Source organism: Streptomyces sp. NPDC033845 (genome assembly GCF_055576225.1).
In genome coordinates, this window is record NZ_JBVIRI010000030.1 from 1 (window position 1) to 46,801 (window position 46,801).

General features: G+C 70.2%; 45 protein-coding genes. 26 read left to right on the forward strand and 19 right to left on the reverse strand.

Annotated elements, in window-relative coordinates; genetic code table 11:
* Nucleotides 1-525 precede the first annotated feature (525 nt).
* The 5 genes from ACZ50K_RS34450 to ACZ50K_RS34470 all read left to right on the forward strand — a co-directional run bounded on the left by ACZ50K_RS34450 (nt 526) and on the right by ACZ50K_RS34470 (nt 7,463).
* A complete protein-coding gene (locus tag ACZ50K_RS34450) occupies nt 526-648 on the forward strand; it encodes a hypothetical protein (RefSeq protein ID WP_468910722.1) in 123 nt (40 codons plus the stop codon).
* 542 nt (nt 649-1,190) lie between these two features.
* Nucleotides 1,191-2,246, forward strand: coding sequence for an asparagine synthase-related protein (locus ACZ50K_RS34455; RefSeq protein WP_468910827.1), 1,056 nt, complete (start codon nt 1,191-1,193; stop codon nt 2,244-2,246).
* Nucleotides 2,247-2,623: 377 nt separating this feature from the next.
* A complete protein-coding gene (locus ACZ50K_RS34460; protein WP_468910724.1) occupies nt 2,624-4,444 on the forward strand; it encodes an ABC transporter ATP-binding protein in 1,821 nt (606 codons plus the stop codon).
* A 162-nt stretch (nt 4,445-4,606) separates the two neighbouring features.
* Entirely contained in the window at nt 4,607-4,996 is a 390-nt protein-coding gene (locus tag ACZ50K_RS34465; RefSeq protein WP_468910726.1) for a hypothetical protein, read from the forward strand.
* Between the two features lie 304 nt (nt 4,997-5,300).
* Nucleotides 5,301-7,463 carry a type IV secretory system conjugative DNA transfer family protein gene (locus tag ACZ50K_RS34470; RefSeq protein WP_468910729.1) on the forward strand — a complete coding sequence of 721 codons (2,163 nt, stop codon included), beginning with the start codon at nt 5,301-5,303 and terminating at the stop codon, nt 7,461-7,463.
* A gap of 143 nt (nt 7,464-7,606) precedes the next feature.
* Here the strand turns inward: ACZ50K_RS34470 and ACZ50K_RS34475 are convergent, their stop codons facing one another.
* A complete protein-coding gene (locus ACZ50K_RS34475) occupies nt 7,607-8,077 on the reverse strand; it encodes a helix-turn-helix domain-containing protein (RefSeq protein ID WP_468910731.1) in 471 nt (156 codons plus the stop codon).
* 140 nt (nt 8,078-8,217) lie between these two features.
* Here ACZ50K_RS34475 and ACZ50K_RS34480 point away from each other — a divergent pair, with 140 nt between their 5' ends.
* Genes ACZ50K_RS34480 through ACZ50K_RS34520 form a run of 9 tightly spaced genes read left to right on the forward strand, consistent with a single transcriptional unit; the run spans nt 8,218 to nt 18,319 of the window.
* Nucleotides 8,218-9,333 carry a hypothetical protein gene (locus ACZ50K_RS34480; protein WP_468910733.1) on the forward strand — a complete coding sequence of 372 codons (1,116 nt, stop codon included), beginning with the start codon at nt 8,218-8,220 and terminating at the stop codon, nt 9,331-9,333.
* 53 nt (nt 9,334-9,386) lie between these two features.
* Nucleotides 9,387-9,641: a hypothetical protein gene (locus ACZ50K_RS34485; protein ID WP_468910736.1), complete on the forward strand. Its 255-nt coding sequence runs from the start codon at nt 9,387-9,389 to the stop codon at nt 9,639-9,641.
* Between the two features lie 34 nt (nt 9,642-9,675).
* A complete protein-coding gene (locus ACZ50K_RS34490) occupies nt 9,676-10,218 on the forward strand; it encodes a hypothetical protein (protein ID WP_468910738.1) in 543 nt (180 codons plus the stop codon).
* Nucleotides 10,215-12,788, forward strand: coding sequence for an ATP-binding protein (locus ACZ50K_RS34495; RefSeq protein ID WP_468910741.1), 2,574 nt, complete (start codon nt 10,215-10,217; stop codon nt 12,786-12,788). The genes ACZ50K_RS34490 and ACZ50K_RS34495 overlap by 4 nt, the downstream gene beginning before the upstream one ends.
* Entirely contained in the window at nt 12,785-13,408 is a 624-nt protein-coding gene (locus ACZ50K_RS34500; protein WP_468910743.1) for a hypothetical protein, read from the forward strand. The genes ACZ50K_RS34495 and ACZ50K_RS34500 overlap by 4 nt, the downstream gene beginning before the upstream one ends.
* 4 nt (nt 13,409-13,412) lie before the next feature.
* A complete protein-coding gene (locus ACZ50K_RS34505) occupies nt 13,413-15,467 on the forward strand; it encodes a hypothetical protein (RefSeq protein WP_468910746.1) in 2,055 nt (684 codons plus the stop codon).
* On the forward strand, nt 15,454-16,239 hold the full coding sequence (locus tag ACZ50K_RS34510) for a hypothetical protein (RefSeq protein WP_468910748.1): 786 nt from the start codon (nt 15,454-15,456) through the stop codon (nt 16,237-16,239). The genes ACZ50K_RS34505 and ACZ50K_RS34510 overlap by 14 nt, the downstream gene beginning before the upstream one ends.
* 6 nt (nt 16,240-16,245) lie before the next feature.
* Nucleotides 16,246-17,406: a peptidase M23 gene (locus ACZ50K_RS34515; RefSeq protein ID WP_468910751.1), complete on the forward strand. Its 1,161-nt coding sequence runs from the start codon at nt 16,246-16,248 to the stop codon at nt 17,404-17,406.
* 4 nt (nt 17,407-17,410) lie between these two features.
* Complete coding sequence (locus ACZ50K_RS34520; RefSeq protein WP_468910753.1) at nt 17,411-18,319, forward strand: hypothetical protein; 909 nt, start codon at nt 17,411-17,413, stop codon at nt 18,317-18,319.
* 1,995 nt (nt 18,320-20,314) lie between these two features.
* On the opposite strand, the gene ACZ50K_RS34525 is transcribed toward ACZ50K_RS34520, so the two are convergent.
* From ACZ50K_RS34525 to ku, 3 genes are all read right to left on the reverse strand, one after another.
* A complete protein-coding gene (locus ACZ50K_RS34525) occupies nt 20,315-20,545 on the reverse strand; it encodes a hypothetical protein (protein ID WP_468910754.1) in 231 nt (76 codons plus the stop codon).
* 102 nt (nt 20,546-20,647) lie between these two features.
* Nucleotides 20,648-21,400 (reverse strand): hypothetical protein, encoded by a 753-nt coding sequence (locus tag ACZ50K_RS34530; RefSeq protein ID WP_468910757.1) that lies wholly within the window; start codon nt 21,398-21,400, stop codon nt 20,648-20,650.
* Between the two features lie 381 nt (nt 21,401-21,781).
* Complete coding sequence (ku, locus tag ACZ50K_RS34535; protein ID WP_468910759.1) at nt 21,782-22,675, reverse strand: non-homologous end joining protein Ku; 894 nt, start codon at nt 22,673-22,675, stop codon at nt 21,782-21,784.
* Nucleotides 22,676-22,849: 174 nt separating this feature from the next.
* Between ku and ACZ50K_RS34540 the strand changes: the two genes are divergently transcribed.
* From ACZ50K_RS34540 to ACZ50K_RS34550, 3 genes are read left to right on the forward strand one after another with little or no spacing between them, the layout of a single operon-like run.
* Nucleotides 22,850-23,032, forward strand: coding sequence for a hypothetical protein (locus tag ACZ50K_RS34540; protein ID WP_468910762.1), 183 nt, complete (start codon nt 22,850-22,852; stop codon nt 23,030-23,032).
* Between the two features lie 5 nt (nt 23,033-23,037).
* Nucleotides 23,038-23,370: a DUF6233 domain-containing protein gene (locus ACZ50K_RS34545; RefSeq protein ID WP_468910764.1), complete on the forward strand. Its 333-nt coding sequence runs from the start codon at nt 23,038-23,040 to the stop codon at nt 23,368-23,370.
* Between the two features lie 23 nt (nt 23,371-23,393).
* A complete protein-coding gene (locus ACZ50K_RS34550; protein ID WP_468910766.1) occupies nt 23,394-23,615 on the forward strand; it encodes a hypothetical protein in 222 nt (73 codons plus the stop codon).
* 140 nt (nt 23,616-23,755) lie between these two features.
* Here the strand turns inward: ACZ50K_RS34550 and ACZ50K_RS34555 are convergent, their stop codons facing one another.
* Nucleotides 23,756-24,841: an XRE family transcriptional regulator gene (locus ACZ50K_RS34555; protein WP_468910769.1), complete on the reverse strand. Its 1,086-nt coding sequence runs from the start codon at nt 24,839-24,841 to the stop codon at nt 23,756-23,758.
* Nucleotides 24,842-24,865: 24 nt separating this feature from the next.
* Nucleotides 24,866-25,558: a hypothetical protein gene (locus tag ACZ50K_RS34560; RefSeq protein ID WP_468910771.1), complete on the reverse strand. Its 693-nt coding sequence runs from the start codon at nt 25,556-25,558 to the stop codon at nt 24,866-24,868.
* Nucleotides 25,559-25,822: 264 nt separating this feature from the next.
* Between ACZ50K_RS34560 and ACZ50K_RS34565 the strand changes: the two genes are divergently transcribed.
* Nucleotides 25,823-28,090 (forward strand): hypothetical protein, encoded by a 2,268-nt coding sequence (locus ACZ50K_RS34565; protein WP_468910774.1) that lies wholly within the window; start codon nt 25,823-25,825, stop codon nt 28,088-28,090.
* 227 nt (nt 28,091-28,317) lie between these two features.
* On the opposite strand, the gene ACZ50K_RS34570 is transcribed toward ACZ50K_RS34565, so the two are convergent.
* Nucleotides 28,318-28,509, reverse strand: coding sequence for a hypothetical protein (locus ACZ50K_RS34570; RefSeq protein ID WP_468910777.1), 192 nt, complete (start codon nt 28,507-28,509; stop codon nt 28,318-28,320).
* A gap of 371 nt (nt 28,510-28,880) precedes the next feature.
* Between ACZ50K_RS34570 and ACZ50K_RS34575 the strand changes: the two genes are divergently transcribed.
* Nucleotides 28,881-29,651 (forward strand): hypothetical protein, encoded by a 771-nt coding sequence (locus ACZ50K_RS34575; protein WP_468910780.1) that lies wholly within the window; start codon nt 28,881-28,883, stop codon nt 29,649-29,651.
* Between the two features lie 74 nt (nt 29,652-29,725).
* On the forward strand, nt 29,726-30,160 hold the full coding sequence (locus tag ACZ50K_RS34580) for a Pycsar system effector family protein (RefSeq protein ID WP_468910782.1): 435 nt from the start codon (nt 29,726-29,728) through the stop codon (nt 30,158-30,160).
* A gap of 153 nt (nt 30,161-30,313) precedes the next feature.
* Here ACZ50K_RS34580 and ACZ50K_RS34585 read toward each other — a convergent pair whose 3' ends face one another.
* The 10 genes from ACZ50K_RS34585 to ACZ50K_RS34630 form a co-directional block, all read right to left on the reverse strand.
* A complete protein-coding gene (locus ACZ50K_RS34585; RefSeq protein ID WP_468910784.1) occupies nt 30,314-31,369 on the reverse strand; it encodes a hypothetical protein in 1,056 nt (351 codons plus the stop codon).
* Nucleotides 31,366-32,166 (reverse strand): ParA family protein, encoded by an 801-nt coding sequence (locus tag ACZ50K_RS34590; RefSeq protein ID WP_468910787.1) that lies wholly within the window; start codon nt 32,164-32,166, stop codon nt 31,366-31,368. Before ACZ50K_RS34590 ends, ACZ50K_RS34585 begins: the two co-directional genes overlap by 4 nt.
* Nucleotides 32,167-32,510: 344 nt before the next feature.
* Nucleotides 32,511-34,028 carry a DUF2637 domain-containing protein gene (locus tag ACZ50K_RS34595; protein WP_468910790.1) on the reverse strand — a complete coding sequence of 506 codons (1,518 nt, stop codon included), beginning with the start codon at nt 34,026-34,028 and terminating at the stop codon, nt 32,511-32,513.
* Nucleotides 34,029-34,355: 327 nt separating this feature from the next.
* Nucleotides 34,356-34,607, reverse strand: coding sequence for a hypothetical protein (locus tag ACZ50K_RS34600; RefSeq protein ID WP_468910793.1), 252 nt, complete (start codon nt 34,605-34,607; stop codon nt 34,356-34,358).
* A gap of 139 nt (nt 34,608-34,746) precedes the next feature.
* Nucleotides 34,747-34,896, reverse strand: a complete 150-nt coding sequence (locus tag ACZ50K_RS34605) for a hypothetical protein (protein ID WP_468910795.1) — start codon at nt 34,894-34,896, stop codon at nt 34,747-34,749.
* A 133-nt stretch (nt 34,897-35,029) separates the two neighbouring features.
* Nucleotides 35,030-35,185 carry a hypothetical protein gene (locus ACZ50K_RS34610; protein WP_468910797.1) on the reverse strand — a complete coding sequence of 52 codons (156 nt, stop codon included), beginning with the start codon at nt 35,183-35,185 and terminating at the stop codon, nt 35,030-35,032.
* Nucleotides 35,186-35,451: 266 nt separating this feature from the next.
* A complete protein-coding gene (locus tag ACZ50K_RS34615) occupies nt 35,452-36,654 on the reverse strand; it encodes a hypothetical protein (protein ID WP_468910799.1) in 1,203 nt (400 codons plus the stop codon).
* A gap of 59 nt (nt 36,655-36,713) precedes the next feature.
* Nucleotides 36,714-37,181, reverse strand: coding sequence for a hypothetical protein (locus ACZ50K_RS34620; protein WP_468910801.1), 468 nt, complete (start codon nt 37,179-37,181; stop codon nt 36,714-36,716).
* The gene (locus ACZ50K_RS34625) at nt 37,178-38,080 is read right to left on the reverse strand and encodes a hypothetical protein (RefSeq protein ID WP_468910804.1); all 903 of its coding nucleotides are present in this window, start codon (nt 38,078-38,080) and stop codon (nt 37,178-37,180) included. The genes ACZ50K_RS34620 and ACZ50K_RS34625 overlap by 4 nt, the downstream gene beginning before the upstream one ends.
* Nucleotides 38,077-38,490: a WhiB family transcriptional regulator gene (locus ACZ50K_RS34630; RefSeq protein ID WP_468910806.1), complete on the reverse strand. Its 414-nt coding sequence runs from the start codon at nt 38,488-38,490 to the stop codon at nt 38,077-38,079. Before ACZ50K_RS34630 ends, ACZ50K_RS34625 begins: the two co-directional genes overlap by 4 nt.
* 477 nt (nt 38,491-38,967) lie before the next feature.
* On the opposite strand from ACZ50K_RS34630, the gene ACZ50K_RS34635 reads away from it, so the two are divergent.
* From ACZ50K_RS34635 to ACZ50K_RS34655, 5 genes are all read left to right on the forward strand, one after another.
* On the forward strand, nt 38,968-39,711 hold the full coding sequence (locus ACZ50K_RS34635) for a GntR family transcriptional regulator (protein WP_468910809.1): 744 nt from the start codon (nt 38,968-38,970) through the stop codon (nt 39,709-39,711).
* A gap of 120 nt (nt 39,712-39,831) precedes the next feature.
* Complete coding sequence (locus tag ACZ50K_RS34640; protein ID WP_468910828.1) at nt 39,832-40,077, forward strand: helix-turn-helix domain-containing protein; 246 nt, start codon at nt 39,832-39,834, stop codon at nt 40,075-40,077.
* Between the two features lie 466 nt (nt 40,078-40,543).
* Complete coding sequence (locus tag ACZ50K_RS34645; protein ID WP_468910812.1) at nt 40,544-42,196, forward strand: hypothetical protein; 1,653 nt, start codon at nt 40,544-40,546, stop codon at nt 42,194-42,196.
* A gap of 168 nt (nt 42,197-42,364) precedes the next feature.
* Nucleotides 42,365-42,637 (forward strand): hypothetical protein, encoded by a 273-nt coding sequence (locus tag ACZ50K_RS34650; RefSeq protein WP_468910814.1) that lies wholly within the window; start codon nt 42,365-42,367, stop codon nt 42,635-42,637.
* A 264-nt stretch (nt 42,638-42,901) separates the two neighbouring features.
* Nucleotides 42,902-43,078: a hypothetical protein gene (locus tag ACZ50K_RS34655; RefSeq protein ID WP_468910817.1), complete on the forward strand. Its 177-nt coding sequence runs from the start codon at nt 42,902-42,904 to the stop codon at nt 43,076-43,078.
* Nucleotides 43,079-43,312: 234 nt separating this feature from the next.
* On the opposite strand, the gene ACZ50K_RS34660 is transcribed toward ACZ50K_RS34655, so the two are convergent.
* Nucleotides 43,313-43,744 carry a hypothetical protein gene (locus ACZ50K_RS34660; RefSeq protein ID WP_468910820.1) on the reverse strand — a complete coding sequence of 144 codons (432 nt, stop codon included), beginning with the start codon at nt 43,742-43,744 and terminating at the stop codon, nt 43,313-43,315.
* A gap of 413 nt (nt 43,745-44,157) precedes the next feature.
* Nucleotides 44,158-44,355, reverse strand: coding sequence for a hypothetical protein (locus ACZ50K_RS34665; RefSeq protein WP_468910823.1), 198 nt, complete (start codon nt 44,353-44,355; stop codon nt 44,158-44,160).
* A gap of 602 nt (nt 44,356-44,957) precedes the next feature.
* Here ACZ50K_RS34665 and ACZ50K_RS34670 point away from each other — a divergent pair.
* Entirely contained in the window at nt 44,958-45,170 is a 213-nt protein-coding gene (locus ACZ50K_RS34670; protein WP_468910825.1) for a hypothetical protein, read from the forward strand.
* The last annotated feature ends 1,631 nt before the right edge of the window (nt 45,171-46,801 follow it).

Here is a 46,801-nt window from a genome sequence, read left to right on the forward strand (position 1 = left end):
CCCGCGGAGCGGGTACCTCAACGCTGCGCGTTGAGGACAGAAGGACCGCGCTGCGCGCGGTCGGCACCCTTCGGGTGCTGCCCCTGGCGCTGCGCGCCAGGGCACCGGGGCTTCGCCCCGGTGCTTGGCTCCGCCAAGCTGGTGCGCCCCTTCGGGGCGGTCCTGCGCTGCGCTCCGGACAGGGTGTTCGCTTCGCTCCCACCCTGGTCCTTCCGGCTCCGCCTCCAGTCCCCTAGGCCCGCTACGCGGACCAGCTGGCAAGTAAGGAGGGGACCCGGGGGGCGTCCCTGGTGTGGATCGATTTATCGCCGGATCGAGAGCGGTTCCAAAGTCTTACATCTAAATAGAGCTGTGTAGCATCACGGGAATTTACGCAGTTGCTAAGTGGCTGGATGTGAACGGCTTAAAAGGAGTTGTGCACTAGGCATGTCATGCCTAGTATTAGTGATGTCGGAACCACACGGAACCGGCACCGGGTTTAGCAGCCCGGTCCACTGAAAGATCACCATCCGAGAGGACCAAGTCATGCGTGACAGCGTCGAATCCATCTTCAGCACCCCGATCGTGACCGCCGAGGTCGTCGAATCCGACCGCTACCAGGACAAGCCCTCTGGCAACGAGGACCAGGGCTGGCGCGACGAGGCCTAAGAGGTGAAAGCGGGGCCCGGAATCTAATTCCGGGCCCCGCCCCCTATCCCGAAAGGAAAGACTCGGTGCTGAAGTTCTCGATCTCCCTCTCTTCACTCTTAGGCGAGTGGTCGCCTTCGAGTGGACGCATGGTGAGCGGAGACAGCTGGATTGAACCGTTCCCCCATCCTCAACTCGAACTGCTCACCTCAACAGACGGGTACGAGTGGACGCTGACGGTGCGTGAGCGGATGAAGGACACTCACGTCTCCCGGCACAGCGTGCTTTCACCCATGGCCTTGCGGACTACCCGCACGGCCTGGGAGGCGTGGCCGTTGGGCTCCCTCACCGTTCACGTCGCCAACGGCGGACTGACCGTCATCTCTTCGAACCCCGTCGCCCCGGTCTATCTCGCTCTCGGACAAGGGCGTCTGAACGCCTCCTGGGATCCGGCGGACCTTCGATCCCACCTCACCACAGACAAGCTGTGCTTACGCGACTGCGCCCGCGCCTTGAGCGGACACGGGCGGTACAGCACCGAAACCGTCTTCGAGGGCCTCCACATGCTCACGGTCGGAGCACGGGCCCAGTGGAGTGCCCAGAGGCTTGCCGTCACGTACCCGGCGCCCGTGAAACGGGACCTTCCCCGCACTCTCACCCCCGGTGCCGATCCGGTCGGGGGCTTCGAGACCCTTCTGACCCGCTCGATGGCAAACCGTCCGCTCACTGCGGCCACCACCGCCGTACAGCTATCTGGCGGGCAGGACAGTGCGACCCTCGCCCTCTCCCTCGGAGATGCCTGGCCGGACCAAGTGACAGCGGCAGCGCTGATGCTTCCGGGCCCAGTGGGAGCGCAGCAGCAGTCCCGGCGAAAGCACCTGATCCGCGCGGCTCGGCTGCGTGAGGATGTGCGGGTGTCGGCTTCGGAGTACCCGCCCCTGATGCCCTCCGGTTCCCGGCGGCTGGGCTTGTACGGCGTCTACGACGAGCCCTACGTGGAAGCCCAGGACGAGCTGACAGCCCGACTCGCAGCACGGGGCATACAGACCGTGGTGGCCGGATTCGGCGGGGACGAGCTGATGTCCGTCTCGGGGCGCCCGGCACGCAGGGAACACCCGCGCGACTGGCTGGGGCCCTCCGCGCGGACCGCGCTGGCCGAACGCGACCTCGGGACCGCTCCGGCCACTGCCGTGGCGGAGTCCGTACTCCTGGCACTGCGCACCGTCAGCCCGTACATGCTGCGGGGCGGCCTGTGGCCAGTAGTACCCCTCGCGGAACTCCCGATCGTGCGGTTCGCCCGCTGGCTGCCCGACGAATGGCGCGCGGACAAGCGGCTCATGCGGGAACGGCTTGTCCGGCGGGGTCTGCCCCCGCACGTCGTACGGGCGCCGATGCGCGAAGTGTTCACCGATGTCATGGCAAACGCGCTGCACCTCCACGGGCCCTCCCTCCTAAGGCGGATGGCATCCGACTCCCCCCTGATCGACGCGGGCCTGATCACACGGGCGGGCATTCTCACCGCCGCCTCCGACTGTGCGCGCAGCGTGCGGACGGCGGCCCGCCATACCGCCGTGTACGCCCCGATTGCGTTAGACCTGCACATCCGGTCCCTGAGCTGACTCCGGGGCGCGCAGCGACCCGGAAGGCCACTGCGCGCCCGGAGCGCAGCGGAGGGCTTCCCTTTGGGCGGGACGCGAAGCGGCCCGCCTACGCCCTGGGCAGCCGCGAAGCGGCTGCCCATCCCAGGGGGCCGCGAAGCGGCCCCCTGGTAACCCGCTGCGCGGGATAGTGCTTGAACCTCAGCCGCCCACCCGGCCGCGCCCGGGAACAGAGCCGCACCACGGAATTGAAGAGTGGTTCCCCACGCTGCGCCCGGTCGACCCACAGGAGTGAGACCAACACGATGAGCACCAAGGCTTCACCGGACCTTTCAGATGACTCGGATGCGCCCGTGATGCGGTTGCGATCCGATCCGTACGCGGAGGTCTCAGCGTCGATGACAGTTCGGGCCATGGCCGCCCGGCTGCCCCGCACGGTGGCAACGGCGCTGCGCCTGGGCTGGAAGACCGACCGCCGGACCGTGGTGGCCTGGCTCGTGGCCCAGGTTCTTGCCGCCGGGGCGGCCGCCTGCGCACTGGCCCTGGCCTCAGCCGTCCTCGGACCGGTGCTGGCCGATCCGGCCGGCACCGGCGGACCGGCCCAATGGTTCGAGGCCGTCAGGTGGCCGCTCCTGGGGCTGACCGCCTGCGTGAGCGGCCGGTACGCCTTGGAGGCCGCCGCCCAGCTGGCTGCGGCCAGACTGGCCCCGCAGGTGATGCGCGAGGCGGACCTCCACGTGCTCACCACCGCCACGTCCGTGGAACTCATCGCCTACGACGACCCGGGCTTTGGAGACAAACTCGAAGCAGCCGGCGAGGGAGCCGAGGCCACCCGCGAGCTGATGGTGTCCGCCCAGACCCTCATCGCCGCCGCCGGCCTCCTGGTAGGTGCCGGCGGGTACCTCGCCGTACTGCACCCCGTCCTGCTGCCCCTGCTCCTGGTCGCGGCCGTGCCTCGCGCCATCGCGGCTGTGACGGCCGCCCGGGTCGAGCACTCAGCCCGGCACCGCACACTGTCCGACAGCCGTCTGCGCAGCGTGTGGCGCTCCTACGCCACGAACCGGGAGAGCGCGGACGAAGTACGGTCCTCGACGATGGGGCCCTTCCTCCTCAGCCGCTACCGGTCGGTGTCCACCCGGCTGGAGGCCGAAGACCTCCGGGCCGTCCGGCAGATGATGCGGGTGCGGTGGGCCGGCGACGCCGTCGGCGCACTGGCGACGCTCCTGGTGTGGGCGGCCTTGTGGTTCCTCACCGCCCGCGGTGAGCTGTCCTTCCCGGAAGCCGCGGCAGCCGTCATCGGTGTGCAGGCCTGCCAGCGCGCCACCGCGGCATGGGTACGCGCCGGCACCGAGCTCTTCCGCACCGCACTGCGCCTGGACGACTGGCAGGGATTCTGCCAGTACGCGGGGCACCTGCGTGCCGACCGCGGCCCCCTGCGGGCAGCCGTGGCCGGCCCGGAGAGCATCACCGCGGCCGGAGCCGGATTCACCTACCCGGGCAGCGGACGCCCCGCCCTGGAGGACATCAGCCTGCAGCTGTGCCGGGGCGAACTCATCGCACTCGTCGGCGAGAACGGATCCGGCAAGACCACCCTCGCCAACCTTCTCGCCGGCCTCTACCTCCCCACCACCGGCACGGTGTCCTGGGACGGGGAAACCCTGGCTGGCCTCGACGCGCACTCGGTGTGGTCCCGCGTCGGCCGTGTCCCCCAGAACTTCACCCGTTGGCCCATGACCGCCCGGGAGAACATCACGCTGGGCCGCGGTACAGCCGACGACGCGGGCGTCCTGGCCGCCGCGACAGCGGCCGGCGCCACCGACATCATCGACCGCCTTCCCCACGGCCTCGGCACCCTTCTCGCCCGTTCCTGGTGGGGTGGACACGACCTCTCCGGCGGCCAGTGGCAGCGTCTGGCCATCGCGCGCGCCTTCCACCGCGACGCACCCGTCCTCATCCTCGACGAGCCGACCTCCGCCCTCGACGCGCGCGCCGAGCACCACGTCTTCCAGCGGCTCCGAGAGCTCGCCGCCGGCCGCACCACCGTGTTCGTCACGCACCGGCTGGTCAACACCCGCCTGGCAGACCGCATCATCGTCCTGGAGCACGGCCGGATCGTCGAAGAGGGAAGCTTCGCGTCCCTGATGTCCGCCGGCGGCCTCTTCGCCGACCTGTACCGGCTCCAGCAGGGCTCCGAAGTACCCGCCCTGCCGCGGACATGAGGCCGGGGGCCGGCCCGCTCTGGCTCGGCCAAGGCGGAAGCAGGGTTAGCAGCCCTACACCGGCCCCCGCTCGGCACCCGGCCCACTGGGGCGATCACCCGCCACAACACCGAGTACCACCCACACCCTAACCTGGCACTCCTACACACGAAGGAGCTGGCCATGAGCGACCGCAGCCGCCTCGACCCCCTACCCCCGGCCGCGGCCACCCAGCCACCCGCCCGACGCAGGCGATCCCTCTTCCTCGACATGCCCGCCTGGCAAGACGCCAGCGCGAAAGCCAAGAACGAACACCTCACCGGCGCGCGCGTCCTGGAGATCCTCCTTCTCAGCTACGCCGCCGGCCACATCACACTCCGCCCAGCACCAGCGGAAGGAAGCGGCTTCACAGCCGTAGGCGTCAACCTCGCCGACAACGCCGTCGCCCAAGCCGAAAACCGCCGCCACAACGAACAGACAACCAGCTCACTCTCCGAGCTCGCCCGCCGACTCCTCACCGGCTACACCCAGAACACCATCACCATCACCCTCAGCGCCAACGGCCATGTGTAACCGACCAGCACACAGCAGTCGCTAGGTCCGCCCTCGTAGCAGGCACACAGCCGCACCGCGTTGCCGCGCGAGAGCTGCACGACAGGGCCGACCCGCACCCCGGGTGAAGCTGCTGGTTTCCCCGCCCGGCCCACCACCGTGCTACGGGGCCTCCGCGCGTCGACTCATGAAGTCCCGATCAGGCCCGCTACCTCCCGCCCGGCCTGGCCGGGGCCTCAGCCGTCCCCGCCTCGTTCACCGCCATTTCAGGGGCAGACCGAGGACGGTGCCGCCTAGGGTCTGATCAACAAGGGGGGTGCCGAACATGGTGGTGCAAGCCGCGGCGTGGGATGACCTGAAGGAACGCCTGCAGGATCTCGCCGCGCCCGGCGGGGGTGTCCTGCTGCTGCTGTTGCTGGTGGGCTACATAGCCAATGACCGGGGCCGCAGCGGTGCCCGACGGCCGAACGCCGAGCTGAACGAAGCGATCGAACGGACGGTGGGAGGCATTGCCCGGTTCGTGGGCCGCTACGTCAGCGGACGGGACCTGACCGGCGATCCCCGCAGCACGGCGACCTGGTGGCGGTCGGGGGTGCTGGTCACCGACGACCGGATGCCCAGCCCCGGTGGTGCGGCCAGCCGACGCGGCAGCCGACTGAGGGACAACGGCCGACGGTCGTTGTTCCGTGCGGCTGGGCAGGTCGTGGCGAGCATGGGGCGCGCTGCGGGTGCGTGGACGCGCTGGCCGCGCGCTGCCCGCTGCCTGGTGCGCCTGGCGCCGCTGCCTGTTGCGTGGGGACTGTGGCGGCATCCTGGGCCCACCTGTGGGGTGCTGGCGGGTGCGGTGGTGGGGGTGCTTGGGCTGGCGGTGGCGGGTCCGGCTGGGCTGCGGTGGTGGGCAGTGCGCCGACCTACCGATGACGAGATCTTGGGGCCGGCCCTGTGGGCGGCGGTCCGGCAGGTGCTCCGGCTGGAGCCGGAGGAGAAGCGTGGGGCGTGGCTGCGCCTGGACCCTGATCTGGGGGCTGAGGGCGCGCGGATCGTGCTGCGCCTGCCGGTTGACTGGATGGGTGGGAAGGAGGCGCAGAACGCGCTTGCCCACTCGGTGGACACGCGGGTTCCGGGTGAGTGGGTGGCGGCGTGGGAGCGGGCTGGCGCGTCGCAGTCCGTTCAGTGGACCCGAAAGCCTGCCCCGGCTGCGGTTCCGGTCCTGCCGGATTCCGTGGAATGGAAATCTACAGGTAACCCTTACGAGGTGTTCGTGGGGATGGCAATCGAGGGCAATGAGCTGGTGGACGTCGTCGTGCGGACCCAGTCGGCTACCCCGCACTGGGGTGTGGCTGGCTCCACGGGTGCCGGCAAGAGCACGATGCTCTACATTCCGATTGTCCACGGACGCCAGAATGGCACTCTGATTGACATTCTCGACACGAAACGCAATTCCCTGGCGGCAGCGGAGGGCTATTCCGGGGTGCGGATCCACAAGACCATCCGTGAATGCATTGCCGCATTCGGTGAGTTCATGGTGTCGATGATGGCCGCCGAGGCGGCACAGGGGAAAGACGGCGACCTCCACCTGAGGGGCCAGCTGTGCCAGCGGATGCTGGTGGTGGATGAACTTCCCACGTTGATCAAACTTGCATATATTTGGTGGCGGTACGGACTGGGGGGCAAGGGGACTCCCCCTTTCCTGGAATGGTTCTCGATCATCCTGCTTCAGGGGCGTTCTGCTGACCACCGGATCGTCGTGGGTACACAGCAGTTCGCTAACTCGTTCTTCGGCGGCACAATGGAACGCGCTCAGATCGGTTCGAAGTTCATTGTGGGACAGCAGGATCGGGTTTCCTGGGGGGTTGCTTTCGGCCAGTCGACTCCGGTCATCCCCTACGACATCGCGGTGAAGGGCCGTGGTGTATTCACCGATGGCCGACAGGCTCCGGGCGGCGAGCACCTGTACGTGCGGGAATTCCAGCCCTGCTTCATCACTCCGCGAGTTCCGGAACTCCTAGCGTCCTGCGGGCCGGCGCCCTCCTGGTTCGACGAGGGAGGGATGGCGCCGTGGATCACCGCCGAGATCCTGGAGGAAGCCGACCGGACCACTGGGGTGGGCGCCTTCCTCCCCGGGGGGAAGTACGGCCCCGAGGAGAGCCGTGTCACACGCGGTTCCGGCGCGGGGGTTGGCGGGGTTCTTCCCAGTTCAGAAGGTGTGACAGCGGCTCATGTGACAGGCCGTGTGACAGCTCATGTGACAGGCGGCCAGCCGCCGGAGGCTGTGGACGTCCTGCCTCGGACCTACAGCCTGGCCGAGGCCTGCGCAGCGGGGATCCTGCCGTGGTCGCACTCGACGGCCAGGCAGTACAAGGGGCGCGCGGAGCAGCGGGGTATCCCGTTCCCCGAGGGCGTCTCCGACGGGCGCACCACTTTCTATACCGAGGATGAACTGAGGGCCTGGGCAGCAGCGTGGAAGGGTAAATCGGGCAGGACCTGATTACCGAATATTTTCAGCCGCACAGTGCGCACTTATGGCGTCCGGTTCTTCTATTGCCGGACGCCATGGATGCCCACAATGCATAATCCCCACATACTCGACACATATTTACGCAACCGAGGGTAAAGGCGATTGCCTCAGAATTACTGGTAGAGCTTCTCGCGGAGTCGGCCGGGCGGTGTGTTGAATAAGATACTGAGGGTTCCAATCCATCGCGGCGGGACCGCCTGACGCCCTCGCTCGACATCACAATAAGAGCTTTCGGTAATTCCAAGAATCGCTGCGGTAGCCATTTGCGTGCGGCCTGACGCAATGCGCATTAATCTCAGCGCCGACGCTTCACCGGGTTCTATCAGAGCATAAGGCGATACGCCGAGGAGGGTTGAGATCCTCCTGAGCATTTCGGGGTTCGGGGTACTGCTTCCTGCCTCCCATGCGCTGACCGAGCTGCGAGCACACCCCAGGTCCGCTGCGAATTCTCGCTGGGTTTTGTAGCCGCGTCTGATGCGGAGGGCGCGGAATCGGCGCGCACGGAGGCGTGCCGCGGCCGGGGGGCGGTCGTTGGTAGACATGAGGGCACACCCTAACCCTTGTCGAATACACCGAAAGCGCATTGTCGACTTATGGCCATTGTGGCTGGATTACGAAGTCCTTTGACCGTCGCTGACGGCTTGGCATATGGTGCGGATCTTGCGCGCGTATGGGTACGTGATGCCTTCGGGGGGAGGGTCTGAATATGGGGTTGAGTCCGGCCGTGCGGAATCTGCTGGGCCTGCCGGATGAAGGCGACTGGGAGGCGAAGCGCGCGCGGGTCCGTGCGCGGAAGGCCGCGAAGGCCGGCAGGCCCGGCGCGGGCTCCCCCGCCCAGACCTCGCCCGCCGCCAATCCGTGGGAGACCGCGGCCCGGGAGCTGCGCGAGCAGCCGGCCCTGCCCTCGCCCTCCGGGGCCGGTGCTCCGGCACCGGCGCCCTGGACGCCGCTGGACGAGCGTCCCGGGTCGGCCGCGCTGCGCCGGGCGGGCCGCGGGCTTCTGTGGACGCTGGTGGCCGTCTTGACCCTGCTCGGTGCGAAGGCGCTCCTGCTGCCGAAGAAGCAGACCGTGGTGGAGAGCGTGACGAACGCTCCGTCCGCGACGGCGCCGGTCTACCCGGAGGCCGAGGCCCAGACGGTCGCCGCACGGTACGCGCGCGCCTACCTCGGCTGGGACGAGAAGAGCCCTGATGCGCGGGCCGCGCAGCTGGCGGCCGTCCTGCCGGAGGGTTCCAACACGGCGGTGGGCTGGGACGGCAGGGGCCGCCAGGACGTGCTGGCGGTGGAGCCGGGCACGGTCACCGTGACCGGCCGGGAACAGGCCCGGGTCCGGGTGGAGGTGCTGGTGCGCTCCGACGCCCAGGTGCCCGCCGGGGCTCCGGCGCCGGGCGGGCCGCGGTGGATAGGGCTGGACGTACCGGTCGTTCGCGTCGGTGCCCGGATCATCGTGAGCGGGCCTCCCGGGATCGTCGGTGTGCCGGCCGCCGGGCCGGCAGCGCCGGAGCTGACCGCGCCGGCCGGCGATACGAAGTTCTCCCAGGACACCGGTGACGTCGTGAAGGGGTTCTTCACCGCGTACGCGGCCGGCGGGGACCTGGAGCCACTGCTGGCGCCCGGAGCGTGGGTGCCGGCGCTTCCCCCCGGAGTGTTCACCCTGTCCGCAGTGTCGTCCTGGGCTGCCGACAAGGGCTCGGGTGCCGAACGCACGGGCACCGCACGCGTGGTGTGGCAGGCCGGCAACGCCCAGCTGGAGCAGTCCTACCGGCTGCGCCTGGCGAAGGTCACCGCGGGCGGCGCCACGCGCTGGCAGGTGTCCGCCGTCCACGGCGGAACCGCCTGAGACGGCGCCTCGCCCCCTGTCCTGCTTGATCTGCTTCTGAAGGGAGACACCCCATGTCCGAGTCCCACGTTCACATCCTGGCCGCGCTGCCCACGGGTGAGGGCCTCAAGGCCGGCGTCCTGCTGCTGGTCGGGAACCTGCTCGCCGCCTGGATGGCCGTACGCGCCTTCCGCCACTACGCGAAGGACGACTGGGGCGGCCTGATCACCATGAGCATCGCCGCCGTGTTCGTGGGCGGGTTCGTCTGGTTCCCCTCCGAGATGCGGGGGTTGCTGGAATCGGTGTGGGACAGCGTCCGCGAGGTCTAGGGCGATGCGTACCGGGGTGACGTACACGCGCCACATGGACCTGGAGACCCGCCAGCACGAGCTCCTGGGCGTCGACCTGGGCGAAGGCGTGCCGCGGCGGACCCTGATCCTGGGCGCGGTGCTGTACGGGGTGTGGACGGGCGGGCTGCTGCTGGTCTTCGGCCTGCCTTCCAAGATCAGTTTCACTGCCTACTTTCTGCCCCCGCTGCTGGTGGCGATCTTCGGGACGCAGCGCAGCCGGCGCAACGACCGGCGGTGGGTGATCACCTACTGGGCGCTGAAGGTGCGGTATCTGACGCTGGGGCACCGGCCGGTGGTCTGCGGGGGCCGGCGGGTGGCCGCGCGGGCGGAGTGGATCCCGCGGCGGGACCGGTGGGGCAGCACCGGTGACGGGCTCCGCCGGGAGTCGGTGCGCCGGGCCCGGCAGCTGGACGACGCCCTGACGCCGCTGGAGATCGTGGCCGGGACTCCGATCGTCCTGGAGGCCCGGCCGCGCCTGTACGGGCCGGACATGGTGTTCCGGGCCCGCCAACGCACAGGCAGCACGAAGAGCACGGGGAAGAGGGGGGCATCGTGAAGGTGCTGACGCGGGTCGGCAATTTCCTGGGGCTGGGCGGTGAACGCGGTGCCCAGCCGCCCCAGTACGTCGCGCTCGCCGACGGCCTGGTCGTCGCGGGGACCCACGCCGAGGCGTGGTTCAGCCTGGGCAGCTCCAATACGGATCTGATGACCGAGGCCGCCCGTGACACCGAGCTCGGCGAGGCCGTGTCCGCGATGGCCCGGACGCTTGCGGGCAGCGAGGTGCACCTGCGGGTGCTGTGGTCCCCGCTGAACGCCCAGGACTACATGGCCGAGGCCGCCGACCTGTTCACCTCCGGGGACTGGCGGGAGTGGGCACAGCAGCGCATCGACCGGCTGGAGAACATCGCCCTGCCCAGCCGTCACCTGCTGATGGGGGTCCGGATCAGTGAGCGCTCCGGCGCCGCGCCCGTCTCGGGGCGGCGGGGTGCCGGGCGGGCCCTGGGGGTGAGCGCCTCCGGGGTCAGCGCCCGGGAGCTGGCGCGCCTGGACGGCAGCATGCGGCGGCTGGGCCGCCTGCTGGAGGCGACACCGTGGCGGGCGCAGCCGGCGCCGGTGGAGCTGCTGGCGTGGATGATCGCGCGGGAGCAGCACCGGACCACTCCTGTGCCGTCGGCGCAGCACGGGCTGATCAGCGGTGCGAAGCTGGCGTCCTTGACGCGTGGGCGGATCCTCCCCTACCCGGACCACCTGGCCGTGGTCGACGCCGAGGGGCGGACCTCCGCCTGGGTGTCGGTGCTGACGATGTCGGGCTTCCCGGAGCGGATGGACATCCCCGGTGCCGGTGAGTGGCTGAGGGCCCTGTCGGAGATCACCTACGTTCCGGACATCGACGACGCCGAGTTGGAGGCGGACGTCGACCTGGCGAGCCTGATCCTGCCGGTGTCGCCCGAGGCGTCCGTGCGGTGGCGGGTGATGCCCAAGCGGGACGCGCTCAAGGCCGTGGACGCCGCGCGGCGGCTGGCCAAGGAGCAGCGGCGGTCGGCCAGTCAGCACTCGGCGGAGGACCCCGGGCAGGCGGTGGAGGAGACCGAGGGGGTGATGGCCGGGCTGATCCGGGACATGGGGCGCGAGGACCTCACCCTGGTCACCGACCATCCCCGGCTGATCGTCACCAGCACCGCGGGGCTGGAGGACCTGCGGGCCCGGGTGGACGCGGTGCGCGCCTACTACGGCGGGGTCGGCATCGAAGTGGGTGTCGGTGAGGAGGAGCAGAGGGAGCTGTGGCTGGAGGCGCAGCCCGGTGACCGGCTGCGGGTCCCGGACATGGGGCACATCCGTGATGTGACCGCGCTGGCCGGCTCGTGGTGGTGGGGCGGGGCCCAGGTGGGTGACGACAGCGGGCCGATCGTCGGCTACCTCACCGGTTCCACCCCGGGGCTGTTCCGGCACGACGTCACCATCGGCTCCGAGCTCGGCGACGCCACCACCACGGCGCTGATCGGCCGGAGCGGGCGGGGTAAGACCCTGGCCGTGCTCATCAGCATGCTGATCGCCGCCCTGCGCGGCGCGTTCGTCCTGGCGATGGACTTCAAGGGGGACATGGGCGGTGTCGTCACCGCGGCCCGCCGGTTCGGGCTCAACGCGCACCTGATCGAGACGGGTCCCGCCTTCGCCGGCGCGGCGGATCTGTTCCGGCTCCTGGACCGCGAGGGGTCGGAGCGGGCGCAGATCGAGGTGCCGGCTCAGCTGGGCATCGCCATGCCTCCGCATCTGCGGGCCCGCGGTGCGGAGACCCCCGTCCAGCACGCTACCAACGAGGTGATCGCCGAGGGCGACCCGGCGACCTGGAAGGTCATCGCCAAGCTCCGGTCGTCGGCGGATCCGCTGGCGCGGGAGGCCGGCGAGGCCTTGTTCGAGCTCTCCCAGACCGCGCTGGGGGCTCCGTTCATGGGCCGGCCCCGGGAGGGTGCCTCCCCGTTGTCACCGGAGCCGGGTATCTGGGTGGTGCAGATCCCCGGGCTGTCCCTGCCAAGTGTGTCCGACGGCCGCGAGGACTGGAACTCCGCGCAGCGGATGTCGGTGGCGCTGATGCACTCGATGCTCGCCTACGGCATCACCACCGCCGGGCGCAAGGACCTGCGGACCATGCGGAAGCTGGTGGCGATCCCCGAGGTCCACGTGCTGACGGCGACGAGGGAGGGCAGCTCCTTCCTTGAGTACATCGCCCGGGTGGGGCGGGCGCTGTCGACGTCGCTGATCCTGGACACCCAGGACCCGGCGTCGCTGTCCCGGCTGGTCGGTGTGGTGGAGCAGCTCAGCACGGTGTTCGGGTTCCAGCTGACCGTGCCCAGCCAGCAGGACGCCATGGCGGAGCTCCTCGGCCTGCCCCCGGGCCCGCACACCCGGGCCTTGATCCAGTCGATCGGCATGAACCCCAACGGGTCGATCCGGCACGGCCACTGCATCGTGCGCGACCGGCGCTTCCAGGCGGCCACCGTCCAGTGGGACATCCCCACGATGGAGCTCCTGGAGCTCCTGGACACCACGCCCAAGGCCACCCCGGCCGACGCGGTGACGACCGACGGGCCGGAAGCCGGCCTCACCCAGGAAGGAGCTCGCGTATGAAGCGCGCCCGCACGGCGGCCGCCGCGGCACTGCTGGCCGCGAGCCTGGCGGCCACCGCCTGCTCCGGCGGCAAGGACAAGGGCAAGGACCAGGACAAGGCCCCGGAGAGTCCGTCGGCGGCTGCCCTGCGCGTGGCGCGCCTCTACATGGAGGCCGACAACCGGCAGGACTGGCGCGCCAAGTGCGAACTGACGTCGGCGAGGTGGCGGGGCGGGACCGTCGAGCAGTGCGTGGTGGAGGAGTCCGGGCCGAGCCCCACCCCGTCGTCGACCCAGCCGTCGCTGTCCACCCTTCCGACCCCGACCCTGTACCCGGACGGATCGACCATGCCGCCGGTACCGTCCCGGCCGGCCAGCACGGGTCCCACCCGCGCCTCCATGGGACCGGTGGTGACCGAGGGCGGCGCGGAACAGGTCGGGGGCTGGGAGGAGCACCCGCCCGGCTGGGGCGTCTTGGTCAGCTACACCGTCACCTGGCCCGACTCCACCCACACCTCGCGCGACGCGGTCCGCGTCATCGAGGAGAACGGCGCATGGCTGGTCGACCAGGTCGAGGACGTCGACGGCGGACGGTACGGCGAGGGCGGCAGCCCCATCCAGACCGCTCTGGCCGGCGGGTAGCGGCATGGCCATCTCGCTGCCCCGGGCGCGCACCATCCTCATCCCGGCCGTGTTCGCGTTCACCACCGTCATGGTGCTGGCCGGGCAGGCCCACGCGGAGCCGATCGCCCCGCTCGGCGTCGGGGACATGTTCCCCGACCTGCCCTCGGCGGTCCCCGCCGGACAGGGGACGATGTTCGAGGACTTCTCCGGGCGCTCCTGGCACCTGGACGAGGAGTACGGGTACACGGTCGGCGACACCCTGAAGCGGCCCGTCTACGTGCTCGCGTCCATCTGCATGGCCGCCACCGTGGTCATCGGGATGCTGTGCGCGTCCATGATCCAGTGGATCTTCAAGCTCACCTCGGTCCCGGACCTCCAGAACGCCCTCACCGCCACCATCGGCGGGGCCGCCTCCGGGCTGTCGCAGACCCTGCTGCCGACCGCGCTGGCGGTCGGCGGGTTCGTCGCCTTCGTCCGCCACCGTGAGGGCGGCGGCACCGGAGGCCTCTCCCAGATCGCGTGGGTGGCCGTCTCCGGCATCGTGTCGATCTCCCTCCTGTCGACCCCGCAGGTCTGGGTGGACGGCGTCGACACCACACGGCAGCTCGGCGCCTCCATCGCCTTCCAGGCCACCTCCGCCGGCGTCGGCGAGGGCAACCAGGACTACCCGTTCGCGATGGACCACAACGCCCGGTACACGGGCAGCGCCCGGGACGACATGCTGCGCAAGTCCTCGGACGCGGTCTGGCGCGTCTACGTCGCCGCGCCCTGGTGCCTGGCCGAGTTCGGGTCCCGCAAGGCCTGCCAGATCCACGGCCAGGAGGTCCTCAAGCGGTCCGGCAAAGACCGGAACGACTACATCCAGAAAAAGGTCAACGACAAGAGCGTGGGCGGCGACTCGGAGCAGTGGGTGGACGGGCACCGGCCCTTCGACCGCCTCATGGTCGCGGCCATCGGGCTGTTCTGCGCGCTGGTCTTCGCCGCGGTGGTGCTGCTCCTGACGTTCTCCGCGGTCGCCTCCCTGATCGGGGCGCTGATGCTCCTGGTGTGCGGGGTGGTGTTCGCCTGCCTGTGGGTCATCCCGGGCCGGCCCCGCCAGTGGGGACTGCGGTGGTTCGACCAACTGCTCGGCATGGTCCTCCAGTCGTTCATCGTGACCATGGTCCTGGGCTGCGTACTGGTCATCCAGGTCGCCACCATGTCGCTGCTGGAGTCGAACGGCTGGTTCGTGGCGATCGGCCTGTCCATCGCGACCGCCCTCTCCGCCCTGCGCTACCGCAAGATCATCGAGAGCATCGTGGGAGTCTCCGGGGTCGGCTCCTCCCCCATGGGCTCGGTGCTGGGGCTGCTGGCAACCCGGCAGATCGGCCGGGGCCTGGCCGGGGCCACGACGCGCGGCAAGAGCCGCCCCGCCAGCGGGGACACGGGACCCGCCGGCGGCGGCAAGGCCGGTACCGGAGGCTCGGGCGGGAGCGGAGGCGGCGGGACGCCCCCGGCGGGACCGGAGGGCGGCGCCCCCTTCCCCACCGCCCGCGTGCCCTACCGCAAGCCCGACAGGGAACCCGCCGGGCGGGAGGGGTTGGAGGTCACCCTCGACCGGCCCGAACAGGCCGGTACGGAATCCGGCGGCGGTCACCGGCCGCCTGCACGGCTGCCGGCACGTCTGCCGGGGCAGCCCACCCGCCTGCCCGCACGCCGGCCGGCCCTCCCCGCCGGCCGTCCGCCGCGGCGGACGGCGCTGCCCGCTCCCGAAACCCCCGCCGGCACCGCGGTGAAGGACGGCTCCGGGACACCGGCCACCGCGACCGCCACCCTGATCCGCCCCGGCCAGGAGCCCGGGGCCGCCGCGCCGGCGCCCGCCTACCGGATCGCCCCCTCGCCGGACCAGCCCGGCATCAAGGTCATCGAGGCCCGGGTGCTGAAGTCCACGCCGAACCGGCCCCCGGTACCGCGCGGCGGGCTCCCCGGCGCGCGGCGCGGGGCCGTCACCCAGCCCCCACCACCGCGCCCGCCCATACCTGGCCGTCCGCCGGCCGGACGGCGTACGGGTGAGGAGGACGGCAATGGCCCGGCATGAGGACGAGCGCACGCCGCAGGAGTGGCGCGAGATGCTCAGCGGCACCTACGACTACCCGCAGGAGAGCGGCAAGAGGCGGTGGGGACACCGCCGCCGGGCCCGGCGTGAGCACCGGGCCGCGGAACGGCGGCGCGGTGCTCAGTGGATCGCCGCCGAACGGCGCCGCGAGCCCGTCAGCGCCGGTACCGCCGCGGCCGTCGTCGTCCTGCTGCTCGGGGCAGGCCTGCTGACCCGGTGCGCCGCCGCCGGCGACGGCGGCACCACCGCGGCGCCGCCAGCCTCCGCCTCCGTCTCGCCGTCGCCGTCCCCGACGGGTGCCGTGGACGCCAAGCCGCCGTCCCCGACGGCCGGGAGCGCCTCCCCGACGGCCGGCTCCACGGCCGCGGTCCGCGGCGACGACCCGGACTCGGTGGCGGAGGAATGGGCGCGGCAGTACCTCACCCGCAACCCGCCCGCCGACGGCGACCACACGGCCGCCGTCGCCCGCGCCGCGCCGTGGGCCACCCTGGGGCTCACGCAGAACCTGACCGAGCACAGCGACCCGGCCTTCGACAAGCTCGTCAGCCGCGGCGGGATCAGCACCGTCTCCCAGGTGACCGTGCGGCCCGCCGGCCGGACGCTGCCGCCGGACAACCCGCTGCGCGTGTGGCGCCAGGTGACCGCGGCCGTCGCCGTGGACGGCTACACCGACTACACCGAGACCACGGTGCTGACCGCCGAGGTGATCTCCACCGAGTCCGGGTGGCGGGTCTCGGCGGTCCTGGGGGTATAGCGGAGCGTGGAAGGGGGGGATGCTCTGCGGGCGGCCGCCGCCGTCGCCGGCCGCGGGGCCACACTGAAGATCACGGCATGGCTGGCCGCAGGTATGGCCATCGTCATCGGCGTGCTCGCCGTGGTGGTGGTGATCACCGGCGGCGGCCAGGCCGAGGCCAACTCCTGCCGCGACCGCGGCCGGCCGGGCACCGAGCTGCCCTCCGGGCCGGGCACACCCCAGTACCCGGGGGCCAACCTCCGCCGGGACCAGATCGCCAACGCCAAGGCCATCGACGCCGTCGCCGCCGGCCGCGGCCTGCCCGGACGGGCCACCCTGATCGCGCTGATGACGGCACTTCAGGAGTCGACCCTGCTCAACCTCGACTACGGCGACGCCGACTCCCTCGGCCTCTTCCAGCAACGGCCCTCCACCGGCTGGGGCACCCCCGCCCAGATCATGCAGCCCGCCTACGCCTCGGCAATGTTCTTCTTCGGCGGCGACGACGGCGACCCGCCAGGACTCACCGACATACGGGGCTGGCCCGACATGCCCTACGGCGCCGCCGCACAGGCCGTGCAGCGCTCCGCGCACCCCGACCTCTACGACCGCCACGAGGACACCGCCCGGGACATCGCCGCCGAGGCCGGCATCGACCTCGACCGCCCCGGCACCACCCCGGTCACGCCCTCCCCCACCTCAACCGACCCCGACGGCGCCTGCACCCCCGACACTCCCCCGGGCAAGCCCGGCGACCCCTTCCGGGACATCGAGGCACCCTGGCCGCCCAACGTCCTGAACCGGCGCACCACCCAGGACGCCATCGCCTGGGCCCGCGACGAGGCCGCCACCGGCGGCCGGGAGTGGTACCAGCTGTGCCTGGCCTTCGTCGCCCGGACCTACGGCTGGGGTTACAGCGGCGTCCCCTACGCCATCGACCACTACCGGCAGATGCCCCCCGACATGAAGCACGACAAGAGCCGCGAGCTCCCCGCCGGCGCCCTCATGTACTGGGACACCGGGCAGCGGGCCGGCCACGTCGCCCTCTACCTCGGCGGTGGCATGATCGCCAGCAACGACATCCGGCGGCCCGGCTACATCGACGTCGTCCCGGCCTCCGACATCGAAACCAAATGGGGCGCCACCTACCTCGGGTGGGCCCCGCCGTACTTCCCCAAGGGCGGGTGACACCATGATCGAACCGGCCGCCGTCCCGGCGACCCCCGTCTACACCATCACCCTCACCTCCACCGGGGCCAGCATCGACGGCGAACCCCTCACCGTCACCGCCCCAGGCGACCTCAACGCCGTCCGCCGTGCCGCCCTCGCCGAGGTCCGTATCCGCGCCGCCCTGCGGGGACGGCCCGTCCGGCTGACCGCCAAGGAACCCGACGGCACCAACTGGCCCATGATCATGGACGCCTCCGGGAATCTGATCACCCTGACCGAACCCCACCCGGCACCAGGAGCAGACGGCGACCGGCACCACACCGCCCCACCACCCGCACCCGCAGCTGTCCCCGCACCGGCGCCGGTGACAACAGCGGTGCCGGTACCGGTACCGGTGCCGACAGCTGGCACGACCACGGCCCCGCCGCGCGCCCGGACCGCACCGCCCGCCGTACCCGCAGCCCCGCGGCCCAACGACCCGGACCTGTGGACCGCCCCCCTGCCCCTCGCTCACCAAGCGGTCGAACAGCAGATCCGGGCCGCGCAGGCCGCCGGCGACCTGCACACGGCCATCACCGCCGCCACCCGCCTGGAGACCTCCCTGGACACCGAGTACGGCCCCCTGCACCCCTACACCGTCAACGCACTCACCCTCCGGGCCACCCTCACCCTCACCAGCGGAACCGACTGGTACGAGACCACCGACATCCTCACCACCACCGCCCTCCGCCGCCACCAAGCCGGCGCCCATCCCGCCCACGACACCACCCGCACCGCCCGCAACGCCCACGCCGCCTGGCGCCGCCTGACAACCGAGGACCCCGAAGGCGCCCTCGAACTCGCCGACCCACTGACCCGCATGCTCGAAACCACCGGCGAAACCACCCGCGCCCACGACGTCCTCACCCACGTATCCGCACACCTCGGATAGGTGAGACGGCAGGAGCGGATGCCGTGACGCTTCCGCACCCCAGCCGTTGCACAGGCCGATGCACCGAGCCGTCCCCCGGCTCCCGGGGCGCCGGGCCCCGACTCCCTCCCCCCGGGCCCGGCCCCCGCTCTCAGCGGCCACCGCACTGCACGCCCGGGGCCGCCGCTCTCTAGGACGGCCCCCGAACGGGCCGGCACGGTCAGGTCCGTGGACGCCCGCCCCGACCCCGGCGCAGGCGTCCGACCGCCGGCAGGACCACCGCCAGGACCCGCACCGCTTCCGACCACTCCGGGGCCAGCGCGCTCACCACCGCCTCCACCGCTACACCGGCGGCCGCACGCGCCACCCGGCCCGCGACCACGCGGACGACAGACCGAGCAGGGCGTGTCCCGGACTCCCCACCGCGCTGGACAGGCTCCCGCCCCGCCTCCTCTCCGGCCGGATCCCCACCCTGATGCGACATGTCCATGTCAATTCACTCCCTATGGAAAAGCTCGGTTCACACCTCCGTCCGGAGGCGTGAACCGCACTGTGCAACAGGAAGGGGCAAGCCCCGCAAGCCCAGGAAACCAGCAGGTCAGAGAGCTACATGGCGGAACGCAAAATCGCTCCCCTCATCGACTTCCCCTTCCACTCAGCCGCCTCCAGACAGGGGGCGGCACCACTCCGAAAGTCCTGGGTATCGCCTGCGTTCTGGCTTATGACCAGAACTCCCCATGTATTCCTTCTGGCTGCGCTACGCTGATCGGGCAGGGCCTTTCCGCAGGGCCGCCCCCGAGGGGGCCGTCTCGGAGTTCGCTCGGCTTTTTGCGTGACGCTGATAGTTGACGTGTCACGCCCCGCGCAAAGTAGTAGTACCGGTCTCTTCAGGGACCTCAACGTTCCGCCGTAGGCGGGCGCAGTGACGCGGGCGCTGCGTGCATGACAGGCAGCCGTCTGTCACGTTGGGGTAACTGTGCCTTGGCATTCCTCTTCGCAGACGGCTCTATTCGTATGCGGAGGACTGTGCTGTGCAGGCGGTACTAGAAGCAGTGGCCATGGGCACTCCCATGACACTCGTATACATTGTGGGCCTGATCGTTCTGGCCCTCCTGGTTGCGCTCACCATCTCACTGCGCCGCGTACCCGCTCAGCACAAGCCCGAAGTAATTCGAGCACTGGCCGAGCTGATGCACTTCTGGCATAGAAAGAGGTAGAAGGGCGGCCGCGTCCTCTCCACGCGCTCGGCGGGAGTCAGCATCGTCTCGGCCAGGAGCGCCAGGTAGTCACGAAGCGATAGGCCCTTCTTCGTCGCGCTCGTGGCCCCGGGATCATCCTGCTCGCCCAGATCTTCTGCCGGAGGACTCCGCTCACCAACGACGTCCTCCTCGCCCTGATGCGCCAGCGCGAGCGCCTACCAAGCCCGCAACGATCCCCCTGCAGAAGGCCCGGCCCCCCGCCCAGGACCCGAAGGTGGAGGCGCGCAGTGGTGTGGAGCGGGACCGCCAGCCCACCTGACGAATCGGTGACGTCAGCCCCTCACGGGTCCGCAGCGAGAGCACCCGGCCGCCGGGATGGACGGCAAGGCGCTGATGCGCCGGACCAGTTCCGCAACGCGCTGCGGCCGGGGGACGCGGAGGCCGATCGCGGTCGGCGGGTCGTCTGTGCCCGCCGACCGCGCAGGATCCGGCCACCACCGTCACGTTCAAGGTGGGGCCGCGCGGACAGGGTGGTGATTGCGGGACAGGTAACCGGACTCTGCGCCCATCGACTTGCTTCCCGTGGCGGGCGCTTACCCAGTGGTGTCGGGCTGCCGCTCGGCGGGGCCGGGGGAGCCCGAAGCGTGCCGTCCGCAGACCGCACCGCTCGAAGCCCTCGCCGAACGCACCCGCTCTGCCGCCTGGGTCACCGCCACCGGGGAGGCTGTGCTGGCCACCCTCCGCCACGTGTTGGGGGCGGGCGAAGCGAGGGGGGCCAGCCTCGGCTGGCCCCCCTCTTGGTGCTGCGGGGCTCTGGTCAGCCCCGGCGGTTCATCCAGACCACGATCTGCGCGGTGGCTGCGCCCAGGAAGAGCGCGACCGCCCACTGGATCACCCCGTCACGGACCGCGTCGATGACCACGGGGGCGGTGAGCACCCCGGGGGGCGTGTAGTTGCCGGCCAGCAGGCCGAGGAGGAAGGCGGCCACCAGGGCGGCCTTCCAGCCGTCATGGCCCCCGGCGGCCGAGTGGGCCGTACTCTGGGTCAAAGCTGTCCTTTCCTTGCGGTTCACTGTGCGTGATCTTGCGTTGCGGGGCAGTGCGCCGCCGGTCCTGGAGCCATCCGCCAAGAAGCCTCCAGGATCGGCGGCCTACGACATAGAGCTCTCCCTCCTCGCCTCCACCAGCTCGGCGACCACGGCCTCCAGTTCAGTGACGCGCTCGTGGAGGGAGCGTCCCGGTACGCCGTGGCTGAGCATGTTGGTCGCGAGCACGGAACCACGCCCGATCCGGCTGACTGCCAGAAAGTCGCGGCTCCTGGACTCGAACGCCCACCAGGCCCGGATGAAGCCCGCCCTCACCTCCGGCGGCCACTGCTTGACCTGGATTGGGGTTCCGTCCGGGAGAGCGAAGTCAATGCCGGACGTATCCCTTCCGTGTACCAAGGCATCGCGAACGCGCCGAGCATTGTCCGGGTCCGCCTCGATGATCTCCGCCCAGGAGGTGTGGCGGCTCTTCGCATCGGTGGGCGGCCTGGTCTTCTCCACCACCCTGTCGCCCAGAGCGGACAGCTCCGACAGGGCCCGCTGGCCGTCAACGAGATCGCCGAGCTCCTTGTACAGATCGCGGAGCTGCTCCTCCACCAGGACGAACTGCTCGACCGGGGTGCCCGGGTGCAGCCCCTGCCACTCCTTGACGACCTGCCCGTACCGGCTGTGGGCCGCCGCCCTCGTGAGGCCGCCGTGTGACTGCCCGATCAGCTCCCACGGAGTACCGCGGACACGCTCGGCGATCACCGAGTGCCGCTGGATCCGCTCGGTGATCTCGGCGAGCCTGCTCGCCGTGGCGACCAGCTCACCACGGGGAATCCGCGTCATCGCCGCAGCCGGCTCACGTGAGGTCATGTCACCGACATTACAGATCTAGACGACGATCCGTCAACTGCATCTGACGCAACGTCTCATGAAGCAGACGTCGGATGCATCCGTCACGTCAGCCGCCGGTGGACCGCACAGCCCACGACAGCAGGCTTCCGGCACCTCTCCCCCTACGCGCCCCGTCCTGCACCCCCGCCGACCCCACACGCACCCGGGCGGGGATGAACCGCAGCGGAAGCGCAGGCCGGACCCACCCGCAACAGGGCCAGCCTCCGGGCACGGCCCGGCGGGCAGGGCGGGCATCCCGGACCGACGAGGCCGCAGCCCGCCCTGCCGACCCCTCTCCAGGGCGCCAGGGGGCGCTCTGGCCGGTCCACCCCGGGGCCAGGCACCCGCGGGCCCCGCCCGTCAGGCGCTACGGGGCTTGCGCCGGGGCGCGGTCTTCTTCGCTGCGGTCTTCCCGGCGGCGGCCTTGCGGGGCTTGTTCGCCGAGGCTGCATCGGGCAGGGGGTGGACGGTGACATCCTCGCCCCGGCCGGCCTTCGCATCCTTGACGGACTTCTCCAACATCGCCATCAGGTCCACGACCTCCGCCGACGGCGCTTCCGCCGGACCGGCCGGGCGCGGCCTATCCCCTGCCTGCTTGGTCTCGATGACTGCTTCCAGAGCGGCCCGGTACTCGTCGCGCAGGCTGCCGAGGTCGGTGCCGGTGAGGGATTCGGCGAGGGCGACGGCGGCATCGACCTCAGCGTCGGTGACCTCCACCTCCGGGACGGGGACCTGCTCCGGTGATCGGATCTCGTCCGGCCAGCGAAGCGAGTGCAGCATGATCACGCGGTCCTTGACGCGGAGGAGGCCCAAGCGCTCGCGGTCGCGCATCGCGAACTTCGCCACCGCCACCCTGCTGCTGCGCTCCAGGGCCTGGCGCAGGAGTTCGTAGGGCTTGGCGGCGACGCCTTCGGCGGCCAGGTAATAGGAGGCGCCGATCTGGATGGGGTCGATGCTCGCCGCCGGCACGAACCCCACCAGCTCGATCGCCTTCGCCGTCGGCAGCGGGAGCCCGTCCAGGTCCTGGTCGGTCACCGGGAGCAGGGTGCCGGTCGTGGTCTCGTAGCCGCGGCCGATCTCGTCGGGGGCCAGTTCCTGGCCGTCAAGCTCACACACCTTGCGGTATCGGATCCGGCCCCCATCCGTGAGGTGGACCTGCCGGAAGGACACCGAGTGCGACTCCGTGGCCGGATAGACCTTGATCAAAATGGTGACCAGGCCGAACGAGATCGCACCAGACCAGACAGGGCGCATCCGAGAACCTCCTGCGGCGAGCCCCCCTCCCAGCCTCGCACCCCGGGCCCGGATCCGACTCCCGACCGCAGCCCCGACCACTGCACCCGGCACCTCGTGAGGGCCGTGTTCCACTTCCCGAATTAATCGAACACCTGATCTACTGGAGGTGTCCCCGCACCGAGGAGCAGTCCCATGACCTCCCCTACCACACCAATCCCCGCCCCCACCACCGCCTCCTGGCGGGAGGTCGCCGCCTGGGCTCCGTCCCAGACCGGCCCGTGCTGTCGCTGCCACCAGCCCACCCGCCGTTACGGGGTCGGGGGCTCCCCGCTGTGCGCGGCGTGCCGCCGTCTGCTCCAGGAGTCCGGGGACTGACCGACGTGTCCGTACTGCCCCCGGACGGGCCCCGGCTCCAGGTCCTCGCCACCTACCTCCGCGGGGAGCTGCACCGCGTCGAACAGGCCCTGGCGGCCGCGGAGCGGCAGGTCGAGGAGGAGTCCCGCAGGCGGCCGCCGCCGGAGCCGCCCGAGTGGCTGGTGGAGCGGGGCATCGCCCAGGGAAAGCCCGCCGTCCGGGTCCACTGCGGGGACTGCTGGGACACCGGCCACCGCTGCACCCCCGCGAACGCCCAGCAGGTTCGCACGCTCCTCGCCCAGGGCGTCACCAGCTGCATCCACTGCCGGCCCGACACCGCCCTCGGGATGCTGGAGTGAACCCGTCCCGGCACGGTGGAGGGATGACCGGCCACCCGCCCGTGATCGTCTACCCACCCGACGCCGACGGCGGCCGCCGGGTCCGCGTCGGCGGCGAAGCCCTCGGCCGCGCCCGGAACCCTGGTGATCTTCTGGAGTTCCTGCGCCGGGCCGGCCTCGACCCCGACAACGTCAGCCTCAACGACCGGGCACTGATCGAATGGCGCGGCGGCGGGCCCGCCGACTGGACGCCCGGCGCTGGCTGACCCAACCTGGCGAACTCGCCGGTGACTGGCGAGTCCACCCCAGGGACTCACCGGGAAGGCCTCGCCTTGGGACCGCCCGGGCGGCCGGGCGGCCGGGCGGCCGGGCGGCCGGGCGGCCGGGCGGCCGGGCGGAAAAATGGCTACTTCACCAATTGCAGTGCGGGCCTGACAGGGGCCGTCTGGATTTTCCCGCCATCGAATCCGATTGGGGCCAGACCGAAAACGAAATCGTTAAGTTCTTCCGGGAAGATATTCATGGCTTTGGCTACGTCAAAATGGGTCATCTGGGCTGCCCTGAGAGCTTCGAATACCTTGGTCAGGACCTGACTGTTCTCCCTGACGACAGTAGATCCTGGTTCTCCGCGGCGATATCCCAGCTGCGACAGCTGCTTAGCCGTCTGATGGTATTTCCATTCGGACAGTTGCCCTAGAGTACGCAGCCGGTAGGCGAGAGCCATTGCCGATACTCCCCAGCGGCGCTTGGCACTCAGAATACGTTCTACGCTGGGCTGGTCAAGCTGTTGCGCAAGAATCCCAGCTCTCGGCATGAGAAAGGCTGACGCAAAGGCATCAGCCGCAGACTCTGCCGCTGGGCCCGAAGGGATCTCCGGACCGCTGTGCAGGACTAGATGGCCGAGCTCGTGAGCGGCATCGAAGCGGCCGCGCTCCCCTGTTTTCCGGGTATTCAGGAGGACGTAGGGCACTCTGTGCTTGATCGTGGAGAACGCGTCGATGTCGAGGCAGTCTGGGGCCAGGGAGAAGATCCGTACTCCGTGAGACTCCAGCAGGTGGACGACATTCGGAGCGGGCGCCTCTCCGAGCCCCCAGTCCGCGCGGACCTGGTCAGCCGCGGCCTCTGGCTCCATCCCACTGTAAGTTGGAACATCGGGCGGGGGCAGAGTGAAATGATTTTCTAGCCAATTATTCAATGTGGCTGCAATTGCTCCGCAGCTGAGCGCGCTGTCGCGCTCAACGGCAGTCATCTTGGTGGGGGCTCGAAAACTAACTGCCCCTACAGCCATTTCAGGTGCGGGGTCAGCGTGAAAGAATTCGATAGGGAAGCCGAGGCTGCGGGCAAGCGAGGAAAGCGTCTCCTCCGAAGGAACCCTTCTGGCGTTCTCGAAGGCTGTGATGCTCTGAGATGAGAACCCAGACTCACGAGACAGCGCAGCAAGCGTCATACGCCTTCTCTTGCGCGCAAGAACAAGCCTTTCAGGGGTGAACACTTTCCTCGTCTCCCGTTCCGATATTTACCCAGTGAATTGCACGGGGATGTGTACGCCGTCTCCATCATCCGGCGCATCGAGGATGTCGATGTTGATGCCGGGGTCTGGGAGCGTGAGGAGCGGGATGCGCTCGCTCCACTCGTTCACGAACTGCCCCTTCATCTTGACCGGGCGCGAAAGCTCAGCCGCCAGGCCGGCCGCGGTCCGGCCGTACAGGAGGAACCACAGCGGGATTTCGTCCAGCTCGCCGCCGAATTCGACATCATCCCGTGAGACCAGCATCCCCTGGCCGGTGCGCGCCTCGAACTTGGCATTGTTCTCGACGATGTGCGCCATCGCCCGGCCCTTGGGGTTCTTCGACCTGACGGGCCGGTCGAGGTCTCCGATACCCCCGGAACCGCTGATGGCGGTGATCGCGTGGGTGCCGGACGGGTGCACGACCCGGAGGATGCTGTCACGGCGCGTGTACTTCCAGGGCGGCAACTCGCCGTCCTGGAACCGGAGGTTCTCCGTCAGGTACTTGCGGCTCATCAGGCGCTCCGCGAGGGAGCGGTTCGCCCTGCTCCAGAAGGTGATGCCGGGCATGGACGGGGCATCGAGCTCAGTGCACATCTTGGCCTGACTCGTTGCTTCATCCAGCACCTCCGTGAAGAGGCTCAGGTTCACCCCCAGCTGTGCGAGACGTGCGTCGAGCTGTAAGGCCTCAATGGCGGCCATAGACACCCTCCCTGACTTGGTTTCACAAAACCTACCTCACACGAGGTCCGATTTTTGAAACCTTCGCGATCATTGCACATGTGTTCGAATTTGTCAGCTGCGGGCTCCTCCGCACGTCCTCATCGGGTCTGAAGCGCTATTCGGGGATCGCCCCCCGCCTCCTAGAGCGCCACCACGCTCCGGGAGGCGCCTCTGGAGCCGCGTGCCGTCGGGATTGGTCAGCCGGCTGGCACTGCCCGGGCCCCCGGCCGCGCCCCATCCCTGGTGCATCTGCGCGTCTCCCCCGACGCCGTTCTCCATCTCGGCCGTTTCCTGTACGGCATCTGCGGGCTCTGGTTGAGTGGGCCGATGGCACAACAGGAATATGTCGGGCATCAACTGGTCAACGTCGCCATGCTGCCCTCCAGGGTGGTCTACCTCATCGCGGAAGGCAGCACGCAGGGGTTCCGGTCGGCCGTCCACTCCGCCTCCCACCGGTGGGGTGGCATGACCGAGCCCATCATCGAGGCGGAGTCCGCCGAGGCCAGCGACTACCCGGCCGCACTGGTCAGCACAGCGTCCGTCCAGGCCGTGATGAACGTGGACGCCGATCCGGCGCTGGCCGCTCGGCTCGCGCGTTCCTGGGGCCTGCCGCTCGTGTCGGACAGCGTCTACCCGATCTGGACGCATACGAGCCGACCGGAGAGCGCATCGACCAGCCTGGTCGGCGCGTCAAGGGATCCCTGCTTCCGTGCCGACCCTAACGGGCCGCTGTGGGAGATCACCGCGGCGGGCGTCTTCGAACCGCAAGACCCCACCAGCAACGACGGCCCCCTCCTGCCCATGCAGTCGCCGCTGCTGGGCAGCGCCCAGAACTCCGGCGCCACCGTGCTGCAACAGGGCATGACCCGCTTCTTCGAGCACAAGGCCACCTTCAGCCGAGACAGCTTTGCGAAACCCACAACGACCAAGCTGGTGATGATCGCCAGGCCGGACTCGCTGCCTGACTGCCTGTGGTTCTGGAACGTCCGCGCCACCCGTGCTCACGCCTACGTCACCACGGCCATGATGCTGCTCCCCGACGAGGCACCGAAGAACTGGACCACGTTCGCCAGCGATATCCGGCCCATCCGGCCCTCATCCCTTCCGACCATTCCGGATGTGGTGCTGTTCAGCAGGTCAGTCCCGGAGGCCGATCTGCACGACGCGGCACGTCTGGCTGGGCTGAAACCGCATCCGGTCGAGGGGATGCCGCCCAATCAGCCGGACAGGCCCATGACTTACGGGGTCAACCTCGACATCGCACCGCGGATGCTGTTCCCCCGGAGATGGGGGGCGATGCGCCAGACCGGGTTCCACCAGTTCACCGGCCGGAGCCGCATCGACCTGGACGTTCCAGTGACGCTGCAGCGTCCAGCCTCCTTTCTCCTCCACCTGACCGGCAAGCCCTTCGCGGCGCTGCCCCGGCGCCCGGTTGTCGCCAGAATGGTCACAAGAACAGAGCGTGTGAAGGCCACCTGGCACGGGGATTCTCTCCAGATCCCTGTCTCCCTTCCTCGTCCGGACTGGCCGCGGCTGACCTTGTCCATCCCCAAGCCTGCCGAGGTCGTGCCCGAGCTCCTGAAGAGCGTCACCAAGGAATTCGAGCTGTCGACACCCGGAAAGATCGGCGCCACCATCGCCGCGCAGGCCGACATCAGCGCACTGCGGGGACTGCTGGTGGTGGAATCGCTCACCGCGCTCAAGACAGAGCGCACGCAGCACTTCATCAAGGCCTTGGACGACCGGATCCCGGGCCGCATCTCGCTGGAGGACGCCAGAGAACTCGCCCGGGAGTTCGGCGGGCGCATGGACCGGAAGTTCCGCTCCCCGACCAACGCGGTCAACGGATGGCGCGCGAAGGAGGTCACAACCGCGCTGGAGACGGCCTGCGGGCAGGGTTGGGCCGAGCGGGGTCTCAGCCTGGACTGCGAGCAGTGCAGGCTGCACAGCTTCATCCCCTTGCAGTCCACTCAGGGCCTCGCGATCTGCCCCGCCTGCTCGGCACCGGCGTTGTACGGGCGGGAGAACGGCAAAGCCGTCGAGGTGGTCTACCGGCTGAACGGATTCATCGACCGGGCCGTCGACCACGGTGTGCTCACCCACCTCCTGGTCGTTGCCGCCCTGCAGCAGCAGGACCATGCCGCCCACCTGCTGCCGGGCGTCGATCTCGTCTTCGAGGGCGGCGAGACGAACGAGGTCGACATCTTCGGCATCCACTGCGGCAAGGTGGTGGCCGGCGAGGCCAAAGTCAGCGCGAACGAGTTCGCCAAAGACGGGCAGATCGAACGGGACATCGCCCTCAGCCGACGCTTGGAGGCGGACGTCCACATCATGGCCGCGACCGACCTCATCCCCGACGACCTCGTAGAGACCGCCGCGAAGCTGTGCGCGGATGCCGGGCTCGAACTCCTCGTCCTGCACGAGCCCGACCTCCGCCCCGGCCTGAAGGAAGCACGCGAAGAACGGCGGCGAGAGGGGCCAGGCCGTGGCAGGAGGCAACCCTCGGCGTGACAGGCCAAGGGTGCGGCCCCAAGCGGCTCGCTACGGGCGCCTGCGGTCCGGGCTCAGGCACACCGGGTCAGCTGCCACACGCTCGTGGAGGGCGAGCCGGAGGCGGCGGCCGTCAGCAACCGCCCAGGCCCCCGACCGGACTGGTCGGGGGCCTGGGCGGTTCCCAGAAGAGGAAGGCAGGGTGCCCAAGGCGGGGCTGTGCCGGCGGGCGGCACAGCCTTGCTTCCCTATGAAATGGCAGGTACCAGGTACGCCAGGACGATCATTCCGAGCGTCGCGACCAGTATGAATGCGGTGCCGCCGGTCTCTACCGCGGGCAGGACGTCGGACCCCAGGGCGAAGACGGACAGGCCGGAGACGAGGGCCGCGACGGTGGCGAGCAGCAGGACGATGAGGACGCCGAGGACTCTGAAAGGCAAGGTTCCACCCCTACGGATTTGGGGGTGACGAGACCGTTGCCGGAGGCAGCCGAGCCCGACCACCCCCGTTGACATGACAACAGGTGCGATCGAAACGAGCGCGGCCGACTCGGCACTCGTAGGCGTTGGCTGCCTGCTGTCTTCGCCCCGTCGCGGACATGCGCGGGTGCCTCGGATCTACAGGGAAGTTTGCCCAACCTCAGCTGTCGGCGAGGTATCACATTCATATTACCACGGCCATGTCAAGGGCTTGCCCTCAATTACCCGTACTGGCACGGCTGTTCGCGACTTTACGGTCACCCAACGGCGCAATGCGGCCACGCCTGTCAAATGACTTGCCATGTAAATTAACTTTACGCGACGGTAGTTGGGTGAGTACGAGACGAGATGCCGCGCTGGCCGCCCTCCGTGACTGGTCCACCCCCGGACGCCGGGCCGAGCTGGTCGCCGCAGCCTGGCAGGCCGGTGAGACCACCGTCGCCGTCCTGGCCGAGGCCGCCAGGACCACCCGCCCGACCATCTACGCAGACCTCCGGGCCCGGGGCATCGACCCCGAGGACCGTCGACCGAAGGAGACCGCTGTGGCCGCTCCCATCTCCATCGAGGGCATGACCGGACTGGACGAGGACGCCGACGAGGCCGCCTTCCACGCCGGACTGCGCAGCTGGGCAGCCGCGAACCCCGACCAGCCCAGCGCCAAGGACGAGGGCATGCGGCTGTTCTTCGTCCAGGCCGCCGTCCGCGAGTACAACCGGATCCGAGCCGTGCAGCCGGCGGAGGAGGCGGCACGGTTCGACCGGGACCGCGCCCTGCATCTGGTGGAAGTGCGCTGGGAGGCCTTGAAGACCGCGCGGGAATGGCTGGCCGCCCACCACGCCTACGCCGTCGCGGTGCACGAGGCCCGGGAGGCCATCGACACGTGGGCGGCCGCGGCCGGCCCCGTCGCGCCCCAGCTCGACTGGTACTCGGTACAGCTCCAGCCGGCCCGCGCGCAGATCGCGGCGGCCGGACACCCCACCATCGAGGTGGACACGGACCCGGACGGCACCGCCCGGCAGCTCCGCGAGGATCTGGACCGGGTGACGGACAAGCGCCGGGCGATCCTGGCCGAGACCCTGCCTGCCGCCGGGGGCTCCCGGTGAACCCCGCCGGGCCCACTGCCCAGGCCGGGCAGGGCGATGCGACGGAGGCCGGGCCGAGCCGGTTACCCGCCAGGATGGCGCAGGCCCGGACCGAGGTCCTCGCTGAGATGGCGCGCGCGGATGCGAAAGCGGGCGCGATGCTGACGGTCCTCGGCATCCCCTTGACGATCCTGATCACCGCCGTGCCCGGTCGCGGTCTACCGGCGGCAGCCCTGGTCCTGATCGGAATTGGGGCAGTCGGCCTGGCGTCGGCCATGGCGATGGCGCTGATCGTGGTCCGCCCGCGCCTGGGCAGGAACCTCGTCGGGTCCTACCTCCACTGGGCCACGTGCGAGTCGCACACCGAGATCACCACCGGCTGGACGGACACGGTCGACACCCAGCACGTGGTGCTGCTCTCCCGCATGCTGATCCGCAAGTACCGGCTGATCCGGTGGGCCATCGACACCACCGCAGCCGCCCTGGGCACCCTCCTCCTCGCCCTGCCCACCGCACTGATGCTGGGCTGACCCCGGCGCCCCTGACAGGTCGGGCGCTGCCGCGCTCTTCTCCTGTAACTCCCGCAACTGAGCCGAAGCTCGATAGAAGCCCCCCGGTGCCGGACCTCCCACGTAGGCCGGAACCGGGGGTCTGGGGTTTCACCCGTCCGTCTCAGGTGGTCTTCAGGCGCTGGGTTCCTCGTCGCGCGGTGCCGGAAGGGGTGTGGGCGCTGCCTTCTTGAGGGTCTTGCGACCGTCGTTGAGTCGCCTCTGGACCTTGTCCAGCTCAGCCGCTACCGCGTCGAGCAGGCGGCGGGCGTCCTCCGGGTCTTTCTTGACGAGGGCCTCCACTGTTCGGGGCGCCACGGCTCGGTACGCGGCGCCGAGGAGCGCGGTGGCCTCGGCCAAGGACTGCGCGGCCGGCTCCAGCTTGCGGGTTGCCTTGCTGTAGCCGAGGTCGATCGAGGCGGCCTCGATCATGCTGGCCGTGACGGGGGCGGGCGCGGGGGTGCCAGCGCGGTCGAGTTCGGCGGTGATGTCCGACTCGGACACCGGCACCAGGGTGCCGGTGAACTTCACGCCCTTCGCTTCCGCTTCCGCCTGCGCTGCGGCATGGGCTGCGGCTTTGCCCGCTGCGGCAGCCTTCTCCGCCTTGGTCCTGGCAGCCGCCTCGGCGGCCTCCTGCGCCAGCTCCGCGGCGCGGCCAACGACCAGGAGGACTCCGGCTTCTTGGTCGGCCTTGTAGGCATCCACCAGCTTGAGTGCCTGACTGACGGCTGGCCGCAGCGTCTGGATGTCTTCAATTGAAGACAGCAGGATCCTCAGGATGGGCGCGGCTTCCATCAGCGCGTACGCGCGGGGGCGGGAAACGCCGCGGAACTCGGCGTATTCCTCGAAGGTCTTGTGGTGGGCGGTGTAGTCCTCGCTCTGGTTGACCTCGGCGAGGATCAGGCCGAGGAGCATGTCGTAGCGGACCTTGAACCGGACCGCGCGCGCACCCTCCCTCGCGAGGATGTCGTCGAACTGCTGGATCCGTTCGGCGGGGGTGCCCTGGATTCCGGCGGGGTCGAAGGCGGCCATCTCCTCGTTGGAGACATCGGGCAGGTTGGCCGCGGTCACAGGGCCGCCGCCTTGGCGTTCGGCGGGAACGGCCGGGTCGATGCTGGCGTCGGCGGCCTTCGTGAGGCGTTTGGTCTCCTCCTCGACGCGGGCGTCGCCGGCCTTCACGAGCTTGTTCACTGGGTGGCTCCCGCGGCGATGAGGATGTTGTCGTAGGCGTTGGACAGGGCAGCCGCTTCCTTGCCGGTCTGGCTGGTGACCGGGACGCAGGCGTAGCGGGTCTGTTCCCGCAGGGTGTGCCGGGGGATGGCGAGGTCCTCGCGGTAGAGGTCGCCGTAGGTTGCGGCCAGGTGCTTCCCTATGGCGTCGACCAGGGTGTTCTTCCCTCCGGGCACGATGGAGGGCACGATCGCGACAACCTCAAGGGAGTGGCCGTAGCTGTCCCGGATGATTTCGATCGTCTCCATCGCCTCTTTCGCGCCGATCCGGCCGTCCTCGTTGAGGGTGGCGGGGATAACGACGTGCGTGGCGGCGAGGAGGGCCGCGGTCACGAGCTTGCCACCGGCACGCGGCGGCAGGTCGAGGAAGAGGTCGTCGTCCTCGCCCAAGACTCCTTCGAGGGCGTGCCGGAGCCGGAACTCGAAGCCGGTGGCCTGGTCGGCCTCCCGGTTGGCCAAGGCCCGTTCAGCGGCGATGGCCCGGACACCTGCCCAGTCCTCGGACGCATCGGTCAGGGCCTCGGTAGCGAGACCGCGTTGCCCCTTGGGGTCCATGGCGAGCAAGTCGTTCATGGTGAAGGGCGCATCACGGATACCGAGCTCTGCCGTGAGGGTGGCTCGCGGGTCGAGGTCGGCTCCGAAGACCCCGCCGGGGGCTCCTTCGAGACGTCGCTTCCGGGCGGCAGCGATCAGGCCGGCGGTCGCCGCCGACTTTCCCACGCCCCCCTTCTCGCTGTAGGAGGCGATCCGACGGCCCATGGGGGGTCCTTCCAGCTAAGAGGCGGTACGCCGGAAGACTACCGAGGATGCACCCGACCAACTCCCATTGGCCCTGCGCTCCTGTCGGCTGAGTCCCGCCTCCAGGGGACTGCGCCACACCGGCACGCCCCCATGCTCTGCCCGGAAGGCGAGAAGCCGAGCGGCCCGTCTCCTCTCTGGCCATGGCCGGCTGTCTCCAATTGGAGACAGCCGGCCATGGCCAGAGAGGAGACGGGCCCATTCCAAAATTCTGGAACGGGCGCCGGCACCCGCCGCGGAGGGCCGTACCCGTGGATCAGGTGAGGCCCGGGGCGATTGCTGCGCCCCGGGCCTCACCGTGTCCGTCACTGCACGCGCGCGGGCAGCTCGGGGTCGTATCCGGTCCGCGGGTTGTAGCCCTGCTCGATGAGCCGCAGCGCGGAGGTCCTGTAGGTGGAGGCGGTGGCCGGGGAGGCTCCACCCAGCAGTCGGGCGATGTCACCGTTGTGGATCTCACTCTCCCGCCCGTCCGAGATGAACGGCAGAAGGTAGCGGGCGACCATGCGGGTCTTCAGCTGGGTTGGCGAGAGGTCCGCGAGGGCCTCCAGTTCGGCCGCTCGGGTCTGCGCCTCGGCGGCGGCCCGCCGGTCTTCGGCGGCGACCCGCTCGATTTCGGCGGCCATCCGGTCCAGTTCGGCGGTCTGGAACCTGTCCTCGGCCGCGCTCCGTTCAAGCTCTGCCGCGCGCTGCTCAGCGGCGATTCGGAGGGCCGCGCTCTGCTTCTCCTCCTCACGGATTTTGGCGGTCGCCAGCCGATCTTCAGCGGCCGCGCGGTCGGCTTCGGCTTTGCGGGCCTCAGCTTCGGCGGTGTCCGCGGACCGTTCCGCCTCCTCTTCGAGACGCCGGCGGCGCTGCTCCTCGTTCACGGCGCGCTGGGCCGCGGACAGGCTGGTGCTCGCGGCGTACTCGGCAGCGGCCGCGGCACCTTCCGCCTCGGCCACGGCTACCTTCGTGGCGCCCTGTACCTGAGCTCGCAGGGTCTCCAGCTCGCCCTTGGAGCCGAGGACTTCCGCCTCGGCGGCGATCTCGGCCAGGGCGTCGGCGTGCTCCAGCTCGCGGGCCTCACGGGCCACCTGGTGTTCCAGCTCCAGTGCGTCGCGGGCTGCCTGGTGCTCGCGCTCCTTCTGCTCGCGCTTCATCTTCGCAGGCAGGGCGAGAGCTTCGTCCAGCGTCACGCCGTGGGGGGCGAGCAGAGCCGGGAGCCGGTCCAGAACACCGAGCCGGCCCTCTTCCAGTCCCGCCTCGATCTGTGCCCGGTGCTGGAGCCAGATCGCGTGGATCGCCAGCTCACGACGCTGCTCGCGGACGTACTCGTAACTGAATTCCCAGGTCTTCATCTCGCGGTAGATGCTCCAGGTGGTGATCGGGTGCAGGGCCCACCGGTGCCAGGGGATGGGGTCGTAGCCGATCCCGGTGGCCAGGGCCGCCTGGTGGACCAGCAGCTTCCGGGCGGCCTCCACGCTGATCACGAACAGGACCGGCATCATGCCGTGCGTGATCGCCTTGGCCGGGTGTGCTCCGAGGTCACCGAACGCGAGGGCGTTGAAGGTGATGGTGACAGCGGTCAGGAGGTGGGCCAGCGGCCGCAGAATCCGGGAGGGGATCTGCAGTCCGGCAAAGAGCAGGTCGAACGCGAGGCAGGCGATGATCGCGCCGTCCACGCCGATGGCGAAGAGCTTCGAGTCCCGGCCCTCGGCGAAACCGAACCGCTGGTGCCCCGCCGCCGCCAGGTTGTGGAAGCTGAGCCAGAAGCCGATCAGACCGATCAGTAGACCGGCGGCGATCGCCACGGTCCACAGCGTCCGCCGGACGGCCTTGCTCACCGGCCGCACCGCATCCGAACCCTCGGGGCCCGCCGCGGAACCGGGGACCGCAACCGCCGAACGCCGGGACTCGGTAGCCGAATCCCCCTCCTCGGTTCCCGAAATCGCAGGCCGGGCTGCCGAATCGGAGACGGCTTCCGCCGACGTCGGACCGGGGATGAACGCTGCGGAGGCCGCCGCGCCCGGCTCCAGGGTGGTCTTCATTTCTCTCCTGCCGAATCGGTGGATGGTGCTGGTGATGCCGTGGTGGCGACGTCCTATCGTGCCCGGCATGGTGGCTGACGGCGAAGGGCGGGCCGCTGAAACGGCCGCGGCCCGCCCTGAAGTTCAGCCGAGGTCGAAGCCGAACCCGTCGGGGATCTCTCCGTCCCGTAGGGATTCGGCGATGTTCCGGTAGTCCGCGGCATGCTCGCGAGCGATGTCCGCGGCACGGCTGGCGACGGCCCTGGTGTAGGCGCTCGCGGTGGGGTCGGCCGCGGTCCGGTCGCCGTCGGCTGCGGCCTCCAGGGCTTGGGGGATGGCGACGGTCTCCAGGTAGGTCGCCTCCTGGTCCATCTGCTGCTGGGACGCGGTGTCCATCAGGTCCTCCGGTGGTGAGGTGGAGCCCCGGGCCGGGGGCGGCCCGGGGCAGTGAGCGGTGGTGCGTCTGCGGTGGCTTTGTCCTCACGGGGTGTGCTAGCGGCGTGCCCGGCGGGGGTGCGCTTCCGCTGGTGGTGGGTCAGCTGCGCTCGTTGAGCCCGGTCATGGCCTGGCCGTGGCGGCGCAGCTCCGCCTCCATGCGCTGGCGGGTGGCCTCGGCGCGGGCGGCGGCCTCGGCGGCCTCGGCTGCGGCGGCGGCCTGCGCCGCGATCTGCTCGGGGGTGCTCATCGGGCACCACCTACGACGAGGTGGATCAGGCGGGCGGTCCAGTCCCCGCACACCGAGCACCGGTAGGTGCCCCGGGTGGCGCGGTCCTCGCGCATCCGCCGGCCGTGGCAGCGCGGCGCTGCGGATCGGGCGCTCACTTCCGGCCCCACTTGCGGCCGCCAGAGCTGTCCTTGTCCGAGGCCGGGGCCGGCTTGGGCTGCACCCAGCCGCCCTGGGAGGCGCTGTAGGTGGTCTCGTGGCCGGCCAGGCGGGGGTCGTTCGGGTCCTTCTTGGGCTGGCGAAGTGCCATGATGTGATCTCCATTCAGTGATGGATGGAGCGAGGCGCCCGTGTCTTCTGTGGTGGTTGAGGCGGGCGCTTCGCGCTGTCTGGGGCCGTCTGACGGCTCCCCTCGATCCGCCCCCGGGCGTGGCAACACAGGGGCGGACGGGCAGCTCTCAGGCGGTAGGGCGGGGTGGTAGGGACTCGGTAGGACGGGTGGTAGGGCGCTGGTAGGCCGGTGGTAGGCGGCCGGTAGGAGGCGCTCTGACCTGCGGTTCCTACCGGCCTACCGGCTCACAGAACGGGGCCCTGGACCCGGGCCGGGGAGGGGCCGGCAGCAGCGGCTGGCGCACCCCTGGACCCGGCCGCGGCGAGCACCGGCACAGGCCCCTCGGACGGGGCGCTGGGCGGGGTGCCGACGGGGGCCGGAACAGGGCCCCGTGCCGGGGTCGGGACAGACCCCTCCCCGACCGGGGCAGGCACCCCCGCCGCGGCCTCCGCGAGGGCCGGTTCGGGAGCCGCCGCGAGGACCGGTCCGGGCACCTCTCCGCTGGGTGCCGGGAGAGTCTTCAACCGCAGCCCCGCGCGGACTCGTTTCCCGGCCGGCCCGGTCACCGTCGGGACCCCGAAGCGAAGGGAGATCTTCTCCTCCGTCGGGAAGCCCCAGACCGCACACGCCGATCGGAGTTCGGTGACGCTCCATCCCTCGAACTCTGGCTCGGCGGCGAGGTCGATCATGTGCACCGCGGCGTGCCCATACCGGGCAGCGACCCGGCGGATCACCTCGGCGGCCTCCACCTCCTCGATCACGCCCTCGTCGTCGTCCACGGCCGGCGCACCAGCCGGGGCCGCGTCGACTCCGGGGGAGGTGTCCTCCCCCAACTCCCCTTCAAAACGATCTTCCTCAGGGGAGGCCGCCGGGGAAGGACCGCACTTCGCGGCCTTCGTCGCAGCACGGGCCGCGCGGCGATCCGCGTGCAGCTGCTCTGCATCGGCCAGGGACGGGCCGACCACCCACGCCCCCGTGGCCCCGGCTGTGAGGGCGCCCGTGGTGATCAGCCCGCCCCAGGTCTCCCAGACCGGACCCGCCCAGGCTGCGGCCGGACCCGCGCCAACGGACACCAGAATCGCGCCCCCGACGACCGCTACCCCTCCTCCGAGCACCAACAGGGGCAGCGACTCCCACAGCGGCCGGGTGGACGCGGCACGGATAGCGGCCTCGGTCGCCGCCGACAGCACGACCGGGGGCAGCACGTCCTCCTCGGCGAACTCCTCACCGTCCAGGTCGTCATCCTCGGCGGCGGCCCGCTTCTTCTTCGCGGCCGCCGCCCGCTTCCGCTGCCGAACCTCGGCCGCCTTGACCGCCTTGGTCCGGGCCGCCTCCTCCCGCACCGGGTCCAGGGAGACCCCCGCCCAGATGCCGCCCGCGACCACACCCAGGCACTGGCACCCCAGGCCCAGCAGCCGCCAGGACCCCCGGGTCAGCACCACCCACACGGGGCCGATCCCGTGCCCGACCGCCCGCACCTCACCCGCAACACCCCGCAGGCCGGCCATCACATGCCGCCCAGCTTGGTCGCCATCGTGGTGACCATGGTGGTGCCCAGCGCCCAGATCCCCCCGGCCCCGGCGAACGTCCACCCGGCGCCCAGGCCCAGGAAGGCGGGCATCCAGAGGTTCTTCCACTTCGGGATGAAGATCATCAGGGTCGACCCGAGAGCGACGGCGCCCAGTCCGAACGTCCCGAACGAGAGGCCCTCCATCAGCCCCTTGGGGACCTCCGACGCTCCGGCAGCCAAGTTCCCCCACATCCCGGAGGCCGACGCCGACAGCGTGCTGAAAACGATGCCGAGCAGGCCGGCCTTGTCGCGGTCGAGCTTCACCCGATCCGAGCCGCGCAGACCGGCGAACAGCAGGAACCCCGAGGCGAACGCCAGGCCGGACACCCCAACACTGCCCAGGAGGGATCCGCCGCCCGTGGCGGCGAGCACGACATCAGCGGCGAGGGTCTCAGAGATGGTCACAGCAGCGCTCCAGGGGCGTAGAGGGCCGCAGACAGAGCGACCGTGGCGAGAGGGATGTGAGCGGCCCACCGCAGCGGCAGGGGCCAGGCCCGGGTCTGGGCGCGGCGGTCCAGGAGTACCCAGCAGCCGGAGCCGGCCAGCCCGGCGATGATGGCCGGGGCGGCGAGGACGGGCCACGGCGCGGCCCACGCGAACGCGTCGGCGACCATGCCGGTGGTGCCCTGGCCCCAGGCCAGACCGGCGATCAGGCCGGCCGGGGCGGCCAGCGCGCCCTTCGGAAGGTAGGGGCGCAGCGCCCGGCCCATCCGCCAGCCCGCCCAGCCCGCGCAGCAGGAGAGTGCGGCGGCGGTGACCGGGATGACCGAGAGCATCGCGGACCCCAGCCAGGCTGCCCCGCCCAACTGGTTCCCCGTCAGTCCCCACAGGGCCCCGTGGCCCACGGCGGCGGCGCTGCCGTGGTAGGCCAGCCACCCCCACCGGGAGTCCGCGATCCGGCGGATCCGCACCGGAATGGGCACGGCCTCCACCACAGGAGCCGGCGCGGCCGCGGGTGCGGCCGGGTCGGTGGGCGCGGCCGGGTCGGCCGGCTCCTCGGCGGGCTTCTTCTTCGACCACCACGCCCACCCGCGCGACGCCTCCTCGGCCTCGACCTCACCGGCGGTCTCGACCTCCGGGTCAGTCCCGGCCAAGGCGACCTCCGCCGCCAGCCGCGCCGCCTCCGCAGCGGCCTCGGCCGCACGCCGTGCGTCCTCGGCCGCGAAGGCCTGCACCACCTGCGGCGGCACCATCGCGACCGGAACACTCCGCGTCTGGCCCTCGGGAACGGCAGGCTCGTCGTCCCACTCCCCGGCCAGCAGCGTCTCCAGCCAGTCCCGACCGGACTCGTCAGTGGTCGTCATGCCGACCCACCGCCCCGCAGCCGCTCCAGCAGACCTCGCTGCGCCAGCAGGGTGTGCAGTGCCCGCCGCTCGGACTGCCGCAGCCCGCCCCGCACCCCGAACAGTTTGGTCGGGACGGTGGCCTGCGCCATCTCCTCGGCCAGGCAGCCGGACGCCACCGGGCACCCCGCGCACACCGCGAGCGCCTCGCGCTCTGCCGGCGACGGCTCCCGATCCACCGGGGTCAGCTCCCACGGCTCCAGGAAGAACGTGTCCGGGGCGAGCCCCGCACAGGCCGCCCCACCAGACCGGTCCTCCCGGGCCGGGACGGGAGCCAGGTCCTCGTAGGCCCACAGCCGATCCAGCCAGTCCACCGGCCGCGCCGCGATCCACCCCGCCGGCAGCCGGGGCACCACGCGCACCGCGCTCACCACCGCACCCCCCGCCGGATCAAACGGGCGCGGACCGCGAGCTCGTCCACACCAGCACGCCACGGCCAGGCAACCGCCGGGGCCATCGCGGGCCGCGCCGTGGTGCAAACCCGGGACGGCAGCACCGTCCGCGTCCGCACCACGGCGCCCTGATCACAGCGCCGCACCCGCCACCTACCTAATGCGTCTGTCACCATCACCACGTCGGTGTCCTCTCCACTTGGACTACCCGACGGCAGGTCGGGGGCGGGAACCCCCGACCTGCCGCCCGGTCGGTGCTGAAGTCACCGGCCGGGCACCTGCGTTTGCAGGCGGGCTTCGAGGCCAGGCGCTACTGACCAGGGCAATCGTCTCGATCGCGGCCAGTTATTGCCTAGGCATTAACGATGATGCCCGGGGTGCAGACTGTTGTCAATAACGACTAGGCGATAAGGTGGAGCCAGGCCTCCACCAGGCCGTACCTGAGGAGGAGACGCCATGACCAGCTTCGGAGACGTTGCCGCCCAGCTACGTCAGCGCATCCAGACGGGCGAGGTCGCCGTAGGTGCGAGGCTCCCAACGAACGCTGAACTGATGGCTGAGCACGGCGTATCAAAGGCGACGATCACTAGGGCGATCGCGACGCTCGCGGATGAGGGGTTGGTTTTCTCTTCGAAACGTGCTGGCACTACGGTGCGGGCGCGAACTGCCGTGCAGATTCCGCTCAGCCGTTACGGGAAGGTATTGGAACCCGGCGGTTCGAGGGGCCCATGGGAAACCGCTACTGCGGCTCAGGGTCTCGATGGTGAAATGAGGCTGGTCTCCGTAGAACGCGTCGCCGCTGACGCAGAGACGGCCGCTCTACTAAAACTCGAACCTGGTGACGGTCTCGTTTACCGGGTCCGCCACGCTGTACTGCGGCCTACGGATATCGTCCAGCTTCAATATGCCTGGTATCCGTCGACCCTGGCTGAACTAGCCGGCCTCACCGACTCCGGAAAGTTGGTCGGTGGCGTGTATGCATCCCTCACAGCAGCGGGACGGCGCCCCACCAGAGCGACTGAGCGCGTCAGCGCACGGACGCCCACGGAGGATGAGGCGTCACAGCTCCGCATCGGTGGCCGTGTGCCCGTGCTGACTCTGGTCCGCGTCACCTATGACGAAACGGGACCGCTCGAAGTCCTCCGGGCAGTCGGCCCGGCCGACCGCATCGAGTTCACCTACGACGACCTGCCTCTTTAAGGGAAGTCAGGGCGACACGCCGAACGCGACACGAAATCCCGTAGCTGGTGTGTATCTTCTTGCTTCTAGTCGATGTTGGAGGTGTGACCCGTGACAACGGCCCAGGACCCACTGGCCGCAGTGGATGAGCTCCTGTCCCACATCACGTGGCTGCCTACGGCCAGTGCCCGCGGGCAACTGCGGCGCGCGGCCGGATTGACTCAGGCCCAGGTGGCAACCGCCATTGGTGTTGGGCGAGTTCAGGTAGCCCGATGGGAAATCGGCTACGCCGAGCCCAGCGGCGTTCGTCGGAAGGCGTACAGCCGCCTCCTCTGGGGTCTAGCCCAGCAGCACCCAGACGTGATCACTTCGACAGCAGCACCATAAACAGCTGAAGGCCGCCCCTGCGTCAACAGGGACGGCCTCCACTTCATCAGCTCGACTCGGCACCTCTCACAGCTACGAGTCGTGTCCGGTGAGGTGACCTCTCCGGGGGTGATGCCCGTGGGCCCGTAGGCCCGCGTGGTCACCGATACCCAGAATAGGCGGCCGCCCACCCGGAGGCCACCATTTCCGGAGTCCGATCTGGTCACAGCGCCGCTCACGACTCCCCTCCCAGGGGAGATCTCCCAGTGTTTGACCTGCACAGTTACCCGTGCACCACGCCGACGAACGGTTTGAGGCCCGCCTGGCCGCACGCGGCAGAGAAGCGGGACGGTAACGGCCCGGCGGCTGACTTCACCGCTGCTGGGGGCTCCCAGTGACCCTGTACCCAGAGGTACGTCGCGGCGGGAACATGCCTTTCGGCCAGTGTTGCAATCGATGGGTCTGCGATCCTCGGTACAGCACGAACGTGCGGACCCTCTACACGATCCTGGTCTCCTACGCCGACGTCCAAGAGCGGGACACCAGCAGGGGCAAGCCCTACCGGCCCCGCCTCGCGTACGAGCTCGGGTGCTCCCTGTCGACGCTCGACCGCACCCTGCTCGAAGGCACTGTCGCCGGGCTCTGGACCGTGCACGAGCGGCAGAACCCCGACAACCCGAAGCTGAACGACGCGAGCATCTACGAGCTTCACGACGCGGCGCTGATGTACGCCGGCCGGGGTGAATGGATCGACCCGCTGCCACCGGGCGTACTGGCCGCCGACGTGGCCAAGAAGGTCATCGAAGAGCGGCGGGCCGCGAAGCGCGCAGCGGGCATCGTTCGCACGGGCGGGGTGCCCAAAGGGGTCAGCACGAAGAAGCTGCGGGCGCAGCGAGCAGGTGAGTCCGCTGGTCAGACGAGCGTCGCGCCGGACTCTGCTACAGCTGCCTCTGAGGCGTCTGAGGCTTCGGAGGGTGGCAGCACCGGTGCTGCTAGGGGTGGCAGCACCGGTGCTGCCAGGGTGGCAGCACCGGTGCTGCCCGTTGTCTATAGCCCTGTCTATAACCCCTCTCTAGAACCAAAACCCGATGGTTCGGCCGTAGGCCAAGGTGCGGGTGGTTTCACAAGTGCGGGCGCGCGCAAGGCTGCGGGCGGGAAGAGTCCGACGGTGCCAGGCGGCTCCGCCGCGACCGCTCAGAAGGGCAGCAGCAAGCGGCGCGGGCAGCAGAAGGTGAGCGAGCTGGTTCCGGTAGTGGGGGAGGAAGAGGTGTACGCGATGCTCGACGGTCTCGGGGTCCTCGGGTCCCCCGCAGACCGCATCAGGACGCTGCGCCGGGCCGTACGGGAGTTCCTGGGCCACACGCCGGACGCCCAACCCAGCCCGTTCTCGATGTACCCGCGGACGCCCGAGCACGCCTCTGCCCGGATCCACGGCAAGTGGTACCGGGTCCGGGGGCCGCAGCGCGCATCCGTTGGCTACACGGGGTCGGACGTGATCAGGCGCCCGGCCGGCTACCTCGCCGAAATCCTGTTCGAGCAAGGGTGTGAGCTTCCCCAGTGCGAGCTGGGCGTCCTGCTTGACTCGGGGGCAGAGTGCCAGCAGTGCGGCTACCGCAAGACACAGCGCATCCAGACCGCAGAAGCAGAGCGCGCCCTGGCTGAGCAACGCGCCGAGTGGGGGCAGCGGCGGGCAGAGGAAGCAGCCAGGAAACAGGCGGCCATTGATGAGGCGTACGACGACGCGGTCGCGGAGGATGCCCGCCGGGACCAGGCTCGCGCGGCCCAAGATGCGGCCGTAGAGGAGACTGCGCGGCTGCGCGCCGAGCTGGCGGAGCAGCACCCCGAGCTGGTCGGTCTCGGACAGGGCGACGTTCCCGGCCAGAGGGACGGAGCACCTCGGTACCGGGAGGCCGCGGGGCGCGGCCGGCAGGCCGCCGAAGAGCACCGGGTACGCAGCCAGCTGGTCGCCGAAGGCCTCTACGGAACCCTGCTGGAGGAGGAGGTCCGGCGCCGGATGTCGGAATGGAAGGCCAGCCGACGGCGGGAGGCTCAGGCCGCAGACCTGGCGGCCGTAGCGTCCCGGGCAATCGGCACCTGTCCTATTCAAGATCAGGGGCAGCCCTCCACAGCGCCGTTCTGACCGTTGCACGGCCAGCTGAGCGCCTCGCATCCACTCCCGGGCCTTCCCCGTCGGGTCGGATCCTGATAGAGGCTCAGCGGGGCGTGTGTGGGCGCGTTGGTGTGGCGTGTGCGGGTGGTGCTTCGGGCCGGGGTTGTGCGGCTTGGCGAGTGTGTGGGAGGGCTGTTGATGGAGCGGTGGCAGGGTCTGCGGGTGTACGGGTCTGAGGCGGAGGACCCGCCCGGGCCGGTGGCCGGCCACGAGTACGTCGAGTTGGTCGGCGGCCCGCTGGACGGGCAGCTCCTGGACGTGACGGAGTGGACGCCGGAGCAGCGAGCCGGGGGCGCGCTGCTGATGTCGGAGACGGGTCAGTGGGGACCGGGCGGCCGGAGCGACTACGAGCCGGGCCCGGGGGAGGATCCGCAGGGCCGGCGGTACGTGTGGCGCGGCGATACACCGTGAGCACGGCCTGACGGGGCCTGTCCGCCGGCCTGGCCGGCACCTGTCCGGGCTGAGCGGTCCTCCGGTGCAACCCCGTTCGGGGTGACGGAGGGGGTTCGGACAGGGCCCGATGCGGCCGGGGTACCCATGATGGGTATACCCATCATGGGGTTGCGCGGCTTACCCCCGGGTCCCACAGAGTGCGGCCACGGCCTGGTCTACCGGATCGGTGCCGGCCTGTCTGTCGTGCCGTCCGGCACGTCCGAATCTCTGAGGGGGAACCCGATGTCCACGCTCGTGCTGCTCGTCGTCCTGGTCCTGGTTGTCAGCGTGCTGATGGTGGCCGGCGGGCTGGCGTACGTCGCGTACCGGCACCCGCGGCTGGCCCCTCCGCTCATGGTCGGCCTGACCGGGGCGACCGTGCTCGCCGCCGTGGTGGCCGCCGTCGTCGCAGTCCGCTGACCGCCCCCGGGGCAGGCAAGCCCCCTCCCAAGCCCCTCCGGGGAGTCCGCTGAGAGACCGCTGACGGACCGCTAGGGCCTGCTGGAGTCCGCTGGCGGGGTGGCCACCGGCAGGCGTCCAGCGGACTCCAGCGGACTCCTAGCGGTCCGTCAGCGGTCTCCGCTGGGGGCGCGGGCAAGCCTTAGGTGACCCTGGGCAAGCCCCCCGCCGGGTCGGGACAGCGCAGCGCCGGTTCTAGGCGGGGGTCTTCGGTCGGTAGATCATCACGCCGCCGGGTGCGGGGACGCACCCGGTGCCGGCGGGGAGCTGTTCGAGGAGGCTGAGGTCCTGGATGGTGCCGCTGGCGGCGATGCGCTGGATGTGGTCGCGGCCGTAGAGGATCTCTCCGGGGGAGTCCCAGGTCCCGGTGAGGCAGACGATGGGGTCGGCCATGAACTCGCCGCCGTCCTCCAGCCCGACCATCACGGCCGCCGCGTTGATCTCGGCCTCGGCTGTCTCGGCGGGTTCGTGGCACGGCGGACACACGAGGAACTTCAACTGACCCTGTTCCCACTTCCCGCTCCAGGCGTCGGCGTCCGGCGCGGTCCAGTCGGTGGGCGCGGGGGTCTGGCAGCGCGCGCAGGCGAGGGTCTGGCGCGCGCGGCGGGGCGGGCGGTTCGGTTTCATGCGTCCCATGCCGGTCCAACGGCCTTGGCAGGGCGCGGGGTACGGGCGGACGTCGAGGACGGCAAGCCTGAGGTGACCCTGGGCAAGTCCCCCTGCCGGGGCGGCGGACCGGCAGCCGGGTCCGCCATGAGGTCCGCGTGCCCACCGCCATGGCACCGTCATGGACCGTCACCCGGACCCCGGCATGACGGTGCCATGGCGGACCCATGGCGGTGGGCACGCGGGGCGCCATGACGGCACACGGCCGGGCTGGCGAGGTCGGTTACAGGGTTACCGGTTACCGGTTACAGGCCCCTGGGGAGGTGGGTTCGCCCAGCTCAGGCAGCCGGAGGGCACGTGCGGCTGTAACCGGTAACCGGTAACTCGGTCCCGCCGTAGCCCACCTGGGCGTCCTCACGGCCGCCTTGACCGGCTTACCGCCCGGAGCCGGGCCCGTTCCCCAGGATTCGGCGGCCGACGGTGGCGGAGGCCTGCGCCGGATCCGCGGCGGCCGGGGCCGCCGGCAGCTGCTCGGCCGCGAGCCGGGCACGCCGGGGGTCCCGGTCGCGAGTCGGGGCGGGCTGGGTGGGGTCGGTGCCGGCGCCGAGCGGGCGGCGGTGGTCGGTGCTCACCGCCAGATCATCGCCGTGGCCGCCATGTTCATCATCACCGGCCCCGAGGACCGGCCGCCCGGGGGCCAACACGCGCGCGTGCCGCGCGCGTACGAGGCGGAGCAGAAGCAGGTCCAGGGCGACCGGATGCGTCTGAAAGCTGGTTGGCCCCGAGACCCGGCATTTTGGAGGCCTTCCCCCATAACAGGGGTGACAGGGTCGTCTTCTGGGGTCGCCGACGAGGTGCGGGGGAGGCGCCGGCCCGGTTCGCTGCCGACGGTTCGGATCCCTGGGGAGGGGGTTGCTGTTGTAGGTGATCGACATCACGGGTACCCGGCCGTCCGGAACCGGCCTGAGAACGGGTATATACATAAGTGAGGGGCGTCCACGCGGCGCCCCTCGTTGCGTACCCAGCACCCGCACCCGCCGTCCCCCGCTCCAGGGGTCTGACCGGCGGGTCTCTGTTTCTACCGTCCCGGACGGCGGCCCTTGCGCCCCTTGGGGGCTCCCCCGGCACAGTGCTGTCTGCTGCCACCCCGCGACACAAGGGGTGGAGCCACCCCACGATTCCCAGCCCGAGGATCTCCCTCGGCCTGCCCTGAGAGGACCAGCCCATGACCCCCGTGACCACCACCCAGCCGCCTACCGTCGAACAGCTTCAGCAGGAACTCGGACTGCTCCGCCGGAAACTCCACTACGTGAAGCTCGCCGTCGCTGTAGCCCTTATCGGCGCGGCCGTCTGGCTCACCCGCGCAGATCCTTCCTGGGGTGACCCTCTCGCCGTAGGGATACCAGCGGCCGGCCTGGCATACGCCGTTATCACTCGGGTCCGGTGAACCGCTGTGCAGTTTTGCGGGATTTCACACAGCACCCGAATGAGTCCGCGTTCTCATCCCGTCCGCTGGATTTCTGGCGACCCCATCAGGTGGTGTATAAGTTGGCGTTATCTTACACAGAGCTCGTTATCATGATGTAGAGTCCGCCGCGCGGGCAGCAGGTCCGGAGGAGGCTCCGCCTGCTCGGGTGGTTCCACCGGCCCGGCCCAATCGAGCGGACCCGGGCCCCTGCCTCTGCTGCTGGCCGGACCGCGGAGCGGTCTCTGGTCCTGGAGGCGGAGCCGGAAGGGCCGGGGTGGGAGCGGAGCGGACGCCCCTACGGGCCGTAGGCCCGTGACCCCGTGAAACGAGGTCAGGTGGAGGGGCGCTCCGCACCCCTCCACCGGGACTAGGCCTTCGGCCTGGTCCCGCGGCCCGAAGGGCCGGCACCTGCTCGGCGAAGCCGAGTCATCAGACCGGTCGTCCTGGAGCAGACGGCTGCACGCCGCGCACAGCGGGAGGCGGCGAGCCCGTAGCGGCAGGGCTGGTGGCAGCGGCAGCACGGGCCGATTTGGGACGGAGCCCAGGCGGCGATCTCCCGACGGGCGGGCGGCGCGGATTGTGGGATCAGCCGACGAGTTCGGCGCCGAAGTTCTCGCCTCGCATGGCGGTCATCTGAGCCTGGGTGCCGTCCACGGCCAAGGCCACTCGGCTCAGCATCCTCCGGAGCCGGGAAGTGTCTCCGCCTCCGGAGGATGTCGGGGGCCTATCTTAACCTTACCCCTTATGGGAAATGGTGAAATGAGCCGTGGGGTTGTAGCCCTTCCCGATCGTGGCCTTGCAGGTATACGCGGGATCGCTCACATGACAAGACACCAGGTTTGCGCCAACTAGAGGAACATGGGCCCTTGTGGTCACCTCAAAGCCACTGGATGACTTGTAGACAGCAGTCAGGGTCGGAGCTTCGCTGCTTGTTGCCCAGCCGGTTACCTTTGACTCGCTCCAAGTGGTGGGATTAAGAGTCACAGGCCTCTTTGTCAGGGTGTTACCCTTGGCTATTTCATGTCGAATTAGATCCAGTCGCACATCGGTGTGATTGTGCGTCAGAACCGTGATCGATGAATTAGATTTTGCGGCAGGAGGGGTATCTGCATGAGCTGCACCTGCAGAAATTAGCGAGGCGCCTGCAATGAGAGGGATTACGGCAGTTGCTGCAGCGCGAGTGAGGAGCTTCATTTCCCGTTTCCTGATAGGGGGAGTTTTTTACTATCCAACTAAAGATAAGGCTCCTGCTCATCCCCCAATCGTCTGAGTGTTGGGTTGATAAGGGTGTCCCCCATTTGGGTCTGAAGCTCCTATAGATCGTCAAGCGGTCTGAAGGAGTGGCGCCCGCGGAGCGGGCTGGTCCTGGCGGGTCCAGGGCCGGGTAGCGAAGCGGACCGGCCCAACAGGCTGTGAAAAGGCCTGAGTTGAGCCGCTTCGCGTCTCAACTCAGGGGTCTGGAGCGAAGCGGAAGACCCCGAGGCCAGCGCCCGCGACGCGGGCGCTGGCCTCCTCCCCGCGCAACGCGCGGGGCCTACGCTCCGTTACCGGCCGCGCAGCGGCCGGTCTCCCTTCCCAAGCGCGCAGCGCTTGGGGTCCCGCTCCGCGGG

Bases quoted from the DNA above. Each gene is read 5' to 3' on its own strand.
- ACZ50K_RS34485 (WP_468910736.1), top strand. From the start codon at position 9,387: ATGTCCGAGTCCCACGTTCACATCCTGGCCGCGCTGCCCACGGGTGAG.
- ACZ50K_RS34650 (WP_468910814.1), top strand. From the start codon at position 42,365: ATGGAGCGGTGGCAGGGTCTGCGGGTGTACGGGTCTGAGGCGGAGGAC.
- ku (WP_468910759.1), bottom strand. From the start codon at position 22,675: ATGCGCCCTGTCTGGTCTGGTGCGATCTCGTTCGGCCTGGTCACCATT.
- ACZ50K_RS34530 (WP_468910757.1), bottom strand. From the start codon at position 21,400: ATGACCTCACGTGAGCCGGCTGCGGCGATGACGCGGATTCCCCGTGGT.
- ACZ50K_RS34465 (WP_468910726.1), top strand. From the start codon at position 4,607: ATGAGCGACCGCAGCCGCCTCGACCCCCTACCCCCGGCCGCGGCCACC.
- ACZ50K_RS34520 (WP_468910753.1), top strand. From the start codon at position 17,411: ATGATCGAACCGGCCGCCGTCCCGGCGACCCCCGTCTACACCATCACC.
- ACZ50K_RS34460 (WP_468910724.1), top strand. From the start codon at position 2,624: ATGACAGTTCGGGCCATGGCCGCCCGGCTGCCCCGCACGGTGGCAACG.
- ACZ50K_RS34605 (WP_468910795.1), bottom strand. From the start codon at position 34,896: ATGAGCACCCCCGAGCAGATCGCGGCGCAGGCCGCCGCCGCAGCCGAG.
- ACZ50K_RS34625 (WP_468910804.1), bottom strand. From the start codon at position 38,080: ATGACGACCACTGACGAGTCCGGTCGGGACTGGCTGGAGACGCTGCTG.
- ACZ50K_RS34600 (WP_468910793.1), bottom strand. From the start codon at position 34,607: ATGGACACCGCGTCCCAGCAGCAGATGGACCAGGAGGCGACCTACCTG.
- ACZ50K_RS34540 (WP_468910762.1), top strand. From the start codon at position 22,850: ATGACCTCCCCTACCACACCAATCCCCGCCCCCACCACCGCCTCCTGG.
- ACZ50K_RS34590 (WP_468910787.1), bottom strand. From the start codon at position 32,166: ATGGGCCGTCGGATCGCCTCCTACAGCGAGAAGGGGGGCGTGGGAAAG.
- ACZ50K_RS34635 (WP_468910809.1), top strand. From the start codon at position 38,968: ATGACCAGCTTCGGAGACGTTGCCGCCCAGCTACGTCAGCGCATCCAG.
- ACZ50K_RS34550 (WP_468910766.1), top strand. From the start codon at position 23,394: ATGACCGGCCACCCGCCCGTGATCGTCTACCCACCCGACGCCGACGGC.
- ACZ50K_RS34510 (WP_468910748.1), top strand. From the start codon at position 15,454: ATGGCCCGGCATGAGGACGAGCGCACGCCGCAGGAGTGGCGCGAGATG.
- ACZ50K_RS34475 (WP_468910731.1), bottom strand. From the start codon at position 8,077: ATGCGCTTTCGGTGTATTCGACAAGGGTTAGGGTGTGCCCTCATGTCT.
- ACZ50K_RS34450 (WP_468910722.1), top strand. From the start codon at position 526: ATGCGTGACAGCGTCGAATCCATCTTCAGCACCCCGATCGTGACCGCC.
- ACZ50K_RS34470 (WP_468910729.1), top strand. From the start codon at position 5,301: ATGGTGGTGCAAGCCGCGGCGTGGGATGACCTGAAGGAACGCCTGCAG.
- ACZ50K_RS34580 (WP_468910782.1), top strand. From the start codon at position 29,726: ATGGCGCAGGCCCGGACCGAGGTCCTCGCTGAGATGGCGCGCGCGGAT.
- ACZ50K_RS34655 (WP_468910817.1), top strand. From the start codon at position 42,902: ATGTCCACGCTCGTGCTGCTCGTCGTCCTGGTCCTGGTTGTCAGCGTG.
- ACZ50K_RS34505 (WP_468910746.1), top strand. From the start codon at position 13,413: ATGGCCATCTCGCTGCCCCGGGCGCGCACCATCCTCATCCCGGCCGTG.
- ACZ50K_RS34455 (WP_468910827.1), top strand. From the start codon at position 1,191: ATGCTCACGGTCGGAGCACGGGCCCAGTGGAGTGCCCAGAGGCTTGCC.
- ACZ50K_RS34500 (WP_468910743.1), top strand. From the start codon at position 12,785: ATGAAGCGCGCCCGCACGGCGGCCGCCGCGGCACTGCTGGCCGCGAGC.
- ACZ50K_RS34560 (WP_468910771.1), bottom strand. From the start codon at position 25,558: ATGGCCGCCATTGAGGCCTTACAGCTCGACGCACGTCTCGCACAGCTG.
- ACZ50K_RS34490 (WP_468910738.1), top strand. From the start codon at position 9,676: ATGGACCTGGAGACCCGCCAGCACGAGCTCCTGGGCGTCGACCTGGGC.
- ACZ50K_RS34610 (WP_468910797.1), bottom strand. From the start codon at position 35,185: ATGGCACTTCGCCAGCCCAAGAAGGACCCGAACGACCCCCGCCTGGCC.
- ACZ50K_RS34660 (WP_468910820.1), bottom strand. From the start codon at position 43,744: ATGAAACCGAACCGCCCGCCCCGCCGCGCGCGCCAGACCCTCGCCTGC.